Annotated in this window: 52 protein-coding genes and 5 pseudogenes (1 of these 57 only partly in view); 26 read left to right on the forward strand and 31 right to left on the reverse strand. The window is 69.9% G+C overall.

Annotation, left to right across the window (positions count from 1 at the left end; genetic code table 11):
* Positions 1-1,222 precede the first annotated feature (1,222 nt).
* The 4 genes and pseudogenes from RUMESO_RS07650 to RUMESO_RS07665 all read right to left on the reverse strand — a co-directional run bounded on the left by RUMESO_RS07650 (position 1,223) and on the right by RUMESO_RS07665 (position 7,955).
* Entirely contained in the window at positions 1,223-2,185 is a 963-nt protein-coding gene (locus RUMESO_RS07650; RefSeq protein ID WP_037279415.1) for an NAD(P)H-dependent flavin oxidoreductase, read from the reverse strand.
* A 28-nt stretch (positions 2,186-2,213) separates the two neighbouring features.
* Positions 2,214-4,376 carry a methylmalonyl-CoA mutase gene (scpA, locus tag RUMESO_RS07655; RefSeq protein ID WP_051521119.1) on the reverse strand — a complete coding sequence of 721 codons (2,163 nt, stop codon included), beginning with the start codon at positions 4,374-4,376 and terminating at the stop codon, positions 2,214-2,216.
* A gap of 41 nt (positions 4,377-4,417) precedes the next feature.
* Positions 4,418-6,418 carry an acetyl-CoA carboxylase biotin carboxylase subunit gene (locus RUMESO_RS07660; protein WP_037279416.1) on the reverse strand — a complete coding sequence of 667 codons (2,001 nt, stop codon included), beginning with the start codon at positions 6,416-6,418 and terminating at the stop codon, positions 4,418-4,420.
* Positions 6,419-6,427: 9 nt separating this feature from the next.
* Positions 6,428-7,955, reverse strand: a pseudogene (locus RUMESO_RS07665) (acyl-CoA carboxylase subunit beta).
* 70 nt (positions 7,956-8,025) lie between these two features.
* Here RUMESO_RS07665 and RUMESO_RS28440 point away from each other — a divergent pair.
* The 4 genes and pseudogenes from RUMESO_RS28440 (at position 8,026) to RUMESO_RS07675 (ending at position 10,264) form a co-directional block, all read left to right on the forward strand.
* Entirely contained in the window at positions 8,026-8,760 is a 735-nt protein-coding gene (locus RUMESO_RS28440; protein WP_425414883.1) for a helix-turn-helix domain-containing protein, read from the forward strand.
* Positions 8,721-9,323, forward strand: a pseudogene (locus RUMESO_RS28445) (helix-turn-helix domain-containing protein); the annotation flags it as partial. The gene RUMESO_RS28440 and the pseudogene RUMESO_RS28445, both read left to right, overlap by 40 nt.
* On the forward strand, positions 9,307-9,528 hold the full coding sequence (locus RUMESO_RS28450) for a short-chain fatty acyl-CoA regulator family protein (protein WP_425414885.1): 222 nt from the start codon (positions 9,307-9,309) through the stop codon (positions 9,526-9,528). The pseudogene RUMESO_RS28445 and the gene RUMESO_RS28450, both read left to right, overlap by 17 nt.
* Positions 9,529-9,631: 103 nt before the next feature.
* Complete coding sequence (locus RUMESO_RS07675) at positions 9,632-10,264, forward strand: nucleoside/nucleotide kinase family protein (protein ID WP_037279417.1); 633 nt, start codon at positions 9,632-9,634, stop codon at positions 10,262-10,264.
* A gap of 24 nt (positions 10,265-10,288) precedes the next feature.
* On the opposite strand, the gene RUMESO_RS07680 is transcribed toward RUMESO_RS07675, so the two are convergent.
* Positions 10,289-11,599 (reverse strand): MFS transporter, encoded by a 1,311-nt coding sequence (locus RUMESO_RS07680; RefSeq protein ID WP_037279418.1) that lies wholly within the window; start codon positions 11,597-11,599, stop codon positions 10,289-10,291.
* A gap of 384 nt (positions 11,600-11,983) precedes the next feature.
* Between RUMESO_RS07680 and RUMESO_RS07685 the strand changes: the two genes are divergently transcribed.
* The 3 genes from RUMESO_RS07685 to RUMESO_RS07690 are packed head-to-tail and all read left to right on the forward strand — an operon-like array spanning position 11,984 to position 14,477.
* On the forward strand, positions 11,984-12,961 hold the full coding sequence (locus RUMESO_RS07685) for a nuclear transport factor 2 family protein (protein ID WP_211262818.1): 978 nt from the start codon (positions 11,984-11,986) through the stop codon (positions 12,959-12,961).
* Entirely contained in the window at positions 12,958-13,107 is a 150-nt protein-coding gene (locus tag RUMESO_RS25005) for a hypothetical protein (RefSeq protein ID WP_156362751.1), read from the forward strand. The genes RUMESO_RS07685 and RUMESO_RS25005 overlap by 4 nt, the downstream gene beginning before the upstream one ends.
* The gene (locus tag RUMESO_RS07690) at positions 13,104-14,477 is read left to right on the forward strand and encodes an amidase (RefSeq protein WP_245639190.1); all 1,374 of its coding nucleotides are present in this window, start codon (positions 13,104-13,106) and stop codon (positions 14,475-14,477) included. Before RUMESO_RS25005 ends, RUMESO_RS07690 begins: the two co-directional genes overlap by 4 nt.
* A gap of 255 nt (positions 14,478-14,732) precedes the next feature.
* Here the strand turns inward: RUMESO_RS07690 and RUMESO_RS26990 are convergent, their stop codons facing one another.
* From RUMESO_RS26990 to RUMESO_RS28105, 4 genes and pseudogenes are all read right to left on the reverse strand, one after another.
* Positions 14,733-15,122, reverse strand: a complete 390-nt coding sequence (locus tag RUMESO_RS26990) for a histidinol dehydrogenase (RefSeq protein WP_245639191.1) — start codon at positions 15,120-15,122, stop codon at positions 14,733-14,735.
* Positions 15,123-15,177: 55 nt separating this feature from the next.
* Positions 15,178-16,005, reverse strand: a pseudogene (gene hisD, locus RUMESO_RS28455) (histidinol dehydrogenase); the annotation flags it as partial.
* Positions 16,006-16,007: 2 nt separating this feature from the next.
* Positions 16,008-16,487, reverse strand: a complete 480-nt coding sequence (locus tag RUMESO_RS28100; protein WP_342670739.1) for a nuclear transport factor 2 family protein — start codon at positions 16,485-16,487, stop codon at positions 16,008-16,010.
* Positions 16,462-16,977 (reverse strand): hypothetical protein, encoded by a 516-nt coding sequence (locus RUMESO_RS28105; protein WP_342670740.1) that lies wholly within the window; start codon positions 16,975-16,977, stop codon positions 16,462-16,464. Before RUMESO_RS28105 ends, RUMESO_RS28100 begins: the two co-directional genes overlap by 26 nt.
* 179 nt (positions 16,978-17,156) lie before the next feature.
* Here RUMESO_RS28105 and RUMESO_RS07705 point away from each other — a divergent pair, with 179 nt between their 5' ends.
* The 3 genes from RUMESO_RS07705 to RUMESO_RS07715 are packed head-to-tail and all read left to right on the forward strand — an operon-like array spanning position 17,157 to position 20,376.
* Complete coding sequence (locus RUMESO_RS07705) at positions 17,157-18,395, forward strand: ABC transporter substrate-binding protein (RefSeq protein WP_037279421.1); 1,239 nt, start codon at positions 17,157-17,159, stop codon at positions 18,393-18,395.
* A 60-nt stretch (positions 18,396-18,455) separates the two neighbouring features.
* Positions 18,456-19,490, forward strand: coding sequence for a carbohydrate ABC transporter permease (locus tag RUMESO_RS07710; protein ID WP_037279423.1), 1,035 nt, complete (start codon positions 18,456-18,458; stop codon positions 19,488-19,490).
* Between the two features lie 4 nt (positions 19,491-19,494).
* On the forward strand, positions 19,495-20,376 hold the full coding sequence (locus RUMESO_RS07715) for a carbohydrate ABC transporter permease (protein WP_037279425.1): 882 nt from the start codon (positions 19,495-19,497) through the stop codon (positions 20,374-20,376).
* Here RUMESO_RS07715 and RUMESO_RS07720 read toward each other — a convergent pair.
* From RUMESO_RS07720 to RUMESO_RS07810, 19 genes and pseudogenes are all read right to left on the reverse strand, one after another.
* On the reverse strand, positions 20,373-21,065 hold the full coding sequence (locus RUMESO_RS07720; RefSeq protein WP_037279427.1) for an alpha/beta fold hydrolase: 693 nt from the start codon (positions 21,063-21,065) through the stop codon (positions 20,373-20,375). The two genes, RUMESO_RS07715 and RUMESO_RS07720, sit on opposite strands and share 4 nt — an antisense overlap.
* Complete coding sequence (locus tag RUMESO_RS07725; RefSeq protein WP_037279429.1) at positions 21,062-22,183, reverse strand: cobalamin-independent methionine synthase II family protein; 1,122 nt, start codon at positions 22,181-22,183, stop codon at positions 21,062-21,064. Before RUMESO_RS07725 ends, RUMESO_RS07720 begins: the two co-directional genes overlap by 4 nt.
* Positions 22,180-23,136 (reverse strand): cupin domain-containing protein, encoded by a 957-nt coding sequence (locus RUMESO_RS07730; RefSeq protein ID WP_037279431.1) that lies wholly within the window; start codon positions 23,134-23,136, stop codon positions 22,180-22,182. The genes RUMESO_RS07725 and RUMESO_RS07730 overlap by 4 nt, the downstream gene beginning before the upstream one ends.
* A 12-nt stretch (positions 23,137-23,148) precedes the next feature.
* Complete coding sequence (locus tag RUMESO_RS07735; protein ID WP_037279433.1) at positions 23,149-24,195, reverse strand: LacI family DNA-binding transcriptional regulator; 1,047 nt, start codon at positions 24,193-24,195, stop codon at positions 23,149-23,151.
* Position 24,196: 1 nt separating this feature from the next.
* A complete protein-coding gene (locus RUMESO_RS07740; protein WP_037279487.1) occupies positions 24,197-24,961 on the reverse strand; it encodes an SDR family NAD(P)-dependent oxidoreductase in 765 nt (254 codons plus the stop codon).
* 10 nt (positions 24,962-24,971) lie between these two features.
* Positions 24,972-26,299: pseudogene (hisD, locus tag RUMESO_RS07745) on the reverse strand (histidinol dehydrogenase).
* A gap of 209 nt (positions 26,300-26,508) precedes the next feature.
* The gene (locus RUMESO_RS07750; RefSeq protein ID WP_037279435.1) at positions 26,509-27,561 is read right to left on the reverse strand and encodes an ABC transporter ATP-binding protein; all 1,053 of its coding nucleotides are present in this window, start codon (positions 27,559-27,561) and stop codon (positions 26,509-26,511) included.
* A gap of 128 nt (positions 27,562-27,689) precedes the next feature.
* Positions 27,690-28,451, reverse strand: a complete 762-nt coding sequence (locus RUMESO_RS07755) for an SDR family NAD(P)-dependent oxidoreductase (protein ID WP_037279437.1) — start codon at positions 28,449-28,451, stop codon at positions 27,690-27,692.
* A gap of 29 nt (positions 28,452-28,480) precedes the next feature.
* Positions 28,481-29,596 (reverse strand): alcohol dehydrogenase catalytic domain-containing protein, encoded by a 1,116-nt coding sequence (locus RUMESO_RS07760; RefSeq protein ID WP_245639193.1) that lies wholly within the window; start codon positions 29,594-29,596, stop codon positions 28,481-28,483.
* A gap of 42 nt (positions 29,597-29,638) precedes the next feature.
* A complete protein-coding gene (locus RUMESO_RS07765) occupies positions 29,639-30,400 on the reverse strand; it encodes an ATP-binding cassette domain-containing protein (protein ID WP_245639194.1) in 762 nt (253 codons plus the stop codon).
* Positions 30,393-31,454, reverse strand: coding sequence for an ABC transporter permease subunit (locus RUMESO_RS07770; RefSeq protein ID WP_037279439.1), 1,062 nt, complete (start codon positions 31,452-31,454; stop codon positions 30,393-30,395). The genes RUMESO_RS07765 and RUMESO_RS07770 overlap by 8 nt, the downstream gene beginning before the upstream one ends.
* Positions 31,455-31,515: 61 nt before the next feature.
* Positions 31,516-32,502, reverse strand: a complete 987-nt coding sequence (locus RUMESO_RS07775; protein ID WP_037279440.1) for an ABC transporter substrate-binding protein — start codon at positions 32,500-32,502, stop codon at positions 31,516-31,518.
* Between the two features lie 101 nt (positions 32,503-32,603).
* On the reverse strand, positions 32,604-34,028 hold the full coding sequence (locus tag RUMESO_RS07780; RefSeq protein ID WP_037279441.1) for an ROK family protein: 1,425 nt from the start codon (positions 34,026-34,028) through the stop codon (positions 32,604-32,606).
* Positions 34,025-34,924 carry a tagatose-bisphosphate aldolase gene (locus RUMESO_RS07785; RefSeq protein WP_037279442.1) on the reverse strand — a complete coding sequence of 300 codons (900 nt, stop codon included), beginning with the start codon at positions 34,922-34,924 and terminating at the stop codon, positions 34,025-34,027. Before RUMESO_RS07785 ends, RUMESO_RS07780 begins: the two co-directional genes overlap by 4 nt.
* Positions 34,921-35,874: an ROK family protein gene (locus RUMESO_RS07790; protein ID WP_037279443.1), complete on the reverse strand. Its 954-nt coding sequence runs from the start codon at positions 35,872-35,874 to the stop codon at positions 34,921-34,923. The genes RUMESO_RS07785 and RUMESO_RS07790 overlap by 4 nt, the downstream gene beginning before the upstream one ends.
* Positions 35,867-36,556 (reverse strand): ribulose-phosphate 3-epimerase, encoded by a 690-nt coding sequence (locus RUMESO_RS07795; protein ID WP_037279444.1) that lies wholly within the window; start codon positions 36,554-36,556, stop codon positions 35,867-35,869. The genes RUMESO_RS07790 and RUMESO_RS07795 overlap by 8 nt, the downstream gene beginning before the upstream one ends.
* Positions 36,553-37,359 carry an alpha/beta fold hydrolase gene (locus RUMESO_RS07800; protein ID WP_037279445.1) on the reverse strand — a complete coding sequence of 269 codons (807 nt, stop codon included), beginning with the start codon at positions 37,357-37,359 and terminating at the stop codon, positions 36,553-36,555. The genes RUMESO_RS07795 and RUMESO_RS07800 overlap by 4 nt, the downstream gene beginning before the upstream one ends.
* Positions 37,356-38,177 (reverse strand): sugar phosphate isomerase/epimerase family protein, encoded by an 822-nt coding sequence (locus tag RUMESO_RS07805; protein WP_037279447.1) that lies wholly within the window; start codon positions 38,175-38,177, stop codon positions 37,356-37,358. Before RUMESO_RS07805 ends, RUMESO_RS07800 begins: the two co-directional genes overlap by 4 nt.
* Entirely contained in the window at positions 38,177-39,247 is a 1,071-nt protein-coding gene (locus RUMESO_RS07810; protein WP_037279448.1) for a Gfo/Idh/MocA family protein, read from the reverse strand. Before RUMESO_RS07810 ends, RUMESO_RS07805 begins: the two co-directional genes overlap by 1 nt.
* Before the next feature lie 209 nt (positions 39,248-39,456).
* On the opposite strand from RUMESO_RS07810, the gene RUMESO_RS07815 reads away from it, so the two are divergent.
* The 14 genes and pseudogenes from RUMESO_RS07815 to RUMESO_RS27760 all read left to right on the forward strand — a co-directional run bounded on the left by RUMESO_RS07815 (position 39,457) and on the right by RUMESO_RS27760 (position 51,104).
* On the forward strand, positions 39,457-40,731 hold the full coding sequence (locus RUMESO_RS07815; RefSeq protein ID WP_037279450.1) for an ABC transporter substrate-binding protein: 1,275 nt from the start codon (positions 39,457-39,459) through the stop codon (positions 40,729-40,731).
* 140 nt (positions 40,732-40,871) lie between these two features.
* Entirely contained in the window at positions 40,872-41,801 is a 930-nt protein-coding gene (locus tag RUMESO_RS07820; protein ID WP_037279452.1) for a carbohydrate ABC transporter permease, read from the forward strand.
* Positions 41,794-42,696: a carbohydrate ABC transporter permease gene (locus tag RUMESO_RS07825; RefSeq protein ID WP_156362753.1), complete on the forward strand. Its 903-nt coding sequence runs from the start codon at positions 41,794-41,796 to the stop codon at positions 42,694-42,696. The genes RUMESO_RS07820 and RUMESO_RS07825 overlap by 8 nt, the downstream gene beginning before the upstream one ends.
* 8 nt (positions 42,697-42,704) lie before the next feature.
* A complete protein-coding gene (locus RUMESO_RS07830) occupies positions 42,705-43,811 on the forward strand; it encodes an ABC transporter ATP-binding protein (protein WP_037279454.1) in 1,107 nt (368 codons plus the stop codon).
* Positions 43,808-44,143 (forward strand): annotated as a pseudogene (locus tag RUMESO_RS28110) (SDR family NAD(P)-dependent oxidoreductase); the annotation flags it as partial. The gene RUMESO_RS07830 and the pseudogene RUMESO_RS28110, both read left to right, overlap by 4 nt.
* A gap of 103 nt (positions 44,144-44,246) precedes the next feature.
* Positions 44,247-44,558 (forward strand): SDR family NAD(P)-dependent oxidoreductase, encoded by a 312-nt coding sequence (locus RUMESO_RS28115; protein ID WP_342670743.1) that lies wholly within the window; start codon positions 44,247-44,249, stop codon positions 44,556-44,558.
* Complete coding sequence (locus RUMESO_RS07840) at positions 44,555-45,580, forward strand: sugar phosphate isomerase/epimerase family protein (RefSeq protein ID WP_051521121.1); 1,026 nt, start codon at positions 44,555-44,557, stop codon at positions 45,578-45,580. Before RUMESO_RS28115 ends, RUMESO_RS07840 begins: the two co-directional genes overlap by 4 nt.
* Before the next feature lie 3 nt (positions 45,581-45,583).
* Positions 45,584-46,390: an SDR family NAD(P)-dependent oxidoreductase gene (locus RUMESO_RS07845; RefSeq protein WP_037279455.1), complete on the forward strand. Its 807-nt coding sequence runs from the start codon at positions 45,584-45,586 to the stop codon at positions 46,388-46,390.
* Positions 46,391-46,395: 5 nt separating this feature from the next.
* The gene (locus RUMESO_RS07850; RefSeq protein WP_037279457.1) at positions 46,396-47,130 is read left to right on the forward strand and encodes an SDR family oxidoreductase; all 735 of its coding nucleotides are present in this window, start codon (positions 46,396-46,398) and stop codon (positions 47,128-47,130) included.
* Positions 47,130-47,882, forward strand: coding sequence for an SDR family oxidoreductase (locus tag RUMESO_RS07855; RefSeq protein WP_037279458.1), 753 nt, complete (start codon positions 47,130-47,132; stop codon positions 47,880-47,882). The genes RUMESO_RS07850 and RUMESO_RS07855 overlap by 1 nt, the downstream gene beginning before the upstream one ends.
* A gap of 155 nt (positions 47,883-48,037) precedes the next feature.
* Entirely contained in the window at positions 48,038-49,162 is a 1,125-nt protein-coding gene (gene nirK / locus RUMESO_RS07860) for a copper-containing nitrite reductase (protein ID WP_037279459.1), read from the forward strand.
* A 102-nt stretch (positions 49,163-49,264) separates the two neighbouring features.
* Positions 49,265-50,035: a formylglycine-generating enzyme family protein gene (locus tag RUMESO_RS07865; RefSeq protein ID WP_037279460.1), complete on the forward strand. Its 771-nt coding sequence runs from the start codon at positions 49,265-49,267 to the stop codon at positions 50,033-50,035.
* A 286-nt stretch (positions 50,036-50,321) separates the two neighbouring features.
* Positions 50,322-50,966, forward strand: coding sequence for an SH3 domain-containing protein (locus RUMESO_RS26225; protein ID WP_051521122.1), 645 nt, complete (start codon positions 50,322-50,324; stop codon positions 50,964-50,966).
* Positions 50,967-50,975: 9 nt separating this feature from the next.
* Positions 50,976-51,104, forward strand: coding sequence for a hypothetical protein (locus RUMESO_RS27760; protein WP_281177546.1), 129 nt, complete (start codon positions 50,976-50,978; stop codon positions 51,102-51,104).
* Between the two features lie 151 nt (positions 51,105-51,255).
* Here the strand turns inward: RUMESO_RS27760 and RUMESO_RS07875 are convergent, their stop codons facing one another.
* On the reverse strand, positions 51,256-52,443 hold the full coding sequence (locus tag RUMESO_RS07875; RefSeq protein ID WP_037279461.1) for an NnrS family protein: 1,188 nt from the start codon (positions 52,441-52,443) through the stop codon (positions 51,256-51,258).
* An 88-nt stretch (positions 52,444-52,531) separates the two neighbouring features.
* Positions 52,532-52,990 carry a pseudoazurin gene (locus RUMESO_RS07880; RefSeq protein ID WP_037279463.1) on the reverse strand — a complete coding sequence of 153 codons (459 nt, stop codon included), beginning with the start codon at positions 52,988-52,990 and terminating at the stop codon, positions 52,532-52,534.
* 98 nt (positions 52,991-53,088) lie between these two features.
* On the opposite strand from RUMESO_RS07880, the gene RUMESO_RS07885 reads away from it, so the two are divergent.
* Positions 53,089-53,784 (forward strand): Crp/Fnr family transcriptional regulator, encoded by a 696-nt coding sequence (locus RUMESO_RS07885; RefSeq protein WP_037279464.1) that lies wholly within the window; start codon positions 53,089-53,091, stop codon positions 53,782-53,784.
* 1,020 nt (positions 53,785-54,804) lie between these two features.
* On the opposite strand, the gene ssb is transcribed toward RUMESO_RS07885, so the two are convergent.
* A complete protein-coding gene (gene ssb, locus RUMESO_RS07890) occupies positions 54,805-55,320 on the reverse strand; it encodes a single-stranded DNA-binding protein (protein ID WP_037279465.1) in 516 nt (171 codons plus the stop codon).
* 228 nt (positions 55,321-55,548) lie between these two features.
* Between ssb and RUMESO_RS07895 the strand changes: the two genes are divergently transcribed.
* A protein-coding gene (locus RUMESO_RS07895; RefSeq protein WP_037279466.1) for a PepSY domain-containing protein crosses the window boundary here: on the forward strand, positions 55,549-55,620 show its 5' portion. The gene runs 189 nt beyond the window's last position; only the first 72 of its 261 coding nucleotides appear in the window; the start codon lies at positions 55,549-55,551; the stop codon falls past the right edge of the window.

Genomic DNA, 55,620 nt, shown 5'->3' on the forward strand with positions numbered 1-55,620 from the left:
CAGGGCTTCGCGCTTGACGGGGACGGGTCGTTCTCGGCGGGCGAGATCCGGCTCCGGGAGGTGCGGGCGGGGGTCCTGGTCGAGCTCAACGTCGACGACGACGCGCGGCCCGAGCTGGCGATCCTGGTCCGGGGCGGCGGCGGGCTCGACGCCGGCGACTTCGTGCTCTGACCGGCGGCGGGCCGGCTCGCCCAAGGGGGCGGGACCGGCCCACCGCACGCCGAACTTATGCGTTGCGCTGACGACATCGGAACGCACTGTTGGATGCAAGATCGCCCAACGGAAGACTGTTGATGACCTCGGCTGCCTGAGGCCCTGCGTAGCCTCGTCGAACGAGGTCGCGCTGGGACAAGCATCACGTCAGTCGCAGCCGTCTGAAGTCGGCTCAACCGGTGATGAGTGTCCATTCGCGGAACGAACGTTGCGTGCTCCGCTCCCGACCTTTCGGACGACAGCGCGATTGAGGGGCATAGCCTCTCGGACCACGATAGGATCAGAACAGGAGGTGACCCGTTCCGAGAGCGTGAATGCCGTTCACCTGGATCTCGAAGCGGCCTTGGCGCCGCCGGTGACGTCGCCCTCGAGGATGATGTTGGAGGAGCTGACCACCTCCCAGAGGCCGAGGGCCCTGGCGGCAGCGCCGCAGAGACTGACCACCTAATCCGAGCAATGATCCGTGAGGCGGCGCAGGGTCATCGCATGCCTAAAGCGAGACCTCGCCGTCGTTGCCCCGGAGACAGATCCAGAATGCCGCGCGACCCGGGTCTTGAATGGACCCTCTGCTCCAGATTGCTGGTTCGAGGAGAGCCCTACCGGAACTCGCAAGCCATTCCTAAGTGCAGTCGAAGCTCATGGGCAGGCTTCCATGGCAGATGCACTGCCAGAGGGAGAACGCTGGGGAACACCCTAGTAGCGCGTCGCCTCTGTCGGGACGGGCCCGTTGAGGAGCCTGAAAGGACCTTGCTCGCCGCCGTCAGGAGTCAGCCCCATTTGGGAACCATCAGACCCCGATCGGCCGGTCCTTTCGCCCCGGGCTCCCAACCCTTGGTTCCAGGCCGTTACACCGCACCGTAGGGCGGTTGGCCCATTTCAGGTTCGGCGACATGGTCGACAGACCTGACGTCGCGCCTTTGGCGTTCCACCATTCGCAAGTGGCCGCCGATATGGCCGAGCCAAGCCGGAGCCGAGTAGCTCGAGCGTCACGCACCGGCCCTGGACGAGATCAGGGCTGCGCTCCCCCCCGTCCGTCATCGAAGGGGTCCCGCAGGAGGCGCTCCATGGCATCGCGGTACTCGGCCGCCAAGCGTTGGCAAAGCTCGGCCGTCCCGGGGATGTCGTCGATGCTCCCCACCCCTTGGCCTGCCGACCAGACCGTCTTCCAGATCCGCACTTCGTCCGCCATGTCGAGGCGGCCTCGCGAGGGCAGGGCATCTGGATCAAGGCCATTCTGCACGAGGCTCCGTCGAAGGAAGTTCGCCGCCACGCCCGAGATCGCGGGTGTATGGACGATGTCTCCGGCCAGAGCCTCCCGCACCATGTCCTTCTGTGCCTGGGGCACAAGCGCCTCGCGCGTTGCCAGGAACCGCGTACCGATAGAGACCATGTCCGCCCCCGCTGCGCGCGCGGCGAGAACATGGGACCCCCGGCCGATCGCCCCAGCCAGGATGATCGTGCCCGCAAAGACCTGCCGGATTTCCTCGATCATCGCGAAGGGGGAGAGCGTCCCTCCATGTCCGCCCGCACCGGCGGCCACGGCGATGATGCCGTCCACCCCGGCCGCAGCGGCCTTCTCCGCATGACGACGCGAGATCACGTCATGAAACACGAGCCCGCCATAGGAGTGGACCTCGGCGACGATCTCGCTCACCGCCCCGAGCGAGGTGATGACCAGCGGCACCCGTCGGGCGATCACCACGTCGAGATCGGCCCTCAGACGCGGATTCGACTTGTGGACGATCAGGTTCACGCCGAATGGCGCGACGCCGGGCACGCCGGCAAGCCGCCCCTCGATTTCGTCCAACCAAGCCACGAAGCCTTCGGTGCTCCGCTGGTTCAGCGCCGGGAAGCTCCCGACGATCCCGGAGCGGCACGCTTCGACCACCAGATCGGGTCCCGAGGTCAGGAACATCGGAGCCGCCAAGACGGGCAAACGAAGTCGCCCGGCAAACGACGCGGGCAGGGGCATCAGGCCGCCCAGCCCAGCGCGAGCCAGATCATGCCGGCCCCCGGTCGAGGGCAGACTCGAGCTCCCTTGCACGGGTCTGCCGGAGGATTCCCAAGACCTGTCGCGCGGCGTGGGGGATCGGAGTTCCAGGCCCGAAGATCGCCCGCACGCCGGCCGCCTGAAGCGCCGGGTAATCCTGCGGCGGAATGACCCCCCCACAGATCACCGCGATGTCGCCCGCGCCAGCCTTCTCCAACGCCTGCACGAGCCGGGGCGCCAGCGTCAGGTGCCCCGCCGCCTGCGATGACACCCCCACCACATGCACGTCGTTATCGAGAGCGTCCCTCGCAGCCTCCTCCGGCGTCTGGAACAGCGGGCCCACGTCGACGTCGAAGCCCAGATCCGCGAACGCCGTCGCGATGACCTTCGCGCCCCGATCATGCCCGTCCTGCCCCATCTTCACCACGAGCATCCGAGGCCTCCGTCCTTCCTCCTCGGCGAAACGCTCGACCTCGCGCCGCACGGTCTCGAAGGCCTCGTCCCCTTCGGCCGCGTGGGCATAAACGCCGGCCAACGTCCTGACCTCGGCCCGGTGCCGCCCAAACACGTCCTCGAGCGCCTGGCTTATCTCGCCCACCGTGGCCCGCGCCCGCGCGGCCGGGATGGCGAGCTCCAGAAGGTTTCCCGTTCCCTGCGCACCTTGGCGCAACGCATCCAGCGCGGCCCGGCAGGCAGTCTCGTCCCGGCTCGCCCGGACGTCCCGAAGCCGCTCGATCTGCGCCGCCCGCACCGCATGGTTGTCGATGGCGCGGATCGGCACCTCCTCCGTCCCCTCGACGCGATACTTGTTCACGCCGACGATGACCTCCTCGCCCTTGTCGATCATCGCCTGCCGCCGGGCGGCCGTCTCCTCGATCCGGAGCTTGGGCATCCCCGAGGCCACGGCCTTGGTCATGCCGCCCATCATCTCGACTTCTTCCATGAGCGCCCAGGCCTGCTCGGCCAACTCATGCGTCAGGGCCTCGACGTAGTAGGAGCCGCCCAGCGGGTCGACGACCTTCGTGACCCCCGTCTCCTCCTGAAGGATGAGCTGGGTGTTCCGCGCGATCCGCGCCGCGAAGTCCGACGGCAGCGCCAAGGCCTCGTCGAAGCTGTTGGTATGGAGCGACTGGGTGCCGCCCAGCACCGCCGCCAAGGCCTCGTAGGCGGTGCGGACGACGTTGTTCATCGGGTCCTGCTCCTGCAGCGACACGCCGGAGGTCTGGCAATGGGTCCGCAGCATCAGGCTCTCGGGCTTTGTGGCCCCGAAGCCGGACATGATCCGGTGCCACAGGAGCCGCGCCGCGCGGAGCTTCGCGGCCTCCATGAACAGGTTCATCCCGATGGCGAAGAAGAAGGACAGGCGCGGCGCGAAGGCGTCGACGTCGAGGCCCCGCGCGAGGGCCGCCCGAACGTATTCCCGCCCGTCCGCGAGCGTGAAGGCCAGCTCCTGCACGAGGTTCGCCCCGGCCTCCTGCATATGGTAGCCGGAGATCGAGATGGAGTTGAACTTCGGCATCTCTGGCGCCGTGAAGGCGATGATGTCGGCCACGATCCGCATCGAAGGCTCGGGCGGGTACACGTAGGTGTTCCGCACCATGAACTCCTTGAGGATGTCGTTCTGGATCGTCCCCGAGAGCTTGGCGCGCGGGACGCCCTGCTCCTCGCCCGCCACGATGAAGCTGGCGAGGATCGGGATGACCGCGCCGTTCATCGTCATGGAGACGGACACCTCCCCGAGGGGGATCCCGTCGAACAGGATTTTCATGTCCTCGACCGAGTCGATGGCGACACCGGCCTTGCCCACGTCCCCCTCCACGCGGGGATGGTCGCTGTCGTAGCCCCGGTGCGTCGCGAGGTCGAAGGCTACCGAGACGCCCTGCTGCCCGTTGGCCAGCGCCTGCCGGTAAAAGGCGTTCGATTCCTCAGCGGTGGAGAACCCGGCATATTGCCGGATCGTCCATGGCCGCCCCGCGTACATCGTCGCCCGCACCCCCCGCAGGAACGGGGCCTCGCCTGGGATGCCGGGGTCGGGCAGGGCGCCCGTATCCTCCGCCGTGTAGAGCGGCTTGACCCCGATCCCCTCCAGCGTCCGCCATGTCAGCGACTCGGGGTCACGGCCCTTGAGCTCCTTGGAGGCGAGGGCCTTCCAGCGATCCATGTCCTGCGCCATTGCCGACCTCCTTCTCCGAACGTCCTCAGCGGCCCCAACCGTCATGCGAAGTCAAGGATCACCTGATCGACCGCCAGCGTATCGCCCTCGCGCGCACGGATGCGCGCGACCTTGGCCCGACGCTCGGCCTTCAAGGTGTTCTCCATCTTCATCGCCTCGACGGTGGCGAGGGCCTGGCCTTCCTCCACCTCCTCGCCCTCGGCCACGAGGAGCTGCACGAGAAGCCCCGGCATCGGGCAGAGGAGCGCCCGCGACGTGTCCGGTGGCAGCTTCTCGGGCATGAGCCGTGCCAGCTCCGCCTGACGTGGGGTCCGAACGTGGACCCGCAGGTCCGCCCCACCGGTCCGGAGGCGGAAGCCGCCCGTCGCATCCTCGACCTTGAGAACCAATGGCCGGCCGTCCACGGTCAGTTGCGCCAGCGTCCGCCCTGGCGTCCACGGGCCCTCGACCCGGATGGTGGCGCCGTCCGCGAAGGTCACGTCCGCGCCCCCAGGCTCGGCGAGGACCGAGGCCGGGAGGCTCTCGCCCTGCACATCGACGATCCAGTCCGACCCCACGTGGCGCTCGTGGTGGTCGAGCCGGCCGGAGATCCGCGCCCGCCGGATCTCCGCGACCCGGTTCATCGCCACCGCAGCCGCCGCGACCCGTCGCAACTCCGCCGGGGGCAGGGCGACGCCCCTGAACCCGTCGGGCCATTCCTCGGCGATGAAGGCTGTCGTCAGCCGCCCCTCGCGGAAGCGGGGATGCGCCATGACGGCGGACAGGAAGGGTAGGTTGTGCCCGATCCCCTCCACCTCGAAGGCGTCGAGCGCCTCGGACATCGCGTCGATCGCCTCCTGGCGCGTCCGCGCCCAGGTGCAGAGCTTGGCGATCATCGGGTCGTAGAAGCGGCTGATCTCTCCGCCCTCGTAGACGCCGGTGTCGTTGCGGATCACCATGTCGCCATGCAGCCCCTCGGCGGGAGGCCGATAGCGGGTCAGTCGACCCGTGGAAGGCAGGAACTTCCGATAGGGGTCCTCGGCGTAGAGTCGGCTCTCTACGGCCCAGCCCTTCAGCGGGATCTCGGCTTGCGTGAAGGGCAGGGGCTCCCCGGCCGCCACGCGGATCATCTGCTCCACGAGGTCGATGCCGGTGATGAGCTCCGTCACCGGATGCTCGACCTGGAGCCGGGTGTTCATCTCCAGGAAGTAGAAGTTCCGCGCGCCGTCCACGATGAACTCGACCGTCCCGGCGCTCTCATAGCCCACGGCGCGGGCGAGGGCGCAGGCCTGCTCCCCCATGGCCTTGCGCGTCTCGGGGTCGAGGAAGGGCGAGGGCGCCTCCTCCACTACCTTCTGGTTGCGGCGCTGGATCGAGCACTCCCGCTCGTAGAGGTAGACGCAGTTGCCGTGCTTGTCCGCGAGGACCTGGATCTCGATGTGGCGGGGCTGGTCCACGAACTTCTCGATGAAGATGCGGTCATCGCCGAAGCTCGCGGCGGCCTCGTTCTTCGACGCCTGGAAGCCCTCGCGCGCCTCCTTGTCCGACCAGGCGATCCGCATCCCCTTGCCGCCGCCGCCGGCGCTGGCCTTGATCATCACCGGGTAGCCGATCCCCTGGGCGATCCGTACGGCCTCGTCGGCGTCCGAGATCAGGCCCATGTGGCCGGGGACGGTGCTGACGCCCGCCTCGGCCGCGATGCGCTTGGAGGTGATCTTGTCGCCCATCGCCTCCATGGCCGAGGTCGGCGGTCCCATGAGCGCCACGCCCGCCTCGGCCAGCGCGGCGGCGAAGCGGGGGTTCTCGGACAGGAAGCCGTAGCCCGGGTGGACGGCCTCGGCCCCGCTCTCGCGCACGGCGGCCATGACGCGGTCGATGTTGATATAGCTCTGCGCGGCGGGCGCGGGCCCGATGCAGATCGCCTCGTCGGCCATGCGGACGTGCAGCGCCCGCGCGTCGGCCTCGGAGTAGATGGCGACGGTCTCTACGCCCATGCGCCGCGCCGTCTTGATGACGCGGCAGGCGATCTCCCCACGGTTGGCGATCAGGATCTTGCGGAACATCGCGTCACCTCACAGGGGCAGGTTGTCGTGCTTGCGCCAGGGGCTTTCCAGCTCCTTGGTGCGGAGAAGGGCGAGAGCCCGGGCCACGCGCTTGCGCGTGTTGTGCGGGCGGATCACCTCGTCGATGTAGCCGCGCTCGGCGGCGACGAAGGGGGACATGAAGCGTTCCTCGTAATCCCTTGTGCGCTCGGCGATCTCCTCGGGCGACTTGCCGCGATAGATGATCTCGGCTGCGCCCTTGGCCCCCATCACGGCGATCTGCGCGGAGGGCCAGGCGTAGTTCACGTCGCCGCCGATGTGCTTGGACGCCATCACGTCGTAGGCCCCGCCGAAGGCCTTGCGGGTGATGACCGTCACCAGCGGCACCGTGCATTCGCTGTAGGCGAACAGCAGCTTCGCCCCATGCTTGATGAGGCCGCCGCCCTCCTGCGCCGTCCCCGGCAGGAACCCCGGCACGTCCACGAAGGTCACGACGGGGATGCCGAAGGCGTCGCAGAAGCGCACGAAGCGCGCCGCCTTGCGCGAGGCGTCGCTGTCCAGCACGCCCGCCAGCACCATCGGCTGGTTTGCCACCACGCCCACCGAACGCCCCTCGATCCGCGCGAATCCCGTGACGATGTTCGCCGCGAAGCGCTCGCCCAGCTCGAAGAAGTCGCCTTCGTCCACAACCTTCAGGATCAGCTCCTTGATGTCATACGGCGAGTAGGGGTTGTCCGGGACGAGGGTGTCAAGGCTCGCCTCCGCCCGGTCGGGCGAGTCCCGCGACGGCCACTCGGGCACGCCTTCGCGGTTGTTCGCGGGCAGGAAGTCGATGAAGCGCCGCAATTGGCTCAGCGCCTCCACGTCGTCGTCCCAGGCCCCGTCCGAGATGGAGGATCGCGTCGTATGGACCGAGGCCCCGCCCAACATCCTCATGCGTGACGACCTCGTTCGTGACCGTCCGCACCACGTCCGGGCCGGTGACGTACATGTAGCTCGTGTCGCGGACCATGAAGATGAAGTCCGTGAGCGCCGGCGAATACACGTCGCCGCCCGCGCAGGGTCCCATGATGAGGCTGATCTGCGGGATCACGCCCGAGGCGATCACGTTCTGCTTGAAGATCTCCGCGTAACCCGCGAGCGACGCGACTCCTTCCTGGATCCGCGCCCCGCCGGAATCGTAGAGCCCGACGATCGGGCAGCGGGTCCTGAGCGCGAGTTGCTGGACCTTGCGGACCTTCTCCGCATGGGCCTCGGAGAGCGACCCCCCGAACACCGTGAAGTCCTTGGCGAAGACGAAGACCTTGCGCCCGTTCACGGTGCCCCAGCCGGTGACGACCCCGTCGCCGGGGATGCGCGTGCGGTCCATCCCGAAGGCGCTCGCCCGGTGCGTGACGAAAGTGTCGAACTCCTCGAAGCTCCCCTCGTCGAGCAGCAGCTCGATCCGCTCCCGCGCGGTCAGCTTGCCGCGCCGGTGCTGCGCCTCGATCCGCGTCTGGCCACCGCCCAGATAAGCGGCCTCGCGCTTGCGCTCCAGCTCCTCGATCACGTCGCGCATCGCCGGACTCCTCCGAAAAGCCGAAGGCCTATGCAAAGCCTTCCTGTGAACGACCCGCGTCGGGCAAAGCATGAAATCGTTGCGAAGTCTCCAACGGTCGTGCGAACCTGCAAAGGTGCGAAGGTCGCGAGGTCCTGATTTGCGAAAGCGGAAAGTCTTTTCCGGCGAGGCGGTGCGGGCCATGCGGCAGGGGGCGGGGCTGACCCAGGCCGACCTCGCGCGTCGCCTTCAGATTTCGCCCAGTTACCTCAATCAGATCGAGCACAACCAGCGCGCCCTGACTGCCGGCGTCCTCCTCGAGCTCGCCCGCGTGTTCCGCGTTGACCCCCAGAGCTTCGGCGACGACGAGCCGAACCGGCTGCTCCTCGCCCTCAGGGACTCCCTCGCGGACCCGGCGCTCGGCGGTGAGAGGTGCCGGCCACCGAGATCAGGGCCGTGGCCCAGTCCGCCCCGAACGTGGCGCGGGCTCTCCTGCGCCTGCAGGCCGACCACCGCGCGCTCCTGGACCGTTACCAATCGCTCGATGACGCACTTGCCCAGCCGCGAGGGTCCGCCTCGACTGCGCCGAACCTGCCCTACGACGAGGCTCGGGACTTCTTCCACGACATCGGCAACTACGTCGATGTGCTTGACACCTTGGCCGAATCCCGCGCCTCGCGCCTGCCGATCTCCTCAGGCAGCCAGTCCGAGCGCCTCGCCTCTGCGCTGGAACGCGACCACGGCGTCGCGATCACCCTCGACCGCGACCTCTCGGCCCGTCGCCCGATGCGGCAGTTCGACCCCGCAACCCGGCGGCTCCGCATAGACGCCTTCCTCGAACCGGCCTCCCAGCGGTTCGCCATGGCGCACCAGCTCGGCCTCCTCGAAGCCGGAGAGGTCATCGAGCGCGTCGTCCAGGACGCCGGCTTCGCGAGCCCCGACTCGGCGGCGATCTGCCGGATCGCTCTCACCAACTACTTCGCCGGCGCGCTCGTCCTGCCTTATGGCGCGTTCCGCGAGCTCGCCGAAACCCTCCGCCATGACGTCAGCGCTCTCGCCGCCACCTTCGGCGCGAGCCTGGAGCAGGTCTGCCACCGCCTCTCCACGCTCCAGCGGTCGGGGCAGGAGGGGCTGCCGTTCTACTTCCTCCGCGTGGACCGGGCCGGCAACATCACCAAGCGCCACAGCGCCACCCGCGTCCGCTTTGCCCGCTATGGCGGCGCCTGCCCGCTCTGGAACGTACACGAGGCCTTCGAGTCGCCCGACCGCGTCCTCGTGCAGATGGCCGAGATGCCTGACGGCACGCGCTACCTTTCCATGGCGACCTGCGTCACCAAGGCCGCGGCGACCTACGATGCCCCGCGCCGCCGCTATGCCATCGGCTGGGGCTGCGAGCTCGCCTACGCCGACCGGCTGGTCTACGCCGACGGCCTCGACTGGCGCCGCCCGCGTCGTGCTCACGCCCATCGGCGTGAGCTGCCGGCTCTGCGACCGCCCCGATTGCGCCCAGCGCGCCTTCCCGCCGGTGGGACGCCGCCTTTCCGTCGACCGGAACCGCCGGGACGAGGTGCCCTACGGCCTGCCGCCGCTTTAGGGACCTTGCAAGCCGCCCGGCAGTTCGCCACCGTGCGGCTCGCCAAAGTCGGGGAGGACCAAGGGTTGCGCACAACTTCCATTGCGTCGGGTGGGCGACGCTGATGGCCGATTCCATTGACCTCGATGCGCTCGCCCGGCGGCTGTCCGACCTGGGCCGCGACCGTCGTGCCATCTGCGCCGTCGCCGGGGCGCCGGGCTCGGGCAAGTCCACCCTGGCGGAACAACTCGTCGAGCGGCTCGACGAGAGCGAACCCGGGATCGCCGCGCTCCTGCCCATGGACGGGTACCACTACGACGACCTCTACCTTGTCCCCGCCGGCCTGCGCCCCCGCAAGGGCTCGCCCGAGACCTTCGACGTGGGCGGCCTGCGCCACACGATCCAGCGCCTCAAGGCCAACGACGAGGATACGGTCGCCGTCCCCGTCTTCGACCGCGACATCGAGATCGCCCGCGCCGGTGCCCGCCTGATTCCCCGTTCAGTGCGCGTGATCGTCTGCGAGGGGAACTATCTCCTTCTCCGCCGCGCGCCGTGGGACTCGCTCCTCCCGCTCTTCGACGTCACCGTCCTGATCGACGTGCCCGAGGAGGAGCTGCGCCGCCGCCTGCGCGCCCGTTGGGAGCACTACAATCTCACCGAGGACCAGATCGCCTGGAAGCTCGACGGCAACGACCTTCCCAATGGCCGCGTCGTCATCGATGAGAGCGCGCCCGCCCAGTACGTCGTTCGGCCCTAAGCGCCAGCGCGTGCCCCTGAGGGGTCAGGCCAGCGCCTTGGCCCGCGTCTCCACGTCGACCAGCGACGCGGCGAGCGTGCCGAGGAGCAGGAGCGCCGCGAACAGCCCCACCGCCGTCGCGAAGCTCTGCGCGACGAGGAGCGCCAGCGCCGAGGGAGCCAGCAGCCCGCCGAGCCGCGCCATGGCGCTCGCCGCGCCCATGCCCGTCGCGCGGCTCTGGGTCGGGTAGAGCTCGGGCGTGAAGGCGTAGAGCGACCCCCAGGTGCCCAGGAGCGCGAAGCTCATCGCCAGGAGCGCTGCGGCGATGGTCACCGGGTCTCGCGCGATCACGAACAGCGCGCAGGCGGCCGAGCTGAGCAGCAGGAACCCGATCAGCGTCGGCTTGCGCCCCCACCGCTCGACCCCGTAGGCCGCGAGCGCATAGCCAGGCACTTGCGCCAGCGCGATCAGCACGACGAAACCATAGCCCCGCACGAAGCCGAAGCCCTCGTTGGCGAGTCGCACCGGCGTCCAGGTGAAGACTCCGTAGTAGGAGACGGACACCAGGAACCACACCGCCAGCATGAGCAGGCTGCGCCGCCGCAGGGCAGGGGAAAAGATCCCCAACGCCGCGGGGGCGGGCGGTGCGGCGACGGTCACCCGGTCATCCAGTGGGGGATGTCCGTTCGTGGCAAGCACCCGGTCGAGCACTCCCTTGGCCTCGCCGGCCCGTCCGGTCCGCAGGAGGAACATCGGCGATTCCGGCACCCAGAAGCGGAGCCAGAAGCCGATCAGGGCCGGGACGGCGGTCAGCGCGAAGAGCCAGCGCCACGCCTCGGCCGCTCCGGCCGTGGTCGCGATCCATGCGGCAAGCGCGATGACGATGGTGCCGATGGCCCAGAACCCTTCCAGCAGCACGAGCCAGCGGCCGCGGCTTCGCGGGGGAAGGAACTCCGCCATCATCGCGTAGTCGACGGGCAGGGTGCCCCCCACCGCCGCGCCGGTCAGGAACCGCAGAGCCAGCAGCGCCCCGAAGGACGGAGCGATCACCGAAAGCAACCCGAACAGCCCATCGCAGGCCACCGTGACCAGCAGCACCCGCCGCCGCCCGATCCGGTCGGCGAGCTTGCCGAACCCGCTCGCGCCCAACAGCATCCCCAGGAAGAACAGCGTCCCGGTCTGGAGAGCCTCGGGCACCGTGAGCCCGAAGCTTTGCGCGATGGACGGCGCCGTGAACCCCACGGCGAGAACCTGCATCGCGTCGACGGCCCAGACGAAGCCGAAGATGCCGAGCAGGCGCTTCTGAAAGGTGCCGGCTCCGGCACGGGCGAGGGTCTCTTCGACGGTGGTGGCCATGGTTCGAAAGCTGGATCGCCGTTCCGTGATGTCGTTGCGCTGTCCTAAGGGCAGCCTCGGCGGCGTGACAACCCGGTCATTCTCCACTACCGTGTTTGAATACGATTGCAAACCTTGGCGAGATGCGGTTCCGTGCTGCCGTGAGGCTGCTCCCTGGCAGTCGCGCGGCGATGGGCACCGGACTCGAGCCTTGCCCGCGTCCGCTGCGGCTGCATGATGGACGCGCTCCTTTGATCTGGAAGGACCCTATGCCCGACGATGCCAAGCCCGCTTCCCGTGAACCCGTCCTCCAGGTGGAGCGGCGCGACTTCGCCCAGCTCGTGCCGACGGATCGGCCGCGCGTGCAGCCGATGCGGGGCTTCGATCCCCGAATACACGGACATCGTGGACTACATCGTCCGCTGCACGCACCGCATCTGGGACGAGCGCGACGTGGGCCTGATCTACACCCATTACACGCACAATTGCGTCGTCTACGGGACCATGGGAACCGTCTACAACCGCGAGGACATGGTCCGCGATACCATCCAGCGACTCGTGAGCTTCCCCGAGCGGCGCGGCATGGCGACCCAGGTCATCTGGGGCGGCAACGAGGACGAGGGGTTCTATACCTCGCACCTCGTCACCGGGTCGGGGCGGCATACGCAGGACGGGCACCTCGGGCCGGCGACGGGCCGCACCTTCGTCTCGCGCACGGTCGCCGATTGCATGGTGCACGAGAACAAGATCTACCGCGAATGGATCGTGGCGGACACGCTGGCGATCCTCCTCCAGATCGGCGCGGACCATCACGCCTATGCCGACCGCATCGCGCGCGGGATGTTCGAGCGGGGGCAGCTCTCGCTCGACATCGGCGAGAACCGGCGGATGATCGGGCAGTACCCGCCCGAAAGCGAGCCGGACCTCTCCATCGCGGGCACGGACTTGGAGCGCGAGACCCTGCTCTGGATGCATGACGTGTTCAACCGTCGGATGTTCGGGCGGCTCAAAGACGTGTTCGCGCCCAACTGCCAGTTCCACGGGCCGCTGATGTCCGAGCTCTACGGACAGGCGGCGGTGATCCATCAGACCCTGGGCCTGATGGGCTCGATCCCCGACGCGGGCTTCGTGCCGCAGCACATCTGCTCGGTGCCCTCCGAGGAGGGCGGGACCAAGGTCGCCGTGCGCTGGATACTGGAGGGGCACCACCTCGGCTACGGCATCCTCAAGCATCTGGGCGAGCCGACGGGCCAGCGGCTGCAGGTCATGGGCATCAGCCACCTGCACTACAAGGACGGCAAGGTCGTGGACGAGTGGCGGCTCTACGACGAGCTGGCGCTCATGGTGCAGGTGCGGCTGGGCCAGATGCAGGCCGCGCGGTGACCGAGGCCGAGCTCGACGAGCCGAAGCTTCGGGCGATGCTGGAGGCGCGGGGCCTTCGGCTGCGCCCGGAGGATGCAGCGGCCACGCTGGCGACGGCGAGCTTCCTCCTGCGCGCCGCCGAGCTCGTCCGAAAGGCCAGGGCATGAGTTCCCTGCCGCTGCGCTCCATGTCCACGGCGTCGCCGGTGCCGTCCGTGGCCGAGGCGGGCGAGGCGCTCCGGTCCGGGCGCCTCGCCGCCGTCGACCTCCTTCGGCTTCACCGGGATCGGATCGCGGCGGTGGACGGACAGGTCAGGGCCTTCTGGGCCGAGGACCCGAGGGCCGAGCGGCTGGCCGCGCGGGCCGACGAGGAGCTGGCGGCGGGCCACGACCGGGGGCCGCTCCACGGCATCCCCTTCGTCGTGAAGGACATGGTGGATGTCGAGGGGCTGCCCACGACGAACGGGTCGCGGGCAATGGACCGGGTGCCGGCCGCGCGGGACGCCGAGGCGGTGCGGCGGCTGATCGAGGCGGGGGCCGTGCCTCTCGGCAAGGTCGCCACCTACGAGTGGGGCTTCGTCGGGCCGGAACAGGGGCTCGAGTTCCCCCCGGCGGCGAACCCGTGGAACACGGCGCACATCACCGGGGGCTCGTCGTCGGGCTCGGCGGCGGCGGTCGCGGCCGGGATGGCGCGCCTCGCGGTGGGGAGCGACACCGGCGGCTCGATCCGGTCGCCCTCGGCCTATTGCGGCGTCGTCGGGCTGAAGCCCACGCGGGGGAGGGTGCCGGGCGAGGGGTTCTTCACGCTGTCCCCGAAGCTCGACCACCCGGGGCCCCTCGCGGCGACGGTGGCCGAGGCGGCGCTGATGCTCGACGTGATGGCGCCCGGGGCGGGGGCCGCCTCGCGGATCGGGGCGGGCGCGGGGGGTCTGACGCTCGGCTATGCGCGGGACTGGTTCGCGCGGGACCCGGCGCTCGATCCCCGGGTCCTGGCGGCGATGGACGAGGCGGCCTCGGCGCTCTCGCTCGCTGGGGCGCGGATCGTGGAGGTCCAGATGCCGGGCTACGACCTGCTGGAGGCCGTGGGGGCGGTGATGATCCACGCCGAAGGGTTGCGGCTGCACGAGCGAAGCCTGCGCGAGTGGGGCGACCTCTGGGGCCGGATGGCGACCCAGACCGTGCAGGCGGGCGTCGTCCTGACGGATGAGGACCTCGCGCGGGCCGAGGCGCTGGTGCCGAGGCTCTCGGCCGAGGTGGACCGGGTGCTGGACGGCTGCGACGCGATCCTGACGGCGACAACGCTCTCCCCGGCGCCACCCTTCGCGGCATTCGACAAGGGCGCGGTCTGGACGCCAATGCGGACGCTGCCCTTCAATGTCACGGGGCATCCGGCGATGTCGGCCCCGGCGGGGTTCGCGGGCGGGCTGCCGGTGGGCCTTCAGGTCGTCGGCCGGCATGGCGACGAGGGGATGGTCTGCCGGGTCGGGGCGGCGTTCGAGGCGGCGACGGACCACGGGGCGCAGCGGCCGGTCCTCTAGGGCGCCCGGGCGTTGGACGCAGCTTCCCCTACCCCGCCGGGCGGCGACCCGGGGACAAGGGCAACCTTGGCAGGGGAAGGTTAAGAAAGCGTTAGCGGCCGGAAGAAAAATCGCGGCGAGAGCGGCGTCGGTCCGGTCGGGGCGGGATCGCCGTCGGGCGGGGTTCACCCCGCCACGCAGCACGGGCCATCGGAGCGACGGCTGCCGCGGTTGCATGGCGGGGTGAACCCCGCCCTACAGCCACCATTGCGGACCCTAGCCCTGCATCCGGTCGAGCCGGAGCTGCGCGGCCCGGCGGTGGCCTTCCAGTCCTTCCGACGCGCTCTGCCGCGCGGCCGGGGGCGCCACGGCCTTCACCCCGCGCTCGTCGAGCCATTGGTGCGTGGCGACCTTGACGTAGGACCCGACCCAAAGCCCGCCGGTGTAGCGGCCCGCCGCCATGGTCGGCAGCGTGTGGTTCGTGCCGACGCACTTGTCGGAATAGACCACGCTCGCCAGCTCTCCGACGAAGAGCGAGCCGTAGTTCCGCAGGCGCTGGGCAAAAGCGCGAGCGTCGGCGGTGTGGACCTGCAGGTGCTCGGCGGCGATGTGGTCGGAGTAGGCGACCAAGGCGGCCTCGTCCCGAGCCACCGCGATCTCGCCCACGCGCGGTCCAGGAGGGGCCGGCGACGGCGGCGGTGGAGAGGGTGGCGAGCTGGCGCTCCACCTCGGCCAGCACCGCGCGGCCGAGGTCGGCGTCGGTGGTGATGAGGCCCACGCGGGTGCGGACGTCGTGCTCGGCCTGCGCGAGGAGGTCGGTCGCGATCATCTCGGCGTCGCCGGTGCCGTCGGCGAGGATGTAGATCTCGGAAGGACCGGCGAGCTGGTCGATGCCGACGGGACCGAAGACCTGCCGCTTGGCCTCGTTCACGAAGGCGTTGCCGGGGCCCATGATCTTGTCCACCGCGGGCACCGTCTCCGTCCCGAAGGCGAGGGCCGCGATGGCCTGCGCGCCACCGATGCGGAAGATGCGGTCGGCGCCCGAGAGGTGGCAGCCCGCGACCATGGCCTGGTGCGCGTTGGGCGGCAGGCAGGCGATCACCTCGTCCACGCCTGCCACCTTGGCCGGGACGATGGTCATGATCGGCGCCGACAAGAGCGGGAAGCGTCCGCCGGGGACGTAGCAGCCGACACGCTCCACGGGGATCACCCGGTGGCCGAGGAAGGCGCCGGGCAGGACCTCCATCTCGAGCGGCCGGAGGCAGGCGAGCTGCGCCTCGGCGAAGCGGCGGACATTGGCGATGGCGAACTCGGTGTCGGCCCGCGTCTGCGGGTCGAGCGCGTCCACGGCGGCCTGCCGCGCCGAAGGCGTGACCTCGAAACGGTCGAGCTCGGCCTTGTCGAAGCGGCGCGCGTAGTCCGCGACCGCCGCGTCGCCCTCCGTCTTCACGCGCGCGAGCACCTCCGAGACGAGGCGCTGCACCTCGGCGGTGTCGGCGGCGGCCTCGGGGGCGGGGCGTTTGATCCAGGTGATTCCGTCGAAGTCCATGGTCAGCCTTGATGCAGGAGGATCTGTTTCCAGACGTGCACCTCGTCGAAGAGCACGTAGTCGCGACGAAGGCCCCACGGCCCCCAGTCGGAATGCGAGGCGCCGCGCAGGTGGACCTCGGCCCCGGTCGGGGGGCCGAACATCCCCCGGCCCTCGTGCTTGCCGATCAGCGACCAGCGGACGGCGCTGCGGGGCGGCATCATGGCGTCCTCGCGGCCGATGCGGTGCTCGATGACGAGCTCGGCCGAGGGGAAGGCCGCGCGGAGGGCGACCCAGAACTTGTCGGCCTCGACGACGCCGTGCTCGGTCCGGCCGCCGGGGAGCTCTAGGTGGACGGCACGGTCGTAGATGCGGGGCAGGGCCGCGAAGTCGGCGGACATGACGTGGCGCAGCATCTCCTCGTAACGCTGGCCCCACTCGTGGTCGTTGCCCTTGCCGGCGTAGGGGCCGGGGCGGTCATCCTTGAAGGTGAAGGGCCGCACAGCGGCTTCGGGCCCGCCCTCGGCCGCGATCTCGGCCGCAGCCGCCTCGCGCGGGGGTCAGACCGCGCTGCCGGGCCGAGGCGCCGTGGTCGTAGACGAGCCATTCGTCGGTGATCTGGTCGGCGATGCAGTAGCAGTCGGCGATCACGCGCTCGGTGATCCGGCGACCGGTGGGGTGGCCCTCGTCGTCCAGCTCCGAGAAGATCTCCAGCACCCGATGCGAGCTCAGGAAGCCGTCGTCCTCGTTGCCGGACCAGATCACATCCTCGCCCAGGAGCTGGATGTCCGGCGCGCCGGCGACGGACTGGTTGGTCTCGTCGATGACCGCCTGCGCGCCCACCACGATCCCGCGCGAGCCGCGCTTGATCATGTCGCGACCATAGTAATGATGAAGCGTGGCGATGCCCCGATCCTCCCAGATCTCCTTGGTGATCCCGAGGATGTAGTCGGGCAGGTCCTTCCACCTCGGGTCGAAGCCCTTCATCGGCATGATGTTCGCGCGCCCCCCTTCTCCGGCCTTGAAGGTGCCGATTTGTGCATACGCTTGCAAGCGTCTTTCACGAGGCCATCGAAGCGCTTGTCAGGTGACCGGACTTGTGCTCTGCTGCGCTTTGCAAACGTCTGCAAGAGCCGGTCCACCGGCCGACCTCAACAGCGGAAGGTTTTCCCATGACAGTTCAACGGACGACCCTCGTCTCCCTGCTGGCGCTCCTGGCTGCGGGGCCCGCCTTGGCCGACTGCGCCATCGACGGGTCCGGATCGGTGCGCATCCTGTCCAACGACTTCGAAGCCCTGCGCATCGTCGACGCCGGCGCCCAGGAATGCGCGAGCGACGCCGTGACGGTCACCGCCAACGCCACGACCGAGCACAAGAACATCCAGGTCCCGGCGCTGACCGCGAACCCCGCCGAGTACACCGTTGCCATGATCGCCAACAACTCGATCGTGCCGCTGCTGGGCGATGACCTGATCCGCCCGCTCGACGACCTCGTCGCGCAATACGGTCAGCAGCTCCAGCCGAACCAGCTCATCAAGATCGACGGCAAGATCATGGCCATCGCCTTCATGGCGAACGGCCAGCATCTGGTGATGCGCAAGGACCTGCTCGACCAGGCCGGCGTCGCGGCGCCGACCTCCTGGGAAGAGGTGCTGACGGCCGCGCAGGCCCTGAAGGACCAGGGCATCCTCGAGACGCCGCTGTCCCAGCCCGACGGCGGCACCTGGGACCTCGCGGCCGAGTTCGTGAACCTCTACCTCGGCACCGGGGCGGAGTTCTTCGAGCCCGGCACCGCGAACCTCGCCATCGACAACGACCAGGGCCGGCTCGCGCTCCAGACCATGCGCGACATGACGCAGTTCATGACGCCCGACTACGCCACGAACGACACCGACGCGACCGCGCAGCTCTACCGGGACGGCAAGGTGGCGATCGAGACCAATTGGGGCTCGCTGGCCGCTACCCTGATCGACCCGGCGCAGGCGCAGCCCGAGGTGGCCGAGAACACCGTCTTCGCCGCTGCGCCCACCATCGGCGGCGGCACGATCCCGGCGGCGGCGCTCTGGTGGGACGGCTTCGCCATTGCCAAGAACATCTCGGACGAGGACGCGGCGGCGAGCTTCCAGGCGATGATGCACGCGATCCGGCCCGAGGTGGCCACCGCGAAGGCCGAGGCGGCCGTGTGGCTGATCCAGGGTTACCAGCCCGGTCCGGCCGCGGTCGGCGTCGTGGCCAACGCCAACGGCGGCGCGCGACCCTATCCGATGGTGCCATGGATGGGCACCCTGCACGAGGTGCTGGGGACCGAGCTCGCCGACTTCATCAAGGGCAACGAGGACGCCGACAAGGCCATCGCCGACATCACGGCCGCCTACACCGCCGCCGCGCAGCAGGCGGGCTACCTCCAATAAGGCCGAGCCGGGCCGGGGCCTCGGCGCCCGGCCCGGACCCGCGACAAGGGGGCAGGGCGCGTGCCGCATTCGACCTTCCTGCGATTCATGGGACCGTCGCTGATCGCGATGCTCCTGTTCATCGCCCTGCCGATCGTCTCCATCGTCGTGCAGTCGCTCTATGTCGAGCATCCGCAGGTCCTCATCACCTCCGAGACCTGCCAGCCCTTTGGCGGCTGCACCACGACGACGACGGTGGACGCCTCCGCCACCGCCCAGCTCCGCGAGGACGAGCCGCTGGGGCAGTTCAACGGGCTGGGCACCTACTTCGACCGCAACCACCTGGCCTTTCGCGAGATCCGAGAGATCCTGCGCACGGCCGACGGGGTCGGAGACGTCGTGTCCCGCATCTACAACCTGCCGCTCTACAAGGCGCTGGCCTTCACGGTCACCTACTGCCTGCTGGTCACGCCGCTCGCCATGATCCTGGGACTGATGATCGCGCTGGCGGTGAACACGGTGCCGCAGATGCTCAAGGGTCCGGTGATCTTCTTCAGCCTCGTGCCCATGCTCATCACCCCGCTCGTGGGCGCGCTGATCCTGTTCTGGATGCTGAACAGCGAGGGCATCCTGGGGGCCGCGATCCAGAACATCTTCAACGACCCGAACCTGTCCACGCGGACCTCGGCGCCGCTGACCTGGGCCACGCTCATCGCCTACGGCACCTGGACCAACGCGCCCTTCAGCTTCATCGTCTTCTACGCGGGCCTCCAGGCGGTCCCCCGCGACACGCTGGAGGCCGCGATGATCGACGGCGCCAGCCGGCTGGAGCGCATCCGCTACGTGGTCCTCCCCTCGCTCAAGCCGCTGATCCTCTTCGTGCTCCTCGTGCAGCTCATGGACAACTTCCGGGTCTTCGAGCCGATCATCAGCTTCAACGCCGCCGCCAACGCGACCTCGCTGAGCTTCCTGATCTACTCGAGCCTCAACACCCAGACGACGCAGCTCTTCGGCTCGGCCGCCGCGACCAGCGTCATCACCATCGGCTTCATCGCCGTGCTGATCGTGCCCATCCTCCTCCGCATCGCGCGCGAGTTGTCGACGGGGAGGGGATAGGAGCATGGCCGATGCCGTGAACCGCCGCCCGCCGATGGTCGTCTTCGTGGCCTCGGGATTCGTGCTCCTCTGGCTGCTGATCGCGGCCTTTCCCTTCGCCTGGACGGTCTGGGGATCGTTCAAGGTGCAGGCCGACTTCTTCTCGCGCGACACCTGGTGGCACGCGATCCTCGGCACCAACACGACGCGCGTGACCGGAGATGCCTTCACCGGCGGGGGCTACTACGGCGCCTGGGTCCTCACCGGGTTCTGGCGGGCCGCGCTGAGCACCGCCATCGTCACGGTCTTCGTGACGGTGATCTCGCTCACCTTCGGGACGCTGGGCGGCTACGCGCTGGCCCGCTCGACCCACCGCTACCGCTTCGTCATCCTCGTGGCCGCGCTGTTCTTCCGCGCCATGCCGGAGATCACGGTCGTCTCGGGCTACCTGTATCCGTTCTTCGCCCTGAACATCTGGGGCTACCTGCCGACCGCGATCATCGTCCTCGTGGCTCTGAACCAGCCCTTCACGCTCTGGATGATGTATTCGTTCTTCCAGGGCATCCCGCGCGACCTGGACGAGAGCGCGCTGGTGGACGGCTGCACGCGGTTCCAGGCCTTCCGGCTCGCCATCGTGCCGGTGATGTGGCCGGGGGTCATCACCACGGGGCTGTTCTCGTTCCTGCTCGCCTACAATGACTTCACCGTCACGGGCCTCGTGCTGAACGAGAACAACCAGACCATGGTGCCCAAGATCTCGAGCTACCTCGGGCAGATCCAGGCGCAGGGGAACGTCATGTATGCGGTTGCCGCCGTGGTCAGCGTGGCGATCCCGATCTTCCTGCTGGTGATGTTCTTCCAGCGTTATCTGGTGTCGGGCCTCACGGCCGGGGCCGTGAAGGGCTAGTCCGCGAGCCACGCCCGGAACGCGGCGTTGGTCGCCTCCGGCTGCTCCAGCGGGGGCAGGTGGCCCGCGCCGGGCACGATCTCCAGCCGGGCCTGGGGCATCAGCTCGGCCATCAGTCGGTGCCGGTCGAGGGGGCAGAGCCGGTCCTCCTCGCCCGTAAGGACGAGCGCAGGGCCACGATAGGCCGCGAGGGTCGCCATCTGGTCCGGCCGGTCCATCAGCGCGCGGGATTGGCTTAGGAAGACCTCGGGCCCGAGGTCGCGCGCCATGGCGAGGCAGAGGTCGAGGAGGTCCGTCCGCCTCGGCCCCGCCGCGAGGTAGTGCGGCTTCATCTCGGTCATCACCACGGCGTCGAGCAACCCACCCTCGACGCGGGCCATGCGAGCCCGGCGGTCGGCCTTCACTGCCTCGGCCTCGGGCAGGGGGTTAGTGTCGAGGAGCGCGAGCCGCTCGACCCGGTCGGGCGCCTGCCGCAGGACCTCCATGGCGAGGATGCCGCCCATGGAGAGGCCGGCGAGGGCGAAGCAGGGCGGCGCGTCCCGCAGGACCGTTTGCGCGAGCGCGGCCATGCTGTCGGCGCGCGCGACCTCGGGCAGGTGGATCGTGCGATGGTCCGAGAGGGCGGCCACTTGCGGCGCCCACATCCGGGCGTCGCACATATGGCCGGGCAGGAGGACGAGCGGGATCATCCCGCGCGCCGCGCGCCTTCCTTGAGGGTAGCGAGCTTGGCCCAGGCGATCTCCGGGTCCACGGCGCCGAAGCCAGCGAAGGTGCCAAAGCCGCAGTCCGAGCCCGCCATCACCCGCTCCTTGCCGAAGACGGTGGTGAACCGCTCCAGCCGCTGGGCCACGAGGTCGGGGTGCTCGACGAAGTTGGTGGTCGTGTCCACCACGCCGGGCACGAGGACCTTGCCCTCCGGGACCTCACCCGCCCGGTCGCGGAACACGGCCCATTCGTGCCCGTGCCGGGGGTTCGAGGTCTCGAACAGGATCTTCTGCGCCTTTACCTGCATGAGGGTCGGCAGCACCTTGGCCATGTCGATGTCGCAGACATGGGGCCCTTCGTAGTTGCCCCAGCAGATGTGGACGCGGACCTTGTCCTCGGGCAGCCCGTCCAGCGCGTGGTTCAGCGCCTCGACATGGGTCTCGGCGACCCGCACGAACTCGTCGTCGGAGAGGTGGGTGAAGAGCATGTGCCGCGACAAAGCGAGGTCGGGACAGTCCACCTGCAGGTCGAGGCCGGCCTCCACGATGGTCCGGTATTCGTCTCGCATCGCCTCCGCGAGGGCGGCAAGGTAGGCGTCGCGCGAGGGGTAGAAGTCGTTCTGCAGGAAGAGCGAGATCACCCCTGGCGAGGCGGCGTTCATGAACCCCGCCTGCGCGCCATGGGCCGCCATTGCCGCCTTGAGGTTGGCGATGTCCTTCTGAAGCTCGCCCTGGCCCTTGGACCGCACCTCGCCCTTGCACATCGGCCGCGCGTATTGCGGCGTCCCGCCGTCGCGGGCGAGCCGTTGCAGGAAAGTCGGGAACAGCTTCAGGTCCGCCGGGGCATTCCGGGGGCTGTCCCCCTCGAAGCCCGTGTAGCGGTCCTTCACGTAGGTGGCGTAGCTGATCTTGGAGGTCTCGCCGTCGGAGACCACGTCGATCCCCGCATCGACCTGCCGCCGGACGGTCTCGGACACCGCGTCGGCCATGCAGCGGTCGAAGGCGGCGGGGTCGTAGTCCTCCCCACGCTCTCGCGCGAAGAGGAAGTCTACCACGGCCTGCGAGCGGGGCAGGGAGCCTACATGGGTCGCGAGGAGGCTCATGCGAGCCTCCGCGTCAGGCCCGCCGGGTCCGCCGTCTCGATCACGCGGTAGAGCGAGGCCTCGCCGGTCATGGAAGGCGCAAGCGCGTGACGCTCGCCGGGCTTCACCAGCGCCGTGTCGCCGGGGTTCAGCACCGTCTCCGGGCCATTGTCGTAGCGCAGGCGCCAGTGGCCGCGCATGGGCATCAGCACGACGTGGCGGTCATGGGCATGGAACTCGTCGGGAATGGAGTTGCGCGACAGCAGCTCCACCTCGAAGCCCGGGCGGTCCTTGAGGGCACCCTCCGCGCCGATCACCTTGGCGGGCTGCCTGTCGGACAGCGCCATCAGGTCCCAGTAGCGGGCGACGAACTCGGGCACCACGTCGCGGGTCGTGGGCTCGAGGAACTGCTTCAGCTCCTCGTCGGTAAGGAGCGGCATTGGCGGCACGTCCTCAGGCAGCGACTGGCCCTTCTTGCTGTCGTAGAGCTTGCCATTCCTGCCCAGCACGAGGCCGTGGTCCTTGGCGTCCGTGATGACCTGCGGCGCCCAGATCACCCCGCCCCCGGCGTCGTCGCCGCCGAGGATCGCCATGATCATCCCATAGTCCGTTCCGATGTTCTCGAAGCCCCGGAAGATGCCGGTGGGGATGTTAAAGATGTCCCCCTCCTCGAGCACCACCTCGCCCGCGTTGCCCCAGCGGCCCCAGAAGAAGCGCCACCGGCCCTTGAGGACGAAGAACACCTCGGCCGTGCGGTGCGAGTGCAGCGAGTTGCGGCACTTGGGCGGCTGGCCCGCCGCGCCGATGTTGAAGCCGGGCGTGTCGCGGATGTGAACGTGCTGGTCGGGGGACTCGCTGACCCCGCCGCCGATGATCGTGAAGTTCTCCTTCTGGTTCGACCCCGGCGTGTGGGCGTCGATGAAGGCGGTCTTGCAGGGACGCAGGTCGCCGTAGCGGACGATGCGGGCGTCCATCTCCTGGGGGGATCATGTCTCACCTCTTGGGAATGGGTCGGGGGAGCGTCGGGCCCCCTCGGGAAGGCAGGCCGAGCCCCGGATGACCAGGGGGGCCGGCAGTCTCACCTTGCGGGGCTCGGTCTCGCCCTCGATCCGGCGGACGAGGGCGTCCACGGTCGCCTCCACCATCGCCTCGACCGGCTGGCGGATCGTGGTCAGGTCATAGGCAGCCCAGGCCGACATGGGCACGTCGTCGTAGCCCACGACCGAGACGTCTCCGGGCACCCGCAGCCCCAGCTCGGCGTGGAGCACGTCGAGCACGGCGAAGGCCATGTGGTCGTTGCCGACGAAGATCGCGTCCGGTCGCTCGGGCCGGGCCATCAGATCGCGAGTCGCGCGCGACGCCGTCTCCCGGTCATAAAGGCCGTCGATGACCGCGAAGGGCTCCCGCCCGGCGGCGGCCAGCCCTTCCCGGAACCCCCGCGCCCGGTCGCGTCCCGTCGAGGAGCCCTGCCAGCCCGCGATGTGCGCGATACGCTGGTGTCCTCCCGCGATCAGGAACTCTGCCACGGCCCGCCCGCCGGCGACGTTGTCCGAGGTCACCTCGGACAGGCGCGGATCGTCCTGACCCCGGTTGAAGGCCACGACGGGGATGCCCGCCGCGTCGCAGCGCGCCGTCAGGTCGTTCGTCATGGCGACCGAGGCCGTGACGATCCCGTCGACCTGATAGTCAAGGAGTTCCCGCAGCACCTGCTCGGTTTTGGCCGCATCGTTGTCCGCGAGGAAGATGAGGACATGATAGCCCTCGGCCTGGAGCGCGCGGCTCAGGTGCTCCAGCGCGACGGGATAGAACTGGTTCTCGAGGTAGGCGACCACGAGCCCGATGATCCGGCTCTTGCCCGTAATCATCGCGCGGGCCAGCACGTTGGGCCGGTAGCCCAGCTTCTCGGCCGCCGCGCGGACCTTCTCGGCGGTCTTGGGCGATACCGAGGCGCCCGGCGTGAACACCCGGCTGACGGCCGACTGCGACACCCCTGCGAGCGCCGCCACCTGCGCCGATGTGACCTTCTCCGCCATGCTAGTCCGCCGTCCATCCGCCATCGACCAGCAGCGCCGTCCCGGTGACGAGCGCGCTCGCGTCCGAGGCCAGGAACACCACCGGCCCCATCAGGTCCTCCACCTCGCCCACGCGGCCGAGCTTGATCTTGGAGAGCACCCAGGCCCGCCGCTCCGGGTCGTCCAGCGTCCGCGCGGCCAGCGGCGTGCGGATGAAGGTCGGGCAGAGTGTGTTCACCCGGATGCCGTGCGGCCCCCATTCGATGGCCATGGCCTTGGTCATGCCCTCCAGCGCGTGCTTGCTGGCGCAGTAGACCGACCGATCCGGCCCGCCGACATGGCCCATCTGGGACGAGACATTGACGAGGCTCCCCGGCTGCCCGGCCGCGATCAGCCCCTTGGCCACCTCGCGCGTCAGGAAGAACGCCGCCCGAAGGTTCAGCCCCATCGCGGCGTCGTAGTCCTCGGGCCGGGCCTCCAGCGCCGGCGAATGCCGGGCGAGCCCTGCCGCATTGAGCAGCACGTCGAAGGGCCCCTCGCGCCCGACCGTCGCGGCGGTGGCGTCGAGGTCCGTGATGTCCAGCACATGGGTCGAGGCCCGTCCCCCCGCCGCGCGGATCGCCTCGGCGACCGCCAGCAGCTCCTCCTCGCGCCGAGCGACCAGCACGACCTCCGCCCCCGCCTCGGCCAGGGCCGCCGCGCAGGCGAGCCCGATGCCCGAGGACGCGCCCGCTACAAGGGCGCGCTTGCCGTCCAGGCGGAACGAGGGGCTGCGGGGCAGGTCCAGGGCCAAGGCGCTACTCCGCCGCGTCCCGGGCGAGGGCAGGCGCCCCGTAGGGCACGTTCCGCCCGCCGTAGCGCCGGACGCGAATGTTGCACTGCTCCGCGTGCCCCACGAACCCCTCCAGCAGGCAGAGCCGCGAGCCGTATTCCCCCACCAGCGCCGCCGCCTCATCCGTCAGGATGCGCTGGTAGGAGTGCGTCTTGAGGAACTTGCCAACCCAGAGCCCGCCGGTGTAGCGCCCCGCCTTGCGCGTGGGCAGCGTGTGGTTGGTGCCGATCACCTTGTCGCCGTTCGCGACGTTGGCGCGCGGCCCCAGGAAGAGCGCCCCGTAGCTCGTCATGTTCTCCAGGAACCAGTCGTCCCGGTCGGTCATGACTTGGACGTGCTCGTAGGCCATGTCGTTGGCGACCTGCAGCATCTCCTCGTCGGTGTCGCAGAGGATCACGTCGCCGTAGTCGCGCCACGACACCGAGGCGGTCTCGGCGGTCGGCAGGACTCCCAGCAGCCGCTCGACCTCCGCCATGGTCCCCTCCGCCAGCCGGCGCGAGGTGGTGATGAGGCAGGCGGGCGAGTTGTACCCGTGCTCGGCCTGCCCGAGGAGGTCCGTCGCGCAAAGCTCCGCGTCCACGGTGTCGTCGGCGATCAGCATGGTCTCGGTCGGCCCGGCGAAGAGGTCGATCCCGACGCGCCCGTAGAGCTGCCGCTTGGCCTCGGCGACGTAGGCATTGCCCGGCCCCACGAGCATATCGACCGGCTTGATCGTCTCGGTCCCCAGCGCCATGGCGCCCACCGCCTGCATCCCGCCCAGGACGTAGATCTCGTGCGCGCCGCCCAGGTGCATCGCGGCAACGATGGCCGGGTGGGGCGCCCCTTCACCGGCGGCGCAGAGGCGACGATGCGCGGCACCCCGGCCACGTTCGCCGTCAGCACGCTCATGTGCGCCGAGGCGACCATGGGGAACTTGCCGCCGGGCACGTAGCACCCCACCGACTGCACGGGGATGTTGCGGTGCCCCAGGATCACCCCCGGCAACGTCTCGACCTCGATATCGCGCATTGAGGCCCGTTGCGCCTCGGCGAAGCGCCCGATCTGCTCTTGCGCGAAGCGGATGTCGGCCATGTCGCGGGCCGAGACCTTCTGCATCGCCGCATCGATCTCGGACGGCGAGAGCCGGAAGCTCGGCGGGTCGTAGTTGTCGAACCTCGCCGACAGTTCCCGCACCGCCGCGTCGCCCCGCGCGGCGATGTCGCCCAGCACCGTCTCGACCGTCGCGCGCACCTTGGCGTCGTCCTCGGCCCGCGCCGCCTCGGGCTTGCCGCGCTTCAGGTGCGTGATCGCCATGACCGCCTCCCACCTTGCGGCGCGCCCGGGCCGCCGCATTCCCAAGATCGTGCCCGGCGGAGTCGCTCGCACCGGCCCTCGCCCCAGATCCTAGCAATCTTGCATACGTTTTCAACGATCATCTGGAGAGGGGTTCCGGCAAGCGAGTTCAGTCCCTTGACCATCCCTCCCGGACGCCGCCGGACAGGACAAGCCGCGCCCCGCGCCTGTCAGCCCTGGCTGGCCAACCTGTCCCCCGTCTTCGCATCGAAGAGGTGGCAGATCGCCGCCGGCACGCGCATCGAGACCAGCTCGCCGATCTCGACGCGGACCTCCTTGTGCGCCTTGACCGCGACCAAGGCGCCGCCGGCCCGAACGGTGACCATGGTGGCATCGCCAAGGAGCTCGGTCGTGTAGGCCGGAGCGACGATCTCTCCCTCGGGGGCCAAGGTGGCATCCTCGGCCCGGAAGCCGAGCGTGACCGGCCCGTCCGGTGTCCTAAGGCCGGTGATCGTGACGTTCTCCCCCTCGAAGACGCCGCCGCGCAGCGTGCCGTTCAGGAGGTTCATGGCCGGGTTGCCGATGAAGCCCGCCACGAAGGTGTTCGCGGGCCGGTCGTAGATGTCCGTCGGCGCGCCGATCTGCTGGACCACGCCACCCTTCATCACCACCACGCGGTCGGCCAGCGTCATCGCCTCCACCTGGTCGTGGGTCACGTAGATCGTCGTGACCTGCAGCTCGTGGCTCAGGTTCTTGATCTGCGCCCGGGTGGAAACTCGCAGCTTCGCGTCGAGGTTCGACAGCGGCTCGTCCATCAGGAAGACCGAGGGCTGCCGAACGATGGCCCGCGCGAGAGCGACCCGCTGACGCTGCCCGCCCGACAGGGCCGCCGGCTTCCGTTCGAGGAAATCCTCCAGCTCCACCATGGCCGCCGCGCGCCGCACCCGGGCATCGTGCTCCGAGGCAGGGATGCGACGAACCTTCAGCGGGAACCGGATGTTCTCGTAGACCGACAGGTTCGGGTAGAGCGCGTAGCTCTGGAACACCATGGCGATGTCCCGGTCCTTGGGGTCGAGGTTGTTGACCCGCTTCCCCCCGATCAGGATGTCGCCCGAGCTCGCGTCCTCCAGCCCGGCGATCATCCGCATCGTCGTGGTCTTGCCGCAGCCGGAGGGGCCCAGGAGCACCAGGAACTCCCGGTCCGAGATGGTGAGGTCGAGGTCCTTCACCCCCACGAAGGCGCCCCAGCGCTTGGTCACGCCTCTCAGCTCGATCTCGGCCATGAGCCTCCCCGCACCCGCTCGCGTCCCGCCAAGTCTTGCGCCACCCGCCCGGCGTGGCAAGAACTTTCTGCAATCGTATGCAAACAGGGAGGCCGGGGCCGCATCCCGTGGATGCGACCCCAGTCCGGTCAGCGGGTGGTGTAGCCCCCGTCGATGACGACGACGCTGCCCGTCATGTAGCTCGACGCGTCCGTGCAGAGGAGCAGCGCCGCCGTGGCGATCTCCTCCACCGTCCCGGCCCGGCGCATCGGCGTCATATCGGTCCAGACCTCCGCCCATTCCGGGATCTCGAAGCCGCCGGCCGTCATGTCGGTCATGATGTAGCCCGGCGCGATGGCGTTCACCCGGATGTTGTCCTTGGCGAGGTCGGAGGCGAGGCTCTTGGTCAGCATGTGCACGGCGGCCTTGGAGGCGTTGTAGGCCGTCTGGATCTGCGGGACGTTGCTGATGTGGCCCGAGATCGAGCCGATGTTCAGGATCACCCCGCCGCCCTGTGCCCGCATCGGCCGGATCGCGGCCCGGCAGGCGAAGTAGACCGAATCGAGGTTGACCGCCATCAGCCCCCGGTAGCGCTCGTCCGAGAAGTCCTCGGTCGGGCCGTGCATGGCGACGCCGGCGTTGTTCACCAGGATGTCGAGCCGTCCCCGGTCCCGCGCCACGCCCGCCACCAGGGCGTCAATGGCGCCGGGCTGGGTCACGTCGCAGGGCCTGTATTCGACCTTGTGACCCTCGGCCCTCAGCTCCTCCGTGCCGCCCGGGTCGGTCCGGGCCGAGACGATCACGTCCGCCCCCGCCTCGGCCAGCGCCCGCGCGATGCCGAGCCCGATGCCCCGCGTGCCCCCCGTCACCAGCGCTACCTTCCCGTCGGCGCGGAACCTGTCGATGATCATCTTTCTATTCCTCTTGCGGCCGCGCCCTTTCAGGGCCGCAGCGTGACCTTCAGCGACGACGACCCGTCGATCACCATCTGGATGCCCAGCTCGAACTCCTCGAGCGGCAGCTTGTGGGTGATGATCTCGTCCATCGGCAGCCGCCCCTCAGCGATCATGCGGATCGCCGTCTCATAGGCGTAGGGGCTCAGGTGGACGCCCTTGATGTCGAGCTCCTTCGTGTCCCCGATGATCGACCAGTCCGCCGTCACCGCCTCGCGGAACACCGAGAACTCGATGAAGCGCCCGCGCTTGCGGATCATGTCGAGCCCCTGCGTCACCGCGCGCGGCGCGCCCGTAGCCTCGACATAGACATCGCAGCCGTAGCCGCCCGTCAGCTCCTTGACCTTCGCGACCGCGTCCTCCTCGCGCGGGTTGATGGTCATGTCGGCGCCGCAGCGCTTCGCGAGGTCCAGCCGGGCCGGATGCAGGTCCAGCGCGATCAGCCGCTTGGGGTTCTTCATCCGCGCCGCCGCGACCATGCCCAGGCCGAGGCTCCCGCACCCCGCGATCACCACGGTGTCGTTGAACCGCAGCTCCGCCCGGTTGATCGTGTGGACGGCGCAGCCCAGAGGCTCCACGAAGACGCCATGCTCCGGGTCCATGCCTTCGGGCAGCTTGTAGTTCAGGGCCTTCCTCGGAAACACCATGTACTCCGCCCAGGACCCCGGCGTCCGCTGGTGGAAGCCGTAGATGTCGTGCGGCTCGCAGAGCCAGTAGAGCCCCTCCTTGCAGTAGAGGCACTCCCCGCAGGGCACGATCTGCTCCGAGCAGACATGGTCCCCGACCTTCAGCCCATCGCGCCCCTCGGCCCCCTCGCCGAACTGCACCACCTGCGCCACGAACTCGTGCCCCACGGTGATCGGCGGCTCGATGTAGCGCCCCTGGCCGTCGTTGCTCCCCCAGATCTTCGGCGCGCCGTCATAGCATTTGCCGTCCGAGGCGCAGACCCCGGCGAGGATCACCTTCACCAGCACCTCGCCCGGGCCCGGCTTCGGCACCGGCACCTGCTCCAGCCGGTAGTCGCGCGGCCCGTGGCAGACCACGGCCTTCATGGTTTCGGGGATGGCCTGAGCCAGCGTCTCGGGGTTGCTCTGGATGTTCATTCTGTCACCTGTTCATGGGGACGGGCGTCCCCGATATGTCCTTCAGCCGCCGACCATGAGCCGGACGACCTCCTCGTGCGAGGTCTCGCTGATCCGCCGCTCCCCGGCCTCGACCCCGCGCCGCAGCACGATGATCCGGTCCGCCACAGCGAAGATGTCCTGCAGGTTGTGCGAGATGAAGATCACTCCGCGCCCCTGAGCCTTGAGCTGGTGGATGAGCGCGATCACCTTGCGCTGCTCCGGCACGCCCAAGGCGGCGGTGGGCTCGTCCATGATGAGGACGCGCGCGTTCCAGTAGACCGCCCGGCCGATCGCCACCGCCTGCCGCTGCCCGCCCGAGAAGTTGCTGACCGGCGCGTCCATCCGGCTCACGTGGAAGTCGAGCCGCGCCATCGTCTCCCGCGCCGCCTCGGCCATTCGGCGGCGGTCGAGCACCGGCAGGAAGCCCAGCGCCTTCCGCATCGGCTCGCGCCCCAGGAAGATGTTGCCGCCGATGGTCAGGTTGTCCGCGAGCGCCAGGTCCTGGTAGATCGTCTCGATTCCCCGGTCCCGCGCCTCCTGCGGCGAGGCGAAGCGCACCGGCTGGCCGTCCAGCAGGATCTCGCCCCCCGAGGGCGCGTAGACCCCCGAGACCGCCTTGATAAGCGTCGTCTTGCCCGCGCCGTTGTCCCCGGCCAGCGCCACGACCTCGCCCGCGCGGATGGTCATGGAGACTTCCTTGAGCGCCTGCACCGCGCCGAAGCTCTTGGACAGGTGCCGGATCTCGAGGAGCGGCGCCGTGGGGGTCCCGCTCAGGTCATTCACTTTGCCGCCCCCCCGAGAACGACCGCTGCGCTTGGTCGATCAGCACCGAGATGATGATGACCACGCCGACGGAGATGAACTGCCAGAAGGGCTTCACGTCCACGAAGACGAGCCCGTACTGGATCACCGCGATCACGAAGGCGCCCGCGACGGTGCCGAGGATCGTGCCCGAGCCTCCGAACAGCGAGGCTCCTCCGATGACCACCGCGGCCACCGAGTCGAGCAGCAGCGGCTCGCCCGCCTGCGCCGCGCCGGCCGAGAACTGGGCCGTGTAGAGGACCCCCGCGAGCCCGGCGCAGGCCCCCGACAGGACGTAGAGGCGGAAGAGGTGCTTCCTGATGTCGATCCCCGCCCGCCGCGCCGCCTGCGGGTTGGCACCGATGGCGTAGTTGTGCTGCCCGAAGCGAGTCTGGCTCAGCACGTAGTGCATCAGCAGGATGAAAACGGCAGCGATGATGACCGTCCAAGGGATAGAGCCGAACAGCCGACTGTTCCCCAGGGCCGACAGAACCGGGTTGCTGACGGGCACCGTCGTCCCGCCCGCGAGAAGGAAGGCCACGCCGCGCGCCACGCCGAACATGCCAAGCGTGCCGATGAAGGGCGGCACCTTGAGATAGGCCACGAGGAAGCCGTTCACGGCCCCAGGGATGCAGGCGATCAGGACCCCCGCCAGAAAGCCCACGAGCACCGCAACCGGCGCGGGCATCAGCGGATTGGCCCAGACCACCACATGGGCCGCGACCACGGCAGCCAGACCCATGATGAAGCCCAGCGACAGATCAATGCCGCCCGAGATGATGACGAAGGTCTGCCCGGTGGCGAGCAGGAGACGCGCCACCGCGAAGATTGCGATGGACTGGAGGTTGTAGGTGTTCCCGAGGAACGTGCCCCCGTAGACGATGCGCGCCCATCCCTCGAAGAAGAGAAGGAGCGCCCCGAGAAACAGCCAGGCGCGCAGCTTCGCGATGCGTTGGAGCAGCGTCAGCCGTCCCGCGCCATGGTCCGCCGGCGGAGCGACAGGGGCAGCCCGGTCGATATGGGGATCGGAGGTCATGGATGGCGTCCCGGGAACAGGAAAAGGCCCGCCCCGGGGGACGGGCCTCGGTTAGATAGGATTACTCGGAGTAGATGAACTTGGCGACCTCGGGGTCGTCCACGTTCGAGGAGTCGAGCACCGTGAAGCCCGTGCCGATGGCCACCGGGATCGACTGTCCGGTCAGGTGGGCATAGGCCGCCGCCACGCCGAACCAGCCGATCTCGGCCGGGTGCTGGGCGATGGCCATGTCCACGAGACCCGACTTGATGTTGTCCACGATGGACTGGGGCGCGTCGAAGGCCACGACCCGGATGGTGCCCGTCTGGCCGGCCTGCTGAACCCCGTTCGCCGCCCCGATGGCCGAGAAAAGGTTGGCGCCGAACACGCCCTTGAGGTTGGGGCTGCGCGCGAACACGGCCTGGAGCTGGGACGCCGCGTTGTTGGCGTCGTTGTTGTTGAACTGGGTCTCCAGAACTTCGATGTTCGGAAAGTTCTCCGACATCTCCAGCTTGAAGCCTTCCTCGCGCTGATCGGTGGTCGAGATGCCGGGGTTCACGTTCGAGACGTAGACCGCGCCCTCGCCGCCGATGGCCTCGGCGAGCGCCCGCGCCGCCATGCGCCCGCCCAGGACGTTGTCCGAGGCGATGTAGGACAGCGGGAAGTCGGCGTCGCCCGCCCCGGTCTGGTACTTGCCGGTGCCGATGAAGGTGTCCACGGTGATGACCGGGATGCCGGCGTCCGCCGCGCGGCGCAGCGGCTCCACGAGCTGCGTGGTGTCGGTGGGGGCGATCAGGATGGCGTCCGGCTGGCGCGCGATGACGGCGTCGAGAACCGGCACCTGCTCCACCGGGTTGAAGTTCGGCGCGCCCTGGAACACGAGCTCCACCCCCAGCGCGTCGGCGGCGGCCTGCGCGCCCCGGTTCATCGTGATGTAGAAGGCGTCGGTCGTCAGGCCGGGGATCAGCGCGACGGTATACTTCGGGGCGTCCTGCGCCTTGCTGGCGCGAGGCAGCACCCCGGCGAGCGCAGCCAGTCCGGCGGCACCCAGAAGCGTGCGGCGTTCCATGAGTTGTCCTCCCAAGATGGACGCAGGCGCCGATTCTGATGCGGGCGCTCCGCGTTGCCGAACTTCGGCGTGAGCGATAACAGCGGCAGCGAACGATTGCGTCAAGTGCCTTGCTGACTCAAGGGAATTTCCAGCATCTCCCGCACCGACGCGACAAGCCCTCCGGAGTCGAGCGGCTTCGTCGTGTCCACGCGATGGACCGGCGCGAGTCCCGTGGGTCCCGCCCGCCGCGCCAGCTCGACGAGCTCCGGGACGTAGTCGAGCCCCGGATGCCCGGGTCCCCGACCGGCCACGCGTTCGGCGTAGCGGCGCCCGATCTCCTCCGGCGGCGCCTCGCACCAGACCTCCGCGACGGCATCCATCCCGGCACGACCCAGCCCCTCCGACAGCATCGCGAGCGGCTGGAACCCGAACCAGGCATCCACGACGAATCCCGACCCCTCCGGCGCGTCCCGCATCAGGTCCCAGATCGCCCGGTAGCTCGCGCGCCCGAGCGTCCGGTTGAACAGCCGGTCCCCTGGCGGCAGCTCCTCCAGGAACGGCTGCTTCACCGTGTCAAGCGTCAGCCGCGGCCAGCCCAGCGCCTCTGCCAGCGCCCGCGCGACGGTGCTCTTCCCGCTGGCAGGCACCCCGTTGACGAGCACCGCCCGCTTCGTCACCCGGCCGCTCAGCGCCGCCACGGCGGCCCCGATCACTCCGGCCTCGTCCCCGAGCGCCGTCGCCCGGACCGGCACCCCGAACCATGGCGAGCCCGAGGAGGGCAGGGCACCCAGGGCCGCCACCGCCTCAGCTCCGAGACCCCCGCCGAGGAGCACCACCTCCGGGTCAAGCGCCGCCGCCAGCGAATCGACCGCCCGGCGAAGCGGACCGGCCCAGGCGCGGAGGACGGCCCGGGCCGCCGGCTCCTCGGCCCGCGCCAGCAGGTCCCCAGCCCGCGTTCCCGCCGAAAGTCCCGCCTCCGCCACCAGCCGCCCCAGCGCCGTCCCCGAGCTGACCGTCTCCAGGCAGCCCCGCCGCCCGCAGAGGCACGACAGCCCTTCCGGCTCCATCACCAGATGCCCGAGCTGTCCCGCAGTCCTCTTCCCCCGCAGGAGCCGCCCACGCTCCAGCATCGCCCCGCCGATCCCGGTGCCGATGGTCAGCAGCACAGCATTGCCGCACCCTCGCGCCGCTCCGAATGCCTGCTCGGCCAGAAGCGCCATCGCCGCGTCGTTCTCCACGAGGACGCGCAGCCCCGTCGCTTCCTGCACGCGCTCAGCGAAGGGCATCCCCGAGAGGTCCACGTAGCCGCCCGACAGCACCTCACGCCGCTCGGCATCGACGCGCCCGGGTACGCCGATCCCCACGCCCACTGCCTCCGGGACCCGCAGCTCCGCGACCAGCGCGAGGCAGTCCGCCAGCACCGCCTCCGGCTCCCGCCGGGTCGCGACTCGCCGCTGCGCCAAGATCGTCCCCTTGGACGACACCAGCGCCGCCCGCAGATGCGTCCCGCCGATGTCGATGCCGATGGCGGCCCGGGGGCTCATGCCGCCCGGTGCCGCGCGATCACCGCCTTGATCTCGTTCAGCCGGGGCACCGCGACGTCGGTGAGCCGCCGCCGCGTCTCCTCCCGGTCGAGCGAGATGCAGTCCTTCCAGAGCGACCGACCTGCGATCACCCCATTGGCTCCGTTAGCCATCGCCGCCTCGACCTGCCCCAGGAAGGTCGCATGATCCACGCCCGCCGAGAGCACCGCCCAAGGCACGTCGCCCGCCATCTCGGTCACCGCCGCGCAGGCCTCCGGCGTCCCCGGATAGGGGATCTTCAGCACCTTCGCCCCGGCATCCAGACAGAGCCGAGTGCCCCCCAGGATCAGCTCGGGCACCTTCGCCTTGTGCTCCTCCGGCGTCTCCCCCTCGACCGCATAGGTCAGGAACTCCACGACGAGCAGCAGGTCCTCGGCCGCGAAGTCCTCGACGATCCTCCGCAACGTCTCCAGGTTCTCCCGGTTCGCCTCCGGGCGGTCCGAGCGGAAATAGACCATGATCTTCCCGCCGGTCCCGCCCAGCTCCCGCACCCGCCGAGCGGTGACGCCCTCGACCAGCGTGGACACCCGGTAGCCCACGGGAGAGGTGTCCCACCCCGAGGCATCCAGCCCGATCAGCAGCCCCGTCGAGCGGTGCAGCACCCCTTGGTCCACGATCCCCGGCACCGCGCAGACCGGGTCGAGCAGCACGCACCCCGCGTCTCGCGCGAGATACTGGGCGATGTCCATCTTCACGAGACCCAGGTCATCGTTCGAGATGCGCTTCCGCGCCTCCGGGTCGTCCGAGAGCAGCGACCTCATGCTCCCGCGCTGGTCGCAGGCCACGACCAGCATCGCGCCCTCATCGCCGCAGATCTGCTGGTAGCCCCGCCGCTCCGCCGTCGTCATCGCCGTCATCTTGGTCCCCCTTGCGAGCCGTCCAGCGCCAGCGCCGCCGCCCCGATCAGGCCCGAGTTCCCCCCGAGCCCCGCCTTCATTACCGGCACGTCCCGGAACGCCGCCATCGCGCGCGATCGGATCGTGGCGTGAATCTCCGTCTCCAGCAGGTCGAAGGCCTCGGCCACGCCGCCGCCCATCACGATCGCCTCCGGGCTGTAGAGGTGCAGGAGCCCCACGAACCCCAGCCCCAGCCACCGCGCCTCGAGGCCCAGCAGCCGCAGCGCCAGCGCGTCCCCCTCGCGCGCCGCCGCGACCACGTCCCGGGCCGTCAGGCCCTCGGGGTCGCGCCCCGACAGACGGCTTTCCGGCTGGCCCCGCACCGCCTTCCGCGCGGCGGCACCCAGCGCGCTCCCCGAGGCCAGCGCCTCGAAGCAGCCCGGCGCCCCGCAGGCGCAGGCCGGCCCGTCCACCGCCAGCGGCAGGTGCCCCACATGGCCCGCCATCCCCCGCCGCCCATGCAGGAGCCGCCCGTCCAGCACGACGCCCCCGCCGATCCCCGTGCTGACGGTCACATAGACCAGATGCCGCAACCCCCGACCGGCCCCGTGCCGCCACTCCCCGAAGGCCGCCGCGATCCCGTCGTTCTCCAGGACGACCGGCAGCCCGGTCCTCTCCGCCAGGATGCCCCTCAACGGGAGCCCGTCCCAGCCCGGCAGGGTGGGGATGTTCAGGATCGTTCCCGTCTCGCTGTCGAGCGGCCCGGGCGAGCAGATGCCGATGCCCCGCACCTCGCGCCCCTCCGGCGCGACCCGCGCGATCAGCACCGTCATCTGCCGCAGCACCGCCTCGGGTCCCCCGGCCGCGTCGGTCGGCTCGGCGGCGCGGGCGAGCAGCGTCCCGCCCTCCACCAGCGCCGCCCGGACCTGCGTCCCGCCGAGGTCGATCCCGATGGCGAGCGACTCAGCCACGCTGCCCCCGCACCCAGGCGATCCGCCCCGCGAGGTCCGGGTCGTTGAACGCCAGCGACCCCATCACCACGGTGTCCGCCCCCGCCGCGCGCAGCCCCGGCACCGTATGCTCCCGGATGCCGCCGTCCGCGCCCAGCAGCACCTCCCGCGCGCCGATCAGCCCCTTGGCCTCCCGCAGCCGCGCCTCCGCCTCCGGGTCGAGCCCCTGGCCCTTGATCCCGATCCGAGTCCCCAGCAGCGTCAGCATCCTCACGCGCCCCAAGAACCGCTGCGCATCCGGGACAGGCGTGTGAAGCTGGAGAACGATCCCGCCCGCCAGGCCCCGCGCTTCGATCCGGTCCAGCGCCTCCTCGGCGTTCGCGTTCTCCGCATGGACGCTGACGAGGTCCGCGCCCGCCTCCGCGAACTGCTCGACCTGCGAGAGAAGCACCCCGTCGTCCACCATCAGGTGCACGTGCACCGGCTTCCGCGTCCGCTTGCGACAGGCCGCCACGAGGTCCGGAAAGAACAGCAGCGCCGGCGAGAAGTGCCCGTCCGCCACGTCCACATGGTAGAGGTCCACGAACTCGTCCACGCGCCCGATCTCGTCGGACAGCCGCCCCAGGTCCGCCGACCAGAGCGAGAACTCGGCGAGGAGCCGGTCGCGGGGCAGGGTGCCCAGCCCACGTTCGGTCGTCGTCATTCGGAAACCTCCGTAAGGAACTCGGCCAAGGCGGTCCGGACGTCCGCGACGTAGCGCTCGCGGCTTTCGGCCTTGGGCGTGATGCGAACGAGCCGCGCGCCCGGGATCATCCCGGCCAGCGTCTCGGCGTGGATCAGCGGATGCGCGAGGTCCCGGCCGTGCCCGACGACCAGGGTCGGCACGCGGAGGGCCCGGATGGCCTCCTCCGAGACGCCCGGATCGTCGGCTGCAAGCCGCAGGAGCAGCGCCCGCGTGACCGCGACGGGCTCGCGCGAGAAGAACCCCCGGAGCGAGGCGAGGTTGTCGGGCGCCTCCTTGGCGAGCCGGCGCGCCGTGTCGCTGGCCTCGAACGCCTCCCGCGCCAAGGCGGGATCGCAGCGCGCGAGCAGTTCCCCCACCAGCGCATAGGGCGCCATGTTCTCAGGCCGCGCCTCGCAGACCCAGGCCGGCCGCCCCAGGACCAGCCCGCTCACCAGATCCGGCCGCTCCACCGCGAGCCGCAGCGCCAGCGCCGCCCCCATCGAGATGCCGCCCACGACCACCGGGCCACCGAGCGTTTCCGCGAAGGCCGCAAGATCGCTGGCGAAGGTCCCGAACCCCAGCCGCCGGAGGGACCCCGCCTCGGACCCTCCGTGACCCCGGCACTCGAGCGTCAGCCCCCGCCAGCCGATCCCGTCGGGAAAGACCTCCGCCGTCTGCCCTGCATCGCCGCAGAGCCCGTGCTGGAACAGCATCGTCCGCCCCTCGCCGACCTGATGGACGGCGAGCGTCACCCCATCCCGACGGAACGGCTCCAGCCTCATCCGAGCTGGCCCCGCAGGAACCGCGCCACCCCCGGCGCCTCCCCGGCCGAGAGCCCGTGCGTCACCACCGCCCCGTCGAACCCCGCGCGCCGCAGCCCTCCCAGGAACCGCCCGAAGTCCACGACCCCCGATCCGGCCGCCACGAAGCGCCTCCCGGGGTCCCGGTCCTTCGCGTGCGCCATGACGATCCGGTCCGCCAGCATCTCGACCGCCTCGTCCACCACGGCGCCATCCCGGAACCCGCCCAAGTCCTCGAACAGGTTCGCCGGATCGAGCACGATGCCGATGGGCGCCCCCGGGAACGCATCCAGCATTTCGCGCGCCCGCGCGGCGGAGCTCACGACGTTGGCCATCTCCGGCTCCACGCCGATCACGACACCCGACCGCTCCGCCACCGGCAGGAGCAACCGCATCTCCGCCAGGAAATCCTCCCACGCCTCCCCCGAGCCGTTCTCCGGATGCGACCGCCATTGGTCCTCGGCATCCAGGCTCCCCGTGCAGACGGTCACGATCCCGGTCCCCATCCCGCGCGCCGCCCCGGCGATGGCCTCGAACGCCGCCCGCCCTGTCGCGCGGACCGACGGGTCGGGGTGGATCATGTTGTAGGTCGCCGACACAGCCGCGATGCCGATGCCTGTCGCCTCCGTCGCCGCCCGCACGGCCTCTACCGCCTCCGCAGGCACGACGCGGGGCAGGGCGCCCAGCCCCGAGCAGGCCATGTTGTACTGCACGCAGTCGAACCCTGCCGCCTTCGCCGCAGACAGCACCTCGCCGGGCGTCTCCCCCGCAAACGTCTTGGCGAAGACCCCGAGCCGCATCACACCGCCCCCACCACCTCGGACAGCCGAACCGGCTTCCCGGTCTCCGCCGAACGCGCCACCGCCACCATCCCTCGCACCGAGGCGAGCCCGTCCTCCACGAAGGCCGCCCCCGTCTCGGCGCCGTTCAGCACCCGGTCCGCGAAGGCCTCCATCTGCCGCCGGTAGAAGTGCCCGTCGGCGCCCAGCACCCGCGTCGTCGTCCCAGTCGCCTCGTGGAAGATGTCCACGTCCGAGCTCTTGTAATACCAGGGATTGTAGGTCTTCGCGACGACCGACCCCCGCTCCCCATAGATCTGGAACCCCTCGTGCCAGTCCATCCGCACCGCGACCGTGAGGTCCAGGTGCCCCAGCGCCCCGCTCTCGAACGCCACGTCCACGAACCAGCACCAGGCCCCGAACCGCTCCAGCAGCTGCGCCTGCACCTCCACGATCTCGCCACCGAGGAACCGCGCCGTGTCGATCAGGTGGCACCCATGCGCGAGCATGAAGTACCGCCGCTTGTCCGCCTTCGGGTCCTGTGCCGGCTTCCTCGCCTGCGCGCTCCTCACCATCAGCGGCTGCACCGCGTCGGTCATCGCGTAGCGGTGCGTCGAATCGCAGTACCAGGCCTTGAGCGCCAGCATCTGCCCCATCTCGCCTTGCACGAAGTCCCGCGCGCTCTGCACCCCGGCATCGAACCGCTTCATGTGCCCGACCTGGAGCACCAGCCCCGATCCGCGCACCGCCTCCGCGAGTTCCTCGACCTCCTCCACGGCCACGCCCAGCGGCTTCTCGCAGAGGACGTGCTTCCCCGCCCGCAGCGCCATCAAGGACGCCTGCACATGGAACGCATCCGCCGTCGCGATCACCACCGCGTCCAGTTCCGGGTCCGCCAGCATCGCCGCGTAATCGGTGTAGGTCCGGTCCGGCGCGTGCGTCGCCGCCATCCGCGCCAGCAGGTCCTCGGCCACATCGCAGATCGCATGGAGCCGCACGTTCCGCGCCTTGGTCGCGCTCTCGAAATGCGCCGCCTGCGCGATGGGACCGCAGCCCAGCACCCCCACCCGAAGCCGCCGCCCGTCGCCCATCTGCCGCCTCCCCGCGAAGGGACGGCCGGGCCGCCCGGGCCTCGTCTCCCACGGATGCGCCCCGCTCCGCAACTCCCCGCGCGAAGGCGCCGAGGTAGCTTTTGACTTGGCGTCAATCTGCTCCTACGCTCAACCATGAGCAGCAAAGCGGCCGCGCGTGGACCTCCACGGGCCAAGGACCGCAGCGCTCCACGGGAGGAGAGAAGACTATGACGTCCAGACGGAATCTGCCCCTGCTCGCAGGGGTGGGGGCGATGGCGCTCGCCCTGTCGGCCGGCTTCGCATCGGCCACGCCGCGCACCAACATGCTGCACCAGTGGGCCACCGGCTCGGATGCCGAGGCCATCGCCAAGCTCGGCGAGATGTTCACCGCCGAGGGCGGCACCTGGGAGCAGACCTCCATCGCCGGCCACACCGCGAACACGCTGGCCAAGCTCCGCGCCGACGTGGTCGCGGGCAACGCCCCGCCCGCCGTGCAGCTCAAGGGCCCCGAGATCGCCGAGTGGAACGGCACCGGCATGACCATGAACCTCGACGAGGTCGCCACTGCCGGCAACTGGGACTCGGTCGTCGCGCCCGAGCTCATCGAGGTGATGAAGCCCGCCGGCTCCTGGGTCGCGGTGCCGATGAACATCCACCGCGTCAACTGGATGTACTACAACCCGTCCGTGCTCGAGGCCGCCGGCGTCGCCGAGGCGCCCAAGACCTGGGACGAGTTCAACGCCGCCTGCGAGAAGATCGTCGCCGCCGGCAAGATCTGCGTGGCCCACGGTTCCTTCGACTGGACCGACGCCACGACCTTCGACTCTATCGTCTACGGCATGGACCGCGACCTCTACCGGTCCGCCTTCGTCGAGGGCGACACCGAGGCCATGCGCTCCCAGCCCATGATCGACGCCTTCGCCGAATACCGTCGGATCGTCGACGAGTGGATGGACCCCGGGATGCCCGGCCGCCCCTTCGAGGAGGAGGTCGCCATGATGGCCAACGGCGACGCCGCCTTCCTCTTCATGGGCGACTGGACCATCGGCACGCTCAACGCCGGCGGCTACACCTTTGGCGAGGACTACGAATGCACGCAGGCCCCCGTGAACTGGGGCGGCGACGGCTACATCCTGAACGCCGACTCGGTGGTGTTCTTCCAGCAGGACGACCCCGACTACCAGGAAGGCAGCGTGCTGCTCGCCAACACGATCATGTCGCCCGAGTTCCAGACGGTCTTCAACCAGGCCAAAGGCTCCATCCCCGCGCGCATGGACGTGGACCTGAGCCAGGGCTTCAACCCCTGCCAGGTGAAGAGCCAGGAGGACCTCGCCAAGTCCATCGAGCAGGGAACCCTCGTCCGCTCCATGGCCCACAACATGACCGTGCCGCAGGCCATGCGCGGCGCCATGATGGAGGTCATCACCGAGTTCGTGAACTCCGACATGGCCCCCGAGGATGCCGCCAACGCCATGGCCGACGCCGTCGAGGCGAACATGTGAGCCGATTCGTCCCCCGGGATGCGTCCCGGGGGACACTCCGCAAGGCGTTGCGTCGGGGGTGTTGCGACCGTTCGATCGTGTAACGGACCGTTAGCCTCCTCGGCGCATCCTGCACGGGACCTCTCCAAGGACCCTGACCCATGACCCTCGCCCTCGACCATCGCAGCGACAGCAGCCTCGCCTGGCGCAACCGGCTCGCCGCCTGGACTCCGCGCCTCGTGCTGCTGCCGACGATCCTGGCGAGCGTGCTCTACGTCCTGATCTTCACGCTTTGGACGCTCTGGATCTCGGTCTCGAATTCCACGCTGCTCCCGAACCTGACCTACGGCGGCTTCAAGCACTACGTCGCGCTCTGGAATCACCAGCGCTGGACCATCGCCTACACGAACCTCTTTGTCTTCGGCTCGCTCTACGTCCTGGGCTCGCTGATCCTCGGGACCTTCCTCGCGATTTTGATCGACCAGCGGGTGCGGGGCGAGAGCGTCTGGCGCGCGATCTACCTCTACCCCCTCGCCATCTCCTTCGTCGTCACCGGCACCTCCTGGCGCTGGATCCTCGATCCCTCCACCGGCATCGAGGCGATGCTCAGGAACATGGGCTTCGAGAACGCGAGCTTCGACTGGATCGTCAACCGCGACATGGCGATCTACTGCGTCGTCATCGCCGGGATGTGGCAGGCCTCAGGCTTCGCCATGGCGCTGATCCTCGCGGGCCTGCGCTCGGTGGACCAGGACCTCATCAAGGCCGCGCAGATCGACGGGGCCTCCATGGCCCGCATCTACCGGCGCGTGGTGCTGCCCTCGATCCGCCCGATCTTCGTCGCGGTGCTGGTGATCCTGCTCCAGTTCGCGATCAAGACCTTCGACCTCGTCTATGCCCTCACCGGCGGCGGCCCCGGACTCTCGACCAACGTGCCGGCCATCTACGTCTACGACCTGATGTTCCAGCGCGGCCAGATCGGGCAGGGCGCTGCGGCGGCGATCATGATCCTGCTGGCCCTCGCGGCCGTCCTCGTCCCCTACGCCCTCTACATGGCCTGGCGCCAGCGCCGGGAGGCCGCAAATGGCTGACGTCACCCTCGCCCGGGACTTCGACCCGCTCGCCACCGGAGGCCTGCGCCGCAAGGTCCGCGCCAAGACGCTCGTCTACGTCCTCCTGACCCTCTTCGCGGCCTTCTACCTCATCCCGATCCTGATCGTGCTGCTCAACTCCTTCCGCGAGCTGCCCGAGATCAATCGCACCGGCTTCTTCGCCATACCGCGAAGCTTCTCCGTCCAGCCGTGGAATGAGGCGCTCAACACTTTCTGCGTCGTCGGCACCTGCGAGGGCATCCGCCCCTTCTTCCTGAACTCCATCCTCATGGCCGTCCCCGCGACGGCCATCTCCACCGCCATCGGCCTCGTGAACGGCTACATCCTCTCCATGTGGCGCTTCCGGGGGTCCGAATGGCTCTTCGGCTTCATCACCCTCGGGGTCTTCCTCCCCGCGCAGATGACGCTGCTGCCCTGGGCCTACATCCTCGGGAACGCGGGGCTCACGAACACCATTACCGGCCTCGTACTGATCCACACCGTCCAGGGCCTGAGCTTCACGACGCTCTTCTGCCGCAACTACTTCGTCAACATCCCCGACGACCTCATCAAGGCCGCCCGGATCGACGGCGCAGGCTTCTGGCGCATCTTCCGCCGGATCGTCCTGCCGCTCTCGCCGCCCATCGTGATCGTCACCGTGATCTGGCAGTTCACCGGCATCTGGAACGACTTCATCTACGGGGTGATCTTCTCCTCGGGCGACAAGCAGCCCATCACCTCGGCGCTGATCGCCCTCACCGCCGGCGCCACCTCGGTCCGCTACCACAATGTCGAGGCCGCCGCCGTGCTCATGGCGGCCGTCCCCCCGCTCCTCGTCTACCTGTTCGGCGGCAAGTACTTCATGCGCGGCCTGACGCAGGGCGCGGTCAAGTAGGAACCCCCATGTCCAGCCTCACCATCCACGACCTCCGCAAGAGCTTCGGCGCCGTCGAGGTCCTCAAGGACATCAATCTCGAGGCCCGCCCCGGCGAGTTCATCGCCCTGGTCGGCCCCTCGGGTTGCGGAAAGTCCACGCTCCTCGCCATGATCGCCGGGCTGGAAAGCGTCTCCTCCGGCGAGATCCGAATCGACGGCCGCCTCGTCAACGACGTGGCCCCCCGCGACCGCGACATCGCCATGGTCTTCCAGAGCTACGCGCTCTACCCGACGATGACGGTCAAGGAGAACATGGCCTTCGGCATGGAGAGCCGCGGCGTCCCCAAGGCGGACCAGGAGAAGGCCATTGCCCGCGTGGCGTCACTCCTCCAGATCGAGCCGCTCCTCAGGCGCAAGCCCGCCCAGCTCTCCGGCGGGCAGCGCCAGCGCGTCGCCATGGGCCGGGCGCTGGTCCGCGACCCGAAGCTCTTCCTCTTCGACGAGCCCCTCTCCAACCTCGACGCCAAGCTCCGGGTCGAGATGCGGACCGAGATCAAGAAGCTCCACCACCGCGTCGCCAAGACCACGATCTATGTCACCCACGACCAGATCGAGGCCATGACCCTCGCAAGCCGCATCGCCGTGATGCACAAGGGGGTGCTCCAGCAGTTCGACGAGCCCCAGGTGATCTACGAGCGTCCCGCCAACATCTTCGTCGCGGGCTTCATGGGAAGCCCCTCGATGAACTTCCTCGCCGCCCGCACGGCCTCGCTCGACGGCGCCGCCGCGGTGGCGCTGGACCTGCCCGAGGGCGAGTCCGTCCTGCCCCTCCCCACCGGCACGAAGCCCCAAAAGGCCCCCGGCCAGCCCGTCATCCTCGGCATCCGACCCGAGCACTTCACCGTCGCCCACCGCGCGCAGCCCGGGCAGACCGCGCTCGGCCGCCTCCGCCTCCCCGTCGAGGTGGTCGAGCCCACCGGCTCCGAGACCATGGTCGTCCTCCGCGCCGGCGACACCGAGATCACCGCCCGCTACGAGCCCGCCGACGCCCCCAAGGTCGGCCAGACGGCCGATCTCCTCGTGGACATGGCCAAGGCCTGCCTCTTCGACCCGGTGACCGAAGCACGCCTATGACCTCCAAAGCCGTCTATCCCAGCCTCGAGGGCCGAGCGGCCCTCGTCACCGGCGGCGCGTCCGGCATCGGCGCGGCCATCACGCGCGGCCTCGTCCGCAACAAGGCCCGCGTGGCCGTCCTCGACATCGACCGCGCGGCGGGCGAGGCGCTGGCGCGAGAGACCGGGGCGCTCTTCCTCCCCTGCGACCTCACCGACATCCCCGCCCTCAAGGCCGCCGTCGCGCAGGTGGAATCGCGGCTCGGCCCCATCCGCGCCCTCGTCAACAATGCCGCCAACGACCAGCGCCACAAGCTTGGGGAGGTGACCGAGGACGACTGGGACCTCTCCCAGAACGTGAACGTCCGCCACCAGTTCTTCGCCACGCAGGCCGTCGTGCCCGGAATGCGGGATGCGGGGGGGCGGTGCGGTCGTCAACCTGTCCTCGGTCGCCTGGATGTTCGGCTCGCCCGACATGATCCCCTACACGACCGCCAAGGCGGCCATCGTCGGCATGACCCGCTCCATGGGTGCGGCGCTCGGCCCCATGGGCATCCGCGTCAACGCCGTCGCCCCCGGCGGCGTGATGACGGAGCGCCAGATGCGCCTCTGGCACACGCCTGAGACCAAGGTGCAGATGATCGAGAGGCAGGCCCTCAAGGCCGATCTGCTGGAGGACGACATCGCCGACGCCGTCCTGTTCCTCTGCTCGGACGACTCGGACATGATCACCAAGCAATGCCTGACCGTGGACGGGGGACTGAGATGAAGGACCACGCGACGTCGGAGGCCACCACCGGCACCCTCACCGTCGGCCTCAACCCCTACGGCCTGACCTACACGCTGGGCCTGCAAGGTGCCGGCACCCCTCGCGCGAACCCTCACGGCACCGGCCTCGACGGCTTCATCGCCATTGCCGAGGAGATCGGCGCCCGGGTCCTCGAAATCCACCAGCCCTGGCTCGCCGCCCTCGATACGAACGGCCTCGCCAAGCTCCGCGACCGCCTCCAGGCCGCCAACCTCACCCCCATCGTCAGCGCCGGCCTGTTCTGGCACCCGAACGAGGCCGCCCTCGACCAGGCCACCGCCCTTGGCGCCACGACCGTCCGCATGGGCCTCTCGCCCATCCTCTGCGGCGACCGAAACGCCTTCGGGGCCGCCCAGTTCGCCCAGCAAGTCGCCAGCATCCGCGCCGACCTCGGCCGCCTCGCCCCCATCGCCGCCGACCGTGGCCTCACCATCGCCATCGAGAACCACCAGGACTTCGCCAGCGCCGAGCTCATGGCCTTCTGCGAGGAGGCGGGCGACAGCATCGGCATCACGCTCGACACCGGCAACAGCTTTCCGGTGGCCGAGGCGCCGATGGACTTCGTCCGCACCGCCGCGCCGCGCATCCGCCACGTCCACCTCAAGGACTACCGCGTCCAGTTCACCGACCAAGGCTACCGCCTCGTCCGCTGCGCCATCGGTGACGGCGCGGTCCCGTTCCGCGAGATCTTCGCCCACCTCCTCGCCGACGGCCGCCACCTCACGGCCTCCCTGGAGCCCGGCGCGCTGGAGGCCCGCCACGTCCGGCTCTTCACCCCCGACTGGTGGCGCGGCTACGCCCCCAAGGACGCGCGCAGCCTCGCCGCCGCCCTGAGCGCCACCCAGGTGAACCTCCTCCCCGCGCACGAGGATTACCGCACCCCCTGGGAGGCCGAGGCCCCCGGCGAGGTCCTCCTTGCCTACGAGCGCGAGATGATGCTGAAAAGCGCCGCGAACATGCGCGCGCTGGGACTGATGGAGTAGCCCATGGACAGGCCGTTGACCGGCAAGATCGCTTTCGTGACCGGCTCGGGCCGGGGCCTCGGCTGCGCGATGGCCGACAAGCTCGCGAGCCTCGGCGCCGACGTGGCGATCCACGATATCGACGCCACGCGCTGCCAGCAATACGGCGAGGCGCAGCACATCGAGGAGGTGGCGGCCAGGATCGCCCGCCACGGCACCCGAGTCATCTACGTCCTCGGCAACATCGGCGACCCCGAGGCCGTGGCCGAGATGTCCCGCAGGATCACCGAGGATCTCGGCACCGTGGACATCCTGGTGAACTGCGCGGGCGGGGACATCGGCTCCAAGGGCGGCAAGCCCAACCCGAACAACGCCCTCGACATCGCCTTGGAGGACATCCAGGTCGAGACCAACAACAACCTGATCGGCACCTTCCTCGTGTCGCAGACCTTCGTCCGACCCATGCGCGACCGGGGCGAAGGGGTCGTCATCAACATCGCCTCCGCCGCCGCCCACATGGGCTGCACGCCCGAGGTGATCTACTCGACCCTCAAGGCCGCCGTGGTCCACTACACCCGCTGCCTCGCGCTGGAGATGCGCCCCTTCGGCGTCCGCGTGAACGCCGTCAGCCCCGGCCCGTCCAAGACCGCGCGCTTCCAGGCGACCCGCGTGACCGACCCCAACAAGATGGTCACGAACAACTCCCTCGACCGCTACGCCGACCCGGAGGAGATCGCCGACGCGGTAGCCTTCCTCGCCGGCCCGCAATCCCGCTTCATCCACGGCCAGGTCCTCCGCGTGGACGGCGGCCTCACCCTTTTCCCAGGCTGAACAGAATGAACCTCCAAGGAAAGATCGCCATCGTCACCGCGGCGGGGCAGGGAATCGGCCGCGCCGTGGCCGAGCGCCTCATCGCCGAAGGGGCCGAGGTCCACGCCTCCGACCTCGACGCGGGCCTCATGGACGGCCTCGCCGCGGCCTCCGCCACCGCCGTCGACGCTACCAACCCCGAGGCCGTCGAGGCCTGGGTCTCCCGTTTCCCGCGCATCGACACGCTCGTCCACTGCGTGGGCTGGGTCCACCACGGCACCATCGAGGAATGCGGCCTGGACGACTGGCGCCGCAGCACCGCCATCACGCTGGACAGCGCCTATTACGTGATCCGCGCCGTCGTCCCCCGCATGAAGCAGCACGGCGGCAGCGTCACCGCCATCGCCTCGGTCGCCTCCTCGGTGAAGGGCTTCCCCAACCGCACCGCCTACGGCGCTCACAAGGCCGGGGTCATCGGCCTCATCAAGGCCTGCGCCGCCGACTACCTCAAGGCCGGGATCCGCTTCAACGCGGTCAACCCCGGCACCGTGGACAGCCCGTCGCTCCGGGGCCGCATGGCCGCGCTCGCGGAAAAGCTGGGTGGCATGGAGGCCGCCGAGAAGTTCTTCCTCGACCGCCAGCCCTCCGGCCGCCTCGGCGTCCCGGAGGAGATCGCCGGCCTCTGCGCCTTCCTCGCCTCCGAGGACGCGCGCTTCATGACGGGGCAGGCGCTCAACATCGACGGCGGCATCACCATCTGATGCCCGGCCTCTTCGACCTCTCGGGCCGCCGCGCCCTCGTCACCGGCTCCTCCCAGGGCATCGGCCTCGCCCTCGCCAAGGGGCTGGCCGAGGCCGGCGCCCAGGTCATCCTCAACGGGCGCAACCGCGACAAGCTCGCCGAGGCGGCCGCCACGATCCCCGGCGCCGAAACGCTCCCCTTCGACGTGGCCGACCACGAGGCCGCCCGCGCCGCCATCGACTTCGCCGAATCGACGCAGGGCCCCATCGACATCCTCGTCAACAACGCCGGCATCCAGCACCGCGCGCCCCTGGAGGACTTCCCGCCCGACGCCTTCGAGCGGCTCCTCCAGACCAACATCGCCAGCGTCTTCCACGTGGGCCAGGCCTGCGCCCGCCACATGATCGGGCGCGGCAGGGGCCGAATCGTCAACGTGGCCTCCGTCAACGCCGCTATGGCCCGCTATTCCATCGCCCCCTACACGGCCACCAAGGGCGCTGTCGTGAACCTCACCAAGGGCATGGCGACCGACTGGGCCCGCCACGGCCTCAACTGCAACGCCATCGCGCCGGGCTACATCCGCACGCCGCTCAACGCCGCGCTCTGGTCCGACCCGACCTTCAACGACTGGCTCACCAGGCGCACCCCCGCCGGCCGCTGGGCCGAGCCCGAGGAACTCGTCGGCGCATGCGTCTTCCTTGCCTCGGACGCGGCCAGCTTCGTGAACGGCCACGTCCTCTACGTCGACGGCGGCATCACCGCCTGCCTCTGACCTCGGCGTGGGCGCCTCCGGTCCGTCTTGGACAGGACCCGCGACCGCCTGCCGCACCCTGGACGCCGCGGTGCGGCGGCAACCTTGTTCCAGCACAACGTTCACGACCCCGTGTGATGGCAATGTCCTCTCGACACGCAACGAAGGAGAACATCATGCTGTCGCGTAGAGCCGCCCTGATGGTTGGAGCAGGCCTCGCTGCCGCTCCCATGCTGGTCCGGACCGCCCAGGCCGAGACCGCGCCGATGGTGGCCGATGCCGCTCCGGTCGACCTCTCGAGCCTCCCCCGCATCCGGCGGGAGCTGGTCGCGCCGCCCTTCGTCCACGAGCACGAGCAGGTCGCGCCCGGCGGCCCCCGCGTCGTGGAGTTCACGATGGACATCCACGAGAAGGAGATCCAGGTCGCCGACGACGCCTGGCTCCAGGCGATGACCTTCAACGGCTCGGTCCCGGGCCCGATGATGGTGGTCCACCAGGGCGACTACGTGGAGCTGACGCTCCGCAACCCGCCCGCCAACATGCTCCAGCACAACATCGACTTCCACGCCTCGACCGGCGCCCTGGGCGGCGGCGCGCTGACCCTCATCAACCCGGGCGAGCAGACGGTGCTCCGCTTCAAGGCGACGCGGGCCGGCTGCTTCACCTACCACTGCGCGCCGGGCGGCCCGATGATCCCCTGGCACGTCACCTCGGGCATGTCGGGCACGATCATGGTCCTGCCGCGCGAAGGCCTCAAGGACCAGCACGGCCAGCCCATCGCCTATGACCGCGTGATCTACATCGGCGAGAACGACTTCTACATCCCCCGCGACGAGAACGGCGCCTTCAAGCGCTACGCCGATGCGTCGGAGGGCTACGAAGACACCGTCAACGTGATGAACAAGCTCATCCCGAGCCACGTCGTCTTCAACGGGGCCGTCGGCGCGCTCACGGGGGACAATGCCCTGACCGCGAAGGTCGGCGAACGGGTCCTCTTCGTCCACAACCAGGCCAACCGCGACACCCGCCCGCACCTCATCGGCGGCCACGGCGACCTCGTCTGGGAAGCGGGCAAGTTCGACAACGTCCCCGACGTGGACCTCGAGACCTGGTTCATCCGCGGCGGCAGCTCGGGCGCGGCGCTCTACAAGTTCCTGCAGCCGGGCCTCTACGCCTACGTGAACCACAACCTCATCGAGGCGGTGAACCTCGGCGCCACGGCCCACATCAAGGTCGAGGGCGAGTGGAACAACGACCTCATGGAGCAGGTGATGGCGCCGACCCCCTATACGGGCGCCTGATCCGCCGGATGACCCCGCCGGGGCAGCCTGGACGACGGGCGGAGAGGCGGGGCAGGGGGCGGCCGGACGGGGCCGCCCCCACTTTCTTCCAAGGAGGCTCACATGAAGATGTCGCTTGCGGCCCTGGCGGTCCTCGCCCTCGGCGCCTCGGCGTCCCTGCATGACCGCGCGCCCACGACGGGGCCCGAGCTGGTGACGGTCTCCGCCGGTTCCTGGGACTGGCGCCCTGCGGGGACCTGGCGCCAGGACGGCCGCCAGATGGACCCGCCGATCCAGCGGCTCGACGCGACCGAGCCTCTCCAGATCATGCGTTACCAAGTGAGCCGGGCCGACTACGCCACCTGCGTCGCCGACGGGGCCTGCATCGCCGCCGATCCCGGCCCCGCGGACGAGCCCCAGACCGGCGTGAGCTGGCACGACGCCACCGCCTACGCTGCCTGGCTCTCGGACCGCACGGGCCAGACCTGGCGCCTTCCCACCGACTCCGAGTGGCAGCGCGCCGCCGCCGAGCGCTGGACCGACGACGCCCTGGGCGGCGGCGACTGGACCGACCGCTGGCTCGTCCGCTACGACCGCGAGGCGGGCTTCGAGAAGGACCCCCTCGTCCGCCCGCAGGGCGCATGGGGCGCGAACTCCCATGGGGTCGAGGACCTCGCGGGCAACGTCTGGGAATGGACCGACGACTGCTCCACCAACGGCACGCTCGGCCCCGACGGCCGGCCCGCCGATCGCGCGGACTACTGCGGCGCCCGCGTCGTGGAGGGCAAGCACCGCGCCGTGGTCATCGACTTCGTCCGGGACGCGAGCGCGGGCGGATGCGCCGCCGGCGTGCCGCCCGACCACCTGGGCTTCCGCCTCGTGCGCGAGGACTGAGCCACGCCGCTCCCTGGCCGCGACGTCCCCGAGGTCGCGCCCGGGGTCGTCCCTCCTGTCGCGCGGTCCTTTCCTTTCCTGCCGATCTCTCGTTCCATCGCCGATCCGCTCCGGCGCCATCGCCGTGGCGCATGGCAACGGCTCCGAACGCTCAACGCTCTCCTCGCTTGCGCCGCCCGGACATGGGGCGCCGGCCCTTCTCGCGGCAGCGCCGCCGGACGTGAGCGTCGTTGAAGCTGGGGCAACGGTTGCGCCGTGATGGTCGCATCGTGCAGGAAGGTCGGCGATGGCCAGAGCTTCGGCGGGACCGCAACGGCGCGGGCGCGCCTTGCCTCACCTAGCCCTGTTCATCCTCGGCCTTGCCGGTCCGACCCTGATCGCGGCCAGTCCCTCCTGGGCGCAGACCCTCGATGTTCCCGTCGTGGTCATGGAAGACGACGGACAGGCAGCCGTCTGCGCCACCAGCACCGTCTCGGGCCTGGATCCCAACGGGGACAACCTCCTCGCCGTCCGGTCCGGGCCCGGCACAGCATATCCGAAGATCGACGAGCTGCACACCGGCGGAGTCGCCTTCACCTGCGACGGCCAGGGCAACTGGGTCGGGATCTACTACCCGGACCTGAACGGTCGAAGCGGCTGGATGCATGGACGCTACCTCACCCGTCTGGCAGGTTGCCTCCGGTCGCCGAGAGAGGCTCCGCGCCCCGCTCCGATCGGCCGCCACCATCGCCTTGGCCCTTGCCCTTCCCCCAGCGCCGTCCTGGCGCAGGCCTCCTGCCAGGACATCCGCTTCGCCCCCGGCGCCTCCTCGGCGACCCTCACGGGTGAGGCGGTCACCGAAGCCCCTCTGTGCTTCAGCATCGAGGTGGGCGAGGGCCAGAGGGCAGAGGCCGCCGTGGAGGGCCTGAACCCGGTCGTCATGGTCGCCTAAGTCCCGGAGGTGGGCGAGGGCCAGTCCTCCTACGCCTGGACGACCCGCTCCGGCACCTGCGAGATCCGCGTGTTGACGCTGTTCCGCTTCGTCGGCCCGAGCCCCTTCCGCCTGCGCGTCGCCGTGACCTCCGGGTGAGCGCTCCGACGGAACGCAACCCGGGACCCCCCGGCATCGGCAATTCCCGTCCTCGCATCGTGCAAGGCGCCTGGCCGGCCGATCCGGTGTCCGTTCCCTCCAAGCAGAAAGGCCCCGGCACGATGACCGGGGCCCTCCACCTTCGCAACCCTCACGGGTTGGGTCGCCGCTCTCCCACGCGGGGCGCCAGCAGCCACGGCCACACCCGCAGCGCGAAGCCCGCATAGGCCACCGTCCACAGGGTCGCCGCGACGGTCAGCCCGGGCACGCCGAGCAGGGTGACATCGGCGAGGCAGGCCCGCACGGCGGCCGCCACGACCACCAGCGCGAAGGCCCCCCCAAGGATCGGCCCGGCGGCGAGCTCCCGCCCCGTATGGCCCATCGTGGCCCGCATCATCACCGCGAGGATCATGCCGCCCACGGCACCCACGCCCAGGAGGTGCAGACCCGTCGGGGGCGGCACCAGCCCCCACTCGGCCAGACCCGTCGCCAGGAGCCCCAGCGGCGCGAAGGCATAGGCCACGTGCAGCATCACGAGCAGCGCCGAGCTCCGCGTGGCGAGCCCCCGCCACCGCGACAGCCGGACCGCGTGCAGCGCGCCCGCCAGCACCAGCCCCGCTCCGGTCACGACGCCCGGCACCAGGCTCCAGGCGAGCAGGGCCACGCCGCCGGCCGCGAGACAGATCCCGTCGAAGCGGTTCACCGGCACGGGCAGCCTCTTGTCCCCCCGCTTCACGAGCCAGTTGCGCGTGAAGCTCGGGATGATCCGCCCGCCGATCAGGGTGACCAGGAACACCACCACCGACAGCCCGAGCCGCCGTCCCACGTCCGCCGTGCCCGCCGTCATCGCCTCGAGATGGAAGGCGACGTTCGCGGCCCAGAGCACCGACACGGGCCCCAGCACCACGAGGTTTTTCCAGTTCCGCCCGGCGACGATCTCCTGCGCGATCATCGCCGCGACCGCGAGGAGGAAGCTCCCGTCCACGACGAGGACGCCCAGGGGCGGCAGCCCGAGGAGCCCCGCCACCGCCAGGCGCCCGAGGAGCCAGAGCCCCAGCAGCGCCGCCAGCGGCCAGCCCCGAGTCGGCATCCGGCCCGTCCAGTTCGGAACGGCGGTGAACAGGAACCCGGCGACGGCGGCGCTCGCGAATCCCCAGATCATCTCGTGGATGTGCCAGTCCGTCGGGATGAAGGGGCCGCCCAGCGTCAGCCGCCCGCCCCAGGCCAGGATCCAGACCGGGATGGCCCCCAGCGCGAACAGCGAGGCGGCGAGGAAGAAGGGACGGAACCCCATGCTCAGGATGGGGGGGCCGTCATAGGCGGCGCTGGCTTGTCTCATCGGTCGGTCCTCCAAGGTGGGTCCGGGGAACGAAGAAGGGCGGCGAGGCTCCCCCGCCGCCCTCGGTCCGGTTGCGCCGGACGACGTGTTACTGGGCGGAGGCGACGTCCTCGGTGACGAGCCCGAGGTCCGCCGTCATCCGCTCCTTGGCCTTGCCGCGCATGGCGTCGACGGCGGCGGCGAAGGCCTCCTGGTTGGTCGGCTGGCCCACCTGGATCAGGGCGACCATGCCCATGCCCGCATGGGGCTTGCACTCGACGCCATAGAGGCCTTCCTCGGTCAGCGTGACCGAGATCTCCTGGCCCGCCTCGCCCACGAAGGGCTCGGCCCCTTCGGGCAGCATCCCCTCGATCGACTCGGCGTTGTGGCCGGGGTTGGTCGGCACGAAGTGGATCGTGTCGCCGGGCTGGGCCTGCACGAAGGCGGGCTCGAAGACCATGACGCCTTGCTCGCCCTTGTTGAGCATCTGCACCTCGATGGTGGCGGCCATGGCGGACCCGCCCACGAGGGCGAGGGCGGTGGCGAGGGCAACGGATTGGATACGCATCGGACTGTCCCTTTTCGATGATCCGGTTTGTTTCGCTGCCGCTTATGCGCTACCACCCCGGTCCAGTCCTTGCGCTGGATCAAACTGGGAACAGGTCGATGAACAAGCTCGACGAGAGCCTCCTGACGGGCCTTCCGCCCTTCTCGCGACTCGAGCGTCCCCAGATCCGCGAGATCCTCGACCAGGCCACGCCCAAGCGCCACGACGAGGGCGCGGAGGTCTTCCGCGAGGGGGAGGAGGCCGACCGATTCTTCCTCCTCCTCGACGGCTACGTGCGCGTGGTGCGGACGACGCCGACCGGCGACCAGATGGTCCTGCGGCACATCGCGCCGGGCCAGCTCATCGGCATCGCCCCGGCGCTCGGCCGGACGACGTATCCCGCCACCGCCACCGCCGCCTCCGAGGCGCTGACCCTGGCCTGGCCCACGCGCCTCTGGCCGGGCTTCGTCACCCGCTACGAGGGATTCGCCACCGAGACCTGGGCCACGCTGGGCCGCCGGATGCAGGAGCTGAACGACCACCTCGCCGAACTCGCCACCAAGGCGGTCGAGCAGCGGGTCGCCTCGGCGGTCCTCCGCATGGTCAACCAGACCGGGCGGAAGGTCGACGGCGGCATCGAGATCGCCTTCCCGGTGACCCGCGCCAACATCGCCGAGATGACGGGAACCACGCTCCACACCGTAAGCCGCCTCCTGGCCGCCTGGGAGAAGGACGGCATCGTGGAGAGCCGCCGCAAGCATATCGTGGTGACGGCGCCCCACCGGCTCGTCCTTCTCTCCGGCGCCGGCGGCTGAAGGCCCGCGCGGGCTCGCATCGACCGGGTCCCGCAACGGGCCGGCTCCGCGAATCATGGGGGCCTCACCCCGCCGCGCGATGGCGGCACCGGGCAAAGCCCGTGGCCTCGTCCGGGACGGCGTGCTCCCGCGCCATGCGCCAACGGCACTGATTCGAGCCCTGGAAAGGCGCTGGCAAACGCAGGGCCGCGAGGGGGCGACGCAACACCTCGTCCAAGGAACTATCCCTGCCTGATCAGGGTCTTGCATCCGGGGTGTTGCGTCGCGCCACCCCCCACCGAACGCCCCGCTTACGATTCGTTAACCTCTGGCGCGCAGCATGGCCACTATCGGAGAGCCGTCCCATGGCGCCTCCCTTCGGCCCGCCCAGGACCTCAGAGCAGGAGGGCGCTTGCGTCGGAAGGAGGACGGACAGGGGACGGCGCTCCCCCGGATGCGGCTTTGGACGGCCAGCGGCACCCCGGGCTTCACAGGACCGTCCATGCCGGGGGCTCCCACGGGAGAGAGGCTTCACCGGCGAGAGCTCTTTGAACGGAAAGCGCGGGCCCCTTTCCACCTGGGAGGCATCAACCATCGCCGCGAGGCGAGGGGCACGGCCGCAAAGACCCAGCCGCCGCGCGTCGAAACGCGCCCCTCGCGTCGTGGCCGTGGCACGCCCGGCGCGACCCTCGGGCACGACGGACCGGCGCGGCGCCAACCCCGCGCCCCCGTAACGGCCCGAGACCGTTTCACATCCGAAGGAGACCCAGGCGCCCAGCCGACCCCGCGCATCCATGACTCGGACCGCCGTCCAGGGCCCCTCGACGACCGACGCTGCGGCGACCGGCCTTCTTCTGACCGCACGCAGGACGAGTCGCGCAGCGGCGAACCCGCGTCCAGCTATCGAACCAGAGCCGCCGGCTACGTGCCTCGGCGACCGGACCGTGACTTGGCCCGAGACCAAGACCGGACCCCACGCCAGGCGCGGCCGAAGCGGGCAGGGGCCTGCATCGCCGGACCCCTCCCGGATCAGCCGTTTGCTCAGAACGGGATGTCGTCGTCCAAGTCCGATCCGCCACCCCCGCCGCTCCGGCCTCCGCCATAGCCGCCGCCCGACGATCCGCCGCTGTAGCCGCCGCGGCTACCGCCACCTCCGTAGCCGCCGCCCTGGTCGTCGAAGTCGCCGCCGCTGCCGCCCGCGTCGCCGCGTCCGCCCAGCATCGTCATCGAGCTCCGGAACGGCCGCAGCACCACCTCGGTCGAGTAGCGGTCCTGCCCGGACTGGTCCTGCCACTTCCGGGTCTCGAGCTGGCCCTCGATGTAGACCGTCGAGCCCTTCTTCAGATACTGCTCCGCCACCCGCGCGAGGTTCTCGTCGAAGATCGCGACCGAGTGCCACTCGGTCCGTTCCTTCCGCTCGCCGGTGTTGCGGTCCTTCCAGTTCTCGGACGTGGCGATCCGCAGGTTCACCACCTTACCACCGTTCTGGAAGCTCCTCACCTCCGGGTCCCGGCCGAGATTCCCGACCAGGATCACCTTGTTCACCGAGCCCGCCATGGCCCCTCTCCTCTGACTTGTCGCACCCGTTAGACCATGCCCGGAACCGGAATGAAAGGGGAACGAAAGCAGCATCATGCGGCCTAAACCGGAGTTGTAGCCGTCCGTCCCACGCCCCAACCCGGGGCGGGGCCCCCTCCTGTCCGATTCCCCGGCGCGCCGCTCCCGTCCAACTCCGTCCCACGGCACCCGAGCACCGGGTCCCCCAACCGAGAAGGACAGACCACCATGATCGCCCGCACCCTCATCGCCTCCCTTGCCCTGACGCTCGCCCTCGGCGGCGCTGCCCGCGCCGAGGAC

The organism is Rubellimicrobium mesophilum DSM 19309 (assembly GCF_000600335.2).
Classification (GTDB): domain Bacteria; phylum Pseudomonadota; class Alphaproteobacteria; order Rhodobacterales; family Rhodobacteraceae; genus Rubellimicrobium; species Rubellimicrobium mesophilum.

Bases quoted from the DNA above. Each gene is read 5' to 3' on its own strand.
- RUMESO_RS07820 (WP_037279452.1), top strand. From the start codon at position 40,872: ATGACCCTCGCCCTCGACCATCGCAGCGACAGCAGCCTCGCCTGGCGC.
- RUMESO_RS07755 (WP_037279437.1), bottom strand. From the start codon at position 28,451: ATGATCATCGACAGGTTCCGCGCCGACGGGAAGGTAGCGCTGGTGACG.
- RUMESO_RS07705 (WP_037279421.1), top strand. From the start codon at position 17,157: ATGACAGTTCAACGGACGACCCTCGTCTCCCTGCTGGCGCTCCTGGCT.
- RUMESO_RS07650 (WP_037279415.1), bottom strand. From the start codon at position 2,185: ATGCCCCTGCCCGCGTCGTTTGCCGGGCGACTTCGTTTGCCCGTCTTG.
- RUMESO_RS28115 (WP_342670743.1), top strand. From the start codon at position 44,247: ATGTTCGGCTCGCCCGACATGATCCCCTACACGACCGCCAAGGCGGCC.
- ssb (WP_037279465.1), bottom strand. From the start codon at position 55,320: ATGGCGGGCTCGGTGAACAAGGTGATCCTGGTCGGGAATCTCGGCCGG.
- RUMESO_RS07760 (WP_245639193.1), bottom strand. From the start codon at position 29,596: ATGAACATCCAGAGCAACCCCGAGACGCTGGCTCAGGCCATCCCCGAA.
- nirK (WP_037279459.1), top strand. From the start codon at position 48,038: ATGCTGTCGCGTAGAGCCGCCCTGATGGTTGGAGCAGGCCTCGCTGCC.
- RUMESO_RS07885 (WP_037279464.1), top strand. From the start codon at position 53,089: ATGAACAAGCTCGACGAGAGCCTCCTGACGGGCCTTCCGCCCTTCTCG.
- RUMESO_RS07840 (WP_051521121.1), top strand. From the start codon at position 44,555: ATGAAGGACCACGCGACGTCGGAGGCCACCACCGGCACCCTCACCGTC.
- RUMESO_RS07850 (WP_037279457.1), top strand. From the start codon at position 46,396: ATGAACCTCCAAGGAAAGATCGCCATCGTCACCGCGGCGGGGCAGGGA.
- RUMESO_RS07750 (WP_037279435.1), bottom strand. From the start codon at position 27,561: ATGGCCGAGATCGAGCTGAGAGGCGTGACCAAGCGCTGGGGCGCCTTC.
- RUMESO_RS07825 (WP_156362753.1), top strand. From the start codon at position 41,794: ATGGCTGACGTCACCCTCGCCCGGGACTTCGACCCGCTCGCCACCGGA.
- RUMESO_RS07690 (WP_245639190.1), top strand. From the start codon at position 13,104: ATGAGTTCCCTGCCGCTGCGCTCCATGTCCACGGCGTCGCCGGTGCCG.
- RUMESO_RS07660 (WP_037279416.1), bottom strand. From the start codon at position 6,418: ATGTTCCGCAAGATCCTGATCGCCAACCGTGGGGAGATCGCCTGCCGC.
- RUMESO_RS07680 (WP_037279418.1), bottom strand. From the start codon at position 11,599: ATGGCCACCACCGTCGAAGAGACCCTCGCCCGTGCCGGAGCCGGCACC.
- RUMESO_RS07810 (WP_037279448.1), bottom strand. From the start codon at position 39,247: ATGGGCGACGGGCGGCGGCTTCGGGTGGGGGTGCTGGGCTGCGGTCCC.
- RUMESO_RS26225 (WP_051521122.1), top strand. From the start codon at position 50,322: ATGGCCAGAGCTTCGGCGGGACCGCAACGGCGCGGGCGCGCCTTGCCT.
- RUMESO_RS07675 (WP_037279417.1), top strand. From the start codon at position 9,632: ATGGCCGATTCCATTGACCTCGATGCGCTCGCCCGGCGGCTGTCCGAC.
- RUMESO_RS07815 (WP_037279450.1), top strand. From the start codon at position 39,457: ATGACGTCCAGACGGAATCTGCCCCTGCTCGCAGGGGTGGGGGCGATG.
- RUMESO_RS07805 (WP_037279447.1), bottom strand. From the start codon at position 38,177: ATGCGGCTCGGGGTCTTCGCCAAGACGTTTGCGGGGGAGACGCCCGGC.
- RUMESO_RS28440 (WP_425414883.1), top strand. From the start codon at position 8,026: ATGAAATCGTTGCGAAGTCTCCAACGGTCGTGCGAACCTGCAAAGGTG.
- RUMESO_RS07725 (WP_037279429.1), bottom strand. From the start codon at position 22,183: ATGAGCCTCCTCGCGACCCATGTAGGCTCCCTGCCCCGCTCGCAGGCC.
- RUMESO_RS07785 (WP_037279442.1), bottom strand. From the start codon at position 34,924: ATGACGGCGATGACGACGGCGGAGCGGCGGGGCTACCAGCAGATCTGC.
- RUMESO_RS07800 (WP_037279445.1), bottom strand. From the start codon at position 37,359: ATGAGGCTGGAGCCGTTCCGTCGGGATGGGGTGACGCTCGCCGTCCAT.
- RUMESO_RS28450 (WP_425414885.1), top strand. From the start codon at position 9,307: ATGCCATCGGCTGGGGCTGCGAGCTCGCCTACGCCGACCGGCTGGTCT.
- RUMESO_RS07795 (WP_037279444.1), bottom strand. From the start codon at position 36,556: ATGACGACGACCGAACGTGGGCTGGGCACCCTGCCCCGCGACCGGCTC.
- scpA (WP_051521119.1), bottom strand. From the start codon at position 4,376: ATGGCGCAGGACATGGATCGCTGGAAGGCCCTCGCCTCCAAGGAGCTC.
- RUMESO_RS07865 (WP_037279460.1), top strand. From the start codon at position 49,265: ATGAAGATGTCGCTTGCGGCCCTGGCGGTCCTCGCCCTCGGCGCCTCG.
- RUMESO_RS07780 (WP_037279441.1), bottom strand. From the start codon at position 34,028: ATGAGCCCCCGGGCCGCCATCGGCATCGACATCGGCGGGACGCATCTG.
- RUMESO_RS07770 (WP_037279439.1), bottom strand. From the start codon at position 31,454: ATGACCTCCGATCCCCATATCGACCGGGCTGCCCCTGTCGCTCCGCCG.
- RUMESO_RS07735 (WP_037279433.1), bottom strand. From the start codon at position 24,195: ATGGCGGAGAAGGTCACATCGGCGCAGGTGGCGGCGCTCGCAGGGGTG.
- RUMESO_RS07875 (WP_037279461.1), bottom strand. From the start codon at position 52,443: ATGAGACAAGCCAGCGCCGCCTATGACGGCCCCCCCATCCTGAGCATG.
- RUMESO_RS07775 (WP_037279440.1), bottom strand. From the start codon at position 32,502: ATGGAACGCCGCACGCTTCTGGGTGCCGCCGGACTGGCTGCGCTCGCC.
- RUMESO_RS28105 (WP_342670740.1), bottom strand. From the start codon at position 16,977: ATGCCGATGAAGGGCTTCGACCCGAGGTGGAAGGACCTGCCCGACTAC.
- RUMESO_RS07880 (WP_037279463.1), bottom strand. From the start codon at position 52,990: ATGCGTATCCAATCCGTTGCCCTCGCCACCGCCCTCGCCCTCGTGGGC.
- RUMESO_RS07855 (WP_037279458.1), top strand. From the start codon at position 47,130: ATGCCCGGCCTCTTCGACCTCTCGGGCCGCCGCGCCCTCGTCACCGGC.
- RUMESO_RS07830 (WP_037279454.1), top strand. From the start codon at position 42,705: ATGTCCAGCCTCACCATCCACGACCTCCGCAAGAGCTTCGGCGCCGTC.
- RUMESO_RS07720 (WP_037279427.1), bottom strand. From the start codon at position 21,065: ATGATCCCGCTCGTCCTCCTGCCCGGCCATATGTGCGACGCCCGGATG.
- RUMESO_RS07715 (WP_037279425.1), top strand. From the start codon at position 19,495: ATGGCCGATGCCGTGAACCGCCGCCCGCCGATGGTCGTCTTCGTGGCC.
- RUMESO_RS07730 (WP_037279431.1), bottom strand. From the start codon at position 23,136: ATGGACGCCCGCATCGTCCGCTACGGCGACCTGCGTCCCTGCAAGACC.
- RUMESO_RS07845 (WP_037279455.1), top strand. From the start codon at position 45,584: ATGGACAGGCCGTTGACCGGCAAGATCGCTTTCGTGACCGGCTCGGGC.